We start from the raw sequence: 56,742 nt of genomic DNA, 5'->3' as shown, positions 1-56,742 counted from the left end.
ACCACGGAAATGGTGGGCGGAGTCAGGTCAAATACTTCATCCTCGCCAGCTGCACCCAACGGTGGCTCGCCATCGGTGTTGTAGGTGGTATCGAAGGTGGCTTCAGCAATGGTTGCAGAACCGGTACGGTCGATGGTGACAAAACCGCCGTTGCCACTGGCACCGGCGACGCCCCCGATATCGCCACCACCGGCGGCAGGTGCACCGCCTGCGGCAGAGGCTTCAAAGGCCTGGGTCGGGTCCGCGCCGCCCAAAATGGCCTGTTGTAGGGCACTGATATCATCAGGAGTACCTGCAGCGCCGTTTTGCGCCAGCTGGGGAGCATCTCCCTCTTCGGCAGGCTCACTCTGTTCGCTGGCTGGTTGCACATTGAATGACTGTCCGCCGCCCATGAAACTGGCGCCATCCGGCGACATGATCACCGCCCCTTTCGGCAGCACATCACCTTCAGCCAACAGCTTCCGGCTGCCATCTGCGGCAACCAGATAAATTTGTCCTTTAAGTTGGGTTACGGTTACGCCCTGTTCCAAGGTAACGGCATTGGTGATCATGTTCTCTCCTGAATCCTGATTTGAATGCAATAAGCCACAGCCTACTTTGCAGACTGAGGGGAAAAATAACCAGCTCGAAAATTCGAAAGGATAGACCGATTTGAGGCTGAACTGTTCAGCCAGACAGAAGTGTATAAAACGAGGTTGCGAGAATGGTAAAAACCAAAATTATCAATAGATTACAGAATGATGACGGGAGCATGACAAGGCATGCTCCCGTCAGGATTAACCCTAGGCTCCCGCCCAGAGGATGATAGCCAGCAGCTGTGGCGAGATGATCCGCAGGAACATCACCAGCGGGTAGACAGTGGCGTATGAGAGCGCACTGGCGCCACTGGTCGGGTGCATGGCGTTGGCAAAGGCCAGCGCGGGAGGATCTGTCATGGAGCCGGCCAGCAAGCCGCACAGGGTCAGATAGTTCATCTTGCCGTAGAGGCGCGCCAGCACACCGACCACCAGCAGCGGGATCAGGGTAATCGCCATACCGTAGAGCATCCAGGCTGGGCCATCACCGTTGATCAGGGTATCGACGAAACCGGCACCGGACTTGAAGCCGACCACCGCCAGAAACAGCACGATCCCGATCTCCCGCAGCGCCAGGTTGGCACTGGGGGGCATGAACCAGTAGAGCTTGCCGATGCTGCCAATCCGCGACAGGATCAGCGCCACCACCAACGGCCCGCCCGCCAGACCCAGCTTGAGGGCGGCCGGGAAACCGGGCAGGTAGAAGGGGATGGAGCCAAGCAGCACGCCAAGACCGATCCCGATAAAGACCGGCAGCATCTGCACCTGCTGCAGTTTCTGCTGCACGTTGCCGACCACATTGGTTACCGCTTCGATGGCATCGAGGCGCCCCACTAGGTTGAGAATGTCACCGAACTGCAGGCTGGTCTGGCTGGTCGGCACCAGCTCGATACCGGCCCGATTGAGGCGGGAGATCACCACGTCATAGCGTTGTTTGATATCCAGATCGCGGATCTTCTTGCCAAGAACCTGCTCGTTGGTCACCACAACCCGCTCGACGCGCAGATCGGTGCCCCGGGTCGAGAGCGAGGTCTCCACCTCCTCCCCCAGCACCAGCAACACCTTGTGCAGCGCGTGACGCTCACCGACCAGGTGCAGCAAGTCACCCAGTTCGATACGGGATTCCGGCCGTGGCACCATCAGCTCGTCGCCACGCTTGAGCCGTGAACAGATGACATCCGACTCGTCGAGACTCGGGATCTCGCTCAGCATCAGGCCGTGCATATTGGGGTTGCGCACCGCGATGTTGATGGTCTGCAAGCTCTCCTTGATTTTACCGGTTTGTAGCTCGAACTGGGCGGCTTCATCGTCGATCTTGATGCGAAAGAAGACCCTGACCAGCCACATGGTGAGCAAAATGCCACAGATACCAAACGGATAGGCAACCGCATAGCCCATCCCCATCAAACCGGTAGAACCGGGCGCAGCGCCCAGCTCGGCCAGGATCTGCTGGCCCGCACCGAGAGATGGCGTATTGGTGACGGCACCGGAGAAGACCCCCAGAATGACCGGCAACGGCACATCGAAAAATTGATGCAAGCCAGCGGCCACCACGCAGCCAAGGATGACCAGTAAAGCGGCAAAGGCGTTGAGTTTGAGACCCGAGCTGCGCAATGACGAGAAGAAACCCGGCCCGACCTGGATGCCGATGGTATAGACAAACAGGATCAGGCCAAATTCTTGAATAAAGTGAAGCGTTTGTGCATCCAGCGCGAGATCGGAGGCGCCTGCAAAGTGACCTACTATGATGCCGCCGAACAGCACCCCCCCTATTCCCAAGCCAACGCCATAGACTCGCCAGTTTCCCAGCCAGAGTCCTAGCACTGCCACCAGCGACAACATGCTGATGGAAAGCGCGATTTCACTCATTTCGTGCATCCTTTGCGAATTGAACTGGCCCTAGCTTGTCAGCAAACGCTGATGCCAACTGTGTGATACCGCACGAATTTATCCTTTTACGCGCTAAAAATACCAATTAAGGGCTAGTTGCAAGACGTTAGGCGACGTAGCCGTAAATGGCCATAAAGTGACAAACGCTGCCACCCAGCACAAAGAGATGCCAGATGGCATGGTTATAGGGGATCTGCTTGGCCACATAGAAGATGACCCCGAGACTGTAGATAAGGCCGCCGAGCCCGAGCAGCAGCAGCCCCTCACCGGCCAGATGGATATAGAGCTGATAGATAACCACCAGCGACAGCCAGCCCAGCATCAGATAGGTAAACAGCGACAACTTCTTGAAGCGGTTGATAAACACCAGCTTGAACACCACGCCAGCCAGCGCCAGGGCCCAGATCACCACCATCAAGCCCTTCGCCAGCGGCGTGTCGAGCGCCACCAGCAGGAAGGGGGTATAGGTGCCGGCAATCAGCAGATAGATGGCGCAGTGATCAAACACCTTGCACCAGCGTCTGGCCCGCCCTTCCGCCATGCTGTGATAGAGGGTAGAGGCGAGATAGAGCAGCACCAGACTGCCGCCATAAAGGCTGTAGCTCACCAGCGCCTGCGTACCCTGCCCCCATCCCTTGATGAGCAACAGCACCAGCCCGACAATCCCCAGCAACAATCCCGCACCGTGACTCAGCCGGTTTGCCAGCTCCTCCCGGGGGGAGTAATCCATCACACCACTCATAACATTCACTCCGTCATCATTGGCGACACTCTACCCAGCACCATTTCGGAGTACAAGTGTTCGCTTAAAAAATGGGGTGGCTGTCACCCGCCCCCCTTTGGTGTATGCTCTGCCGCCGATGCCCGAGACAAGCGGCATAGACACCTAACCCGGTGACCTGGTCTGGAGAACCTGATGAAGTTGACTGAGCTGTTTGCACAAGCGGATCCCGCCTTTGGCGAGGCGATGAACACCTTGCTGGAGAGCTTCCACCACTCCGACGACAGTCAGGCCCCCTATCAGCGCGACCTGTTCACCCACCAGCTCGATCAATCCCGCATGCCTGCAGTCGGCCAACCTATCGAGGAGTATCTCGCCCGGCTGGCTACTCTGGTACCCGGCGCCTCGCACCTCACCTCGCCACGCTACATGGGCCATATGACGGCGCCACTGCCGGCCTATACCGCCGAGCTGTCGCGCCTGCTGGTGATGCTCAACCAGAATCCGATGAAGATGGAGTCCTCCCGCCTGCTCAGCTTTCTGGAGCGAGAGGTGCTGGCCAAGCTGCACCGCCTCATCTATGGCCGGGACGATGCCTTCTACGGCGAGCAGATGCATGCCAAGGATGCCGCCCTCGGCGTCATGACCAGCGGCGGCACCATCGCCAATGTCACGGCACTTTGGCTGGCCCGCAACCGCGCCTGTGGCGACAACCTGTTCGCCCTCTATGAGCAGGGCTATCGGGGCGCCGTCATTCTGGGCTCCCGCCTGATGCACTACTCCTTCGACAAGGGGATGGATCTGCTGGGGCTGGGCGCCCGCAGCGTTTGGCGCCTCGAGACCGACGAGCAGAACCGGCTCAGTCTGGCTGCGCTGGAGCAGGCGCTGATCCAGTGCAAAGATCAGAAATTGAAGGTGCTGGCATTGGTCGGCGTAGCAGGCAGTACCGACTTTGGCTCCATCGACCCCCTGCCTGAGCTGGCGGTCATCGCCGAGCGCGAGCAGATCCACTTCCACGTGGATGCCGCCTGGGGTGGCCCGACCCTCTTCTCCCCCCGCTATCAAAACCTGCTGGCCGGGATCGAGCGCGCAGATACCGTCACTCTGGATGGCCACAAACAGCTGCTGGTGCCGCTTGGTACCGGCATGCTGCTCTGCCGCCAGCCCGACCTGATGATGGCGGTCAAGCGGGAGGCGCCCTATGCCATTCGCGCCACCTCGTTCGATCAGGGCCGCTTTACCCTGGAGGGCACCCGCCCGGCCAATGCCCTCTATCTGGATGCAGCCTTCCAGCTCTTCGGCCAGCAAGGCTATGCCGAGCTTATCGAGGCCAACTACGACCGTGCCCGGCTGATGGCAGAGCTCATCGAAAGCGACCCCGCCTTCGAGCTGATGTCGGCTCCGGTGATGAATCTGCTCTCCTACCGCTGCATCCCGCCCCATCTGCAGGGCAAGGCGCTGAACGAAGCAGCCAACGAGCAGATCAACGACTTCAACGTGGCGCTGCAAAAAGCCCAGCGGGCCGAGGGGCACAGCTTTGTCTCCCGCACCCAGCGGGCGGTGGTGCGCTACGGTGCCCAGCCGCTTACCCTGCTGCGTGCCGTGCTGCTCAACCCGCTTATTGAAGAGCGCCATATCCGCGACCTGCTGGCCGACCAGCAGCGACTGGGGATCTCCATTGCACGCCAACTGTTTGGCGACAGCGCGGAACCGGCGTAAAAATGAGCGGTCTTATTCATTTGCCGTTGTCCGCCATGCAGGTAGACTGGGCGAAATTTGCAGGCCATTTTTGAGGACTAGGCGCCAACAATGAAGCAATTTATTGAATTTATTCCACTTATCGTTTTCTTCGCGGTCTACAAGTTCTACGACATCTACATGGCTACCGGCGCACTGGTAGTGGTCACCGGTCTGCAGCTCGCCTATAGCTGGATCCGCTATCGCAAGGTCGAGAAGATGCAGCTCTTCACCTTCATCTTGGTCGGCTTCTTCGGCGGCCTCACCGTCTTCTTCCACGATGACACCTTCATCAAGTGGAAAGTGACCGTCATCAACGTACTGTTCGCTCTGGGTCTGCTCATCAGCCGTTACGGCTTTGGCAAGAATCTGATCAAACAGATGCTGGCCAAAGAGCTGCAAGCACCCGATAAGGTCTGGGACTCAGTCAATCTCGGCTGGGTCGGCTTCTTTACCGTCTGTGGCCTGCTCAACCTCTACGTGGCGTTTAACCTGCCGCAGGAGATGTGGGTCAACTTCAAGGTGTTCGGCCTGCTGGGAATGACGCTGGTCTTTACCCTGCTGAGTGGCGTCTATCTCTACCGCCACATCCCTGCCGAGCAGTTGTCCCAGCAAAAAGACGAACCCAAAAAGTAACCCTCATCAGAAAAGGATCCTCTCATGTGGTATCTCATCTACTCAGAAGATGTTCCCGATAGCCTGCCGCTGCGCAAGCAGGTTCGCCCTGCCCATCTGGCTCGCCTGCAAGCCCTGCAGGATGAGGGTCGGCTGCTGACCGCCGGCCCCAACCCGGCTATCGATGCCGAGGATCCGGCCGATGCCGGCTTTACCGGCAGCACTGTCATAGCCGAGTTTGCCTCGCAAGCGGACGCCCAGGCCTGGGCCGATGCCGATCCCTATGTGGCAGCTGGCGTCTATGCCAAAGTGACCATCAAGCCGTTCAAGAAGGTCTTCTGACCCAAAGTGAATAGCGAAATAAAAAAGGCCGGACTGGAAGTTTACTCCAGTCCGGCCTTTGTGCATCCCGGTATCAGCCTCACGCCCTGGCGACAAACCAGGGGTTGAGGATGTCGGACTTGTTATAGCGTAGCGGCGAGCCATCGAGTTGGGTGACGCTGCCCCCCGCCCCCTCCAACACCGCTTGCGCCGCACCGGTATCCCACTCGCAGGTGGGGGCGAGGCGCGGATAGAGCTCGGCGCCCCCCTCGGCGATGATGCAGAACTTCAGCGAACTGCCCATAGAGACCAGCTCGATTTCCCCAAAGGGAGCCAAGAAATCGAGGGTCTCCTGCGACAGGTGGTTGCGACTGCCCACCACCCGCCACGCTTCTCCTTCACGATGAGGCCGGGTCTGGATGGACTCGCGCTTGCCATCGGCGATGCGCCAGGCGCCTACTCCTTTGCCGCCATACCAGAGCTTGTCCAGCACCGGCGCATAAACCAGCCCCCAGCGCGGCGCCCCCTCTTCAATCAGTGCGATATTGACGGTGAACTCGCCGTTGCGGGAGACAAACTCCTTGGTGCCATCGAGGGGATCCACCAGCCAGTAGCGTGACCAGCCGTGGCGCGCCGCCATCACCTCGGGCCCCGACTCCTCGGACAATACAGGGATGTCGGGTGTCAGCCGTGCCAACGCCTGAACGATCACCTCATGAGCCCCCTTGTCAGCCGCGGTCAGCGGACTCTCGTCGCTCTTGTACTCCACCGCGAAGGGCTGGCTGTAGATGGCCATAATGGCCGCCCCCGCCGCGCGGGCGACAGGTTCAAGTTCGGTGATATCGGGGTGGTACATAACAGGCTCGATCAGTGGGTGAGAAACCCAGTCTATCGCGTTTGTCATCAACCGCTTATAGCTGATTGCACTGAATTATATTGCCCCTGCTTCTCTTGTCCCGTGCTGCCATCGGCCGGTACCAGCAGCACTTCGATACCGGCATTGCGCAGGCCGGAAAGGATATCGGCAGGCACGGCATCGTCGGTGATCAGGGTGTGAATACGCAGGGTATCGATGATCTTGTGCAAGCTGCGCCGGCCAAACTTGCTGGAGTCGGTGACCACCACAATCCGCTCGGCCACCTGACACATGCAGCGGTTGAGGCGTGCTTCGTCCTCATGATGGGTGCTAACGCCGCGCTCCAGATCGATGCCATCCACCCCGAGAAACAGCATGTCAAAGTGGTAGTTTTGCAGGGACTGCTCCGCTTGTGCACCGTAGAAGGAGAGCGACTTGCGGCGCAGATGTCCACCCGTCATCAGCAGCTCCACCCCTTCTGCTTCGAGCAGTTCATTCGCCACATTCATACCGTTGGTCATCACCAGGATCTCCTGATGTCCCTTCAGATGACGCGCTACCTCCAGTGTTGTCGTCCCCGAATCGAGGATAAGGCGACAACCGGAGGGCACCAGGGTCGCCGCCAGCGCACCGATCCGCTGTTTCACCGGGGTATTGAGCACACTCTTGTCGGCAATAGTGCGCTCCGGCACCGTCTGGCCCGGTTCACACAGCAGGGCGCCGCCGTAAGCCCGCACGGCCACCCCCTGCTTCTCCAGAAAGGCCAGATCGTTGCGGATGGTCACGGTAGAGACCTGATAGTGACTCGCCAGCTCGTTGACCTGAACGCTGCCATTGCTGCGCAGCTGCTGAATAATCCGCTCCCGCCGCTCGCTGGTTCCGAGCGCACCTTTTTCGCTTGTTTGCATAGTTCTTCTGCCGAAATGCTGTAGTGAAAGATCGCTTTCACTTCGTTACGTTTGCATATTAACGCTCAGCGAAGGTGCCAAATCAAGCCTTCATTACGCTTTACTACCACTCTCTCCATCTTTACCCATCATTCACAACCTTTCGATACCTTTCTTTTTGTGATCCATCTCAAGATCTAACGACTCTTTTGTTTCGTTTTCTTTCCCTCCCTACTACCGTAAAGAAAAGAAATCGAAAGAACCTTTCCATCCGCAGCAACCAAGGAACATCAAAATGAAATCCATGCTGGCACTGGTCGAAAGACATAAACAGGGAGAACAGACCGGGATCTACGCCGTCTGCTCCGCTCACCCTCTGGTGCTGGAGGCCGCGCTGCGGCTGGCCGCCGAAGGGGATGAGCTGCTGCTGGTCGAGGCCACCTCCAACCAAGTGGATCAGTTTGGCGGCTATACCGGCATGACCCCCGCCGACTTTCGCGATCGCCTCTACGAGCTGGCGGCACAGTGTCACTTTCCGGCACAGCGCCTCATTCTGGGGGGCGATCATCTGGGTCCCAACCGCTGGCAGGGGGAACCGGTCGAGCAGGCCATGGCACATGCCGAAGATCTCATCGCCAGCTATGTCGCTGCCGGGTTCAAGAAGATCCACCTCGACTGCAGCATGTCCTGTCAGGGCGATCCCGTTCCCCTGACCGATGAGCTGGTCGCAGAGCGAGCCGCACGGCTGGCGCAGATCGCCGAGCAAACCTGTCTGGCCACTTTTGGCGAGAGCGATCTGGTCTATGTGATTGGCACCGAGGTGCCGGTACCGGGCGGTGCCCATGAAGATCTTGCCGAGCTGGCGGTCACCACGCCGGAGGCGGCGCGCCATACCCTCGAGGCCCATCAAGAGGCCTTCAACAAGGCGGGGCTGGCCCATATCTGGCCGAGAGTGATCGGTCTGGTGGTGCAACCCGGCGTCGAGTTTGACCATACCCGCGTCATCGATTACCGGCCCGAAAAAGCGGCGCCCCTTCGCCGGATGATCGAAGCCTATCCCCACATGGTGTTCGAGGCCCACTCCACCGATTACCAGACTCCCGAGGCCTACCGCCAGCTGGTACGCGACCACTTTGCCATTCTCAAAGTGGGCCCCGCCCTCACCTTCGCCCTGCGCGAAGCGCTGTTTGCCCTTGCCGCCATCGAGGAGGAACTGGTGGTTGCCAAGGCGTGCTCCGGTCTGCGCAAAGTGATGGAAGAGACCATGCTGGAGCGCCCCGACTTCTGGCGTAGCCACTATCAGGGCAGTGCCAACGAGAGCCGACTGGCCCGTGGCTACAGCTATTCGGATCGCATTCGCTACTACTGGCCCGATAGCCGGGTCGATGAGTGCTACGCCAGATTGCTGGCCAATCTGGCAGCGGAGCCCATCCCGCTCCCCCTGCTGAGCCAGCATCTGCCCCTGCAGTATCGCAAGGTGCGTCAGGGCTCGCTCTCGGCCAATCCCCACGACCTCATTCTCGATCAGGTGCAGGAGGTGCTGCGGCACTACGCCAGCGCCTGCACTGCGGCCTCTCGCCGCCATTCCCAGCTCGACCCTGTTGTATAAGGAGTTGCAGACATGATCCTTGGTTATCCAGAAGAGATGTTGCGCAGTGCCAATGGCCTGGCGACTGCCCGTGAAATTCGCCAGCAACCCGCCACCTGGCGCGAGACCCTCGCCATGGTCGAGGCGTGCCGTCCTGCGCTGACCCGTTTTCTGACCCCCCTGCTCACCCGACAAGAGCTGCGCATCATCCTGACCGGGGCTGGCACCTCCGCCTTTGCCGGTCGGGCGCTCGCCCCCTATCTCTCGGCCCACCTGCATGCCCGGGTCGAGGCGATCGCCACCACGGATATCGTCACCGATCCGGCCGAGTATCTGGCCGAAGATTGCCCTACCCTGCTTATCTCCTTTGCCCGCTCCGGCAACAGCCCCGAGAGCGTGGCGGCGGTCGAACTGGCCAGCCAGCTGCTCAGCCACTGCCACCATCTGGTGCTGACCTGCAACGGTGAAGGGGCGCTCTATCGCCGCTGCCAGCAAGATGCCCACTCTCTGGCCCTGCTGATGCCACCCCAGACCAATGATCGCAGCTTCGCCATGACCAGCAGCCTGACCAGCATGATGCTGAGCTGCCTGTCTCTCTTCCTGCCAGAGCGGTTCAACCGCCAGCGCTGCGAGCAACTGGTCACCACCAGCGACGCCATTCTGGAGCAGGTTGTGCAGCGCGTACCGACATGGAATGAGCAGTTGCCCGAACGGGTCATCTATCTTGGCAGCGGCAGTCTGCAAGGGGTGGCGCAGGAGGCGGCACTCAAGCTGCTGGAGCTGACCGCCGGCCGTCTGGTCGCCATGTTCGACTCCCCCACCGGTTTTCGCCACGGCCCGAAATCGGTCGTCAACGAGCAGACGCTCATCGTGCTGCTCATCTCCAACGACCCTTACACCCGGCAATACGATCTGGATCTGCTGCGCGAGCTGCGAAGCGATGGCAAGGCCGCCCGGGTAGTCGCCATCGCCGACCAGCACCATCCCGCCATCGAGGAGGGGGAGCACATCTACCTGCCCCACACCCTGCATGGAGACGATGCCCAGCTCGCCTTCTGCTACTTGCTCTATGCCCAGTACTACGCCTTCCATACCTCGCTGGAACTGGGGATCAGCCCGGACAATCCCTGCCCCACCGGTCAGGTCAACCGGGTCGTACAGGGGGTCAATATCTATCCGTTCCACCAAGAAGGAGTGCTGTGATGCCCAATATCGTATTGAGCCGGATCGATGAGCGCCTGATCCACGGTCAGGTCGGCGTCCAGTGGGTCGGCTTTGCCGGTGCCAATCTGGTGCTGGTCGCCAACGACGAAGTGGCAGAGGACCCCATCCAGCAGAACCTGATGGAGATGGTACTGGCCGAAGGTATTGCGGTGCGGTTCTGGCCGCTCCAGAAGGTGATCGACAACATCCACAAGGCGGCAGATCGCCAGAAGATCCTGCTGGTCTGCAAAAACCCGACCGATTTCAACACTCTGGTTCAGGGAGGTGTCCCCATCTCCCGGATCAACGTCGGCAACATGCACTACGCCGACGGCAAGCGTCAAATCCACAAGACCGTATCCGTGGACGAACAGGACATCACCGCATTTCGCGCCCTGCGGGACGCCCGTGTCGAGTGCTATGTCCAGGGCGTGCCGACCGAACCGGCACAGGACATTTTCAATTTGCTCTGATTAAGGACAATTGTGATGGAAATCAGTTTGTTACAAGGTCTTCTGCTTGGCATCCTGGCGTTTTTCGCCGGACTCGACCTGTTCAACGGTCTGACCCACTTCCACCGTCCCGTGGTGCTGGGGCCGCTGGTTGGCCTCATCCTCGGCGACCTGCCCACCGGTATTCTGGTGGGCGGTACCCTGGAGCTGGTCTGGATGGGGCTGGCCCCGCTGGCGGGGGCGCAACCGCCCAACGTCATTATCGGCACCATAGTCGGCGCCACCTTCGCCATCACCACCGGGGTCAAGCCGGATGTGGCGGTCGGGGTGGCCGTTCCCTTCGCCGTGGCCGTGCAGATGGGGATCACCTTCCTCTTCTCGGTGATGTCGGGGGTCATGTCCCGCTGCGATCGCATGGCCGAAGCGGCTGACGTGCGCGGTATCGAGCGGGTCAACTACCTGGCGCTGCTGGCGCTGGGTACCTTCTACTTCCTCTGTGCCTTCCTGCCCACCTACTTCGGGGCCGAACATGCCAAGGCAGCCATCGACGTGCTGCCCGCCCGCCTCATCGATGGCCTCGGCGTTGCTGGCGGCATCATGCCCGCCATCGGTTTTGCCGTGCTGCTCAAGATCATGATGAAGAACGTCTATATCCCCTACTTCATCCTCGGTTTCGTCGCTGCCGCCTGGCTCCAGTTGCCGGTGCTGGCCATCGCCGCCGCCGCGCTGGCCATGGCCCTGATCGACTTCATGCGCACCACCACCCCGCAAGCTCGTCCTGTTCAGGAGGAAACCGAAGATGGCATCTAACAACACAGCTGCGCGGATCATCTCCAGCGCCGAACCGCACAATACCCGGCCACAATCCGACGACACCTATGAAGATCAGCAGCTTGGCGCCGAGCTGACCAAGCAGGATATCAACCGCTTTGCCTGGCGCTCCCTGCTGCTGCAGGCCTCCTTCAACTATGAACGGATGCAGGCCTCCGGCTGGCTCTATGGATTGCTGCCAGCACTGCAGAAGATCCACACCAATCCGCGGGATCTCTCCCGGGCCATGAAAGGGCACATGGGCTTCTTCAACACCCACCCCTTCCTGGTCACCTTCGTGATGGGGATCGTGCTGGCGATGGAGCGCTCCAAGCAGAACGTCAACAGCATCCAGAGCACCAAGATTGCCGTAGGCGCACCGCTCGGCGGGATTGGCGATGCCATGTTCTGGCTCACCCTGCTCCCCATCTGTGGCGGCATCGGGGCAGATCTGGCGCTGCAAGGCTCCATCATGGGTGCCGTGGTCTTCTTCCTGCTGTTCAACGTGGTCCACTTCGGCCTGCGCTTTGGTCTGGCGCACTACGCCTACCGCATGGGGGTGGCTGCGATTCCGGTCATTAAGGCCAATACCCGCAAGGTGGGCCATGCCGCCTCCATCGTCGGCATGACGGTGATCGGCGCGCTGGTCGCCACCTATGTGCGTCTTGGCACCACCCTGGAGATCACTGCCGGTGATGCAGTCGTCAAACTGCAGGCGGATGTGCTCGACAAGCTGATGCCCGCCTTCCTGCCGCTGCTCTACACCCTGGCGATGTACGCCCTGATCCGCAAAGGCTGGAGCCCGCTGCGCCTCATCGTCATCACAGTGGTACTCGGTATCGTCGGCAAGTTCGCCGGTTTCCTCTAATCCGGAGCCGGCAGCAAGCCGGCCCCCTTTGCAGTAAAGGAACAGACTATGTTGGGCATCATCATTTGTGGTCATGGCGGTTTCGCCAGCGGTCTGGAGCGCGCCATGCTGCAGATCCTCGGCGAACAGGACGCGGTTATCGCCATCGACTTTCCCGAGAGCTCCACCACTGCCCTGCTGCAGGCACAGTGCGAAGCGGCGCTGGCAGAGGTCGACAAGGGGGATGGCGCAGTCTTCCTGACCGACCTGCTCGGCGGCACCCCTTTTCGGGTCGCATCAACCCTCTCACTGCACCAGCCAGAGCGGGAGGTTATTACCGGTACCAACCTGCAACTGCTGCTGGAGATGGTGCTGGAGCGCGATGGCCTCAGCGCCTGTGAATTCCGCCGGCAGGCCCTTGATTGCGGCCACCGGGGTCTCACCTCGCTGGCAGATGAGATGAGCAAAGAGCGTCAGGCAGATGCCGCTCTCGTCGAGGAGGGCATCTGATGGCCTCAAGGATCCGTGCCCGTCGCCTGCTGACCGAACAGGGTTGGCTGGAACATCAGGAGCTGACCCATGAAGGGGGCGTCATCACCGCCATCGCTCCCATCACGGATGGCGATCCGGCACGAGATGTCGAGCTGCTGGTGCCTGCGCTGATCGATGGTCATGTCCACGGCGGTGCGGGCGTCGATGTCATGGATAACGATGAGGGTGCGCTGGCTACCTTGTCGATGGCCAAGGCGGCAGAAGGGGTCGGCGCTTTTCTTGCCACCACGGTCACCGCCCCACTCCCCGAGATAGAGCAAGCCCTTGCCCGCATTGCCGATGGCGTTGCCCGCGGCATGCCGGGCGCCGAGCTGCTCGGCTGCTATCTGGAAGGGCCCTACTTCACGCCGGACAACAGGGGCGCCCACGATCAGGCGCTGTTTCGGGAGCTGGATATTGCCGAACTGAACCATCTGCAACAGCTGGCGTGTGGCAGCCTGAAGGTGGTCGCACTGGCACCGGAAAAGCCCAATGCCATCGCGGCCATTCACCATCTTGACGCAAACGGCATACGGGTGATGCTGGGCCACTCGGCGGCGGATCACGACACCACCCTAGCGGCGCTGGCAGCGGGCGCCTCCGGGCTGGTGCACTGCTTCAACGGCATGCGCGGCCTGCACCACCGTGAACCCGGCATGGTCGGTGCAGGTCTTGTCCATCCCGCTGCCTGGCTGGAGTTGATCGCAGATGGCCATCATCTCCACCCGAGCGTGCTCAAGCTCTGTCACTGCTGCGCCGGCCAGCGCCTGCTGCTGGTTACCGATGCGATGCGCGCCGCCGGTATGCCCGACGGTCACTATCTGCTTGGCAACTATCTGGTCGAGATGAAAAACGGCGTGGTACGCACCGAAACCGGCGGTCTGGCGGGCAGCACCCTCACCCTGCTTGGCGCCGTACGCAACATGGTGCAGCTGGCGAACGTACCGCTCGATGAAGCCATCGCAATGGCCTCGCTGGCACCAGCAAAGATGCTCGGCATTGCCAATCGCCTCGGTTCACTGGCAGTTGGCAAACAGGCCAACCTGCTCGCCCTCACAACTGAACTCAATCAACAACACATCTGGGTGGCTGGCCGGGAGATAAACCCGACCCAGCTCTCCTCCCTTTTCTCAGGATCTCGCGTCAATCAGGACGCTCAGGAGTCACTATGTATCTGATCTCTTCCCATGAAATGCTCAAAGATGCCCAGCGCCGCGGTTATGCGGTACCGGCTTTCAACATCCACAACCTGGAAACCGTGCAGGTGGTGGCTCGCACCGCCGCTCGCATGCGCTCTCCGGTGATTTTGGCTGGCACCCCGGGCACCTATCGCCATGCCGGGGTCGAGTATCTGGTCTCCATCTGTCAGGCCGCCGCCCATGAGTACCGTATCCCGCTGGTGCTGCATCTGGATCACCACGAAGACGAGCAGGACATCCACTACAAGGTCGAAGCGGGTATTCGCTCCGCCATGATCGATGCCTCGCACTTTCCGTTTGAAGAGAACATCGAGAAGGTGCGCAGCGTGGTGACCTTCTGCCACCGCATGGGGGCCAGCGTCGAAGCGGAGCTGGGTCAGCTGGGCGGTCAGGAGGATGACCTCATCGTCGATGCCGCTCATGCCAAATTTACCGACCCGCTCAAGGCGGCCGAGTTTGTCCGCCGTACCGGTATCGACTCGCTGGCGGTGGCCATCGGTACCGCACACGGCCTCTACAAGGAGGAGCCCCGTCTGGACTTTGCACGCCTCGCCGCCATTCGCGAGCAGGTGGATATTCCGCTGGTGCTGCACGGCGCCTCCGGCGTACCAGAAGCCGATGTGCGCCGCTGCATCGAACTCGGGATCTGCAAGGTCAACGTTGCGACCGAACTGAAGATCGCCTTCGCCGATGCGATGAAAGCCTTCCTTGGCTCTCATCCGGATGCCAGCGACCCGCGCCAGTATCTGGTGCCCGCCATGGCCGCCATGGAGGAGGTTGTCGAGGCGAAAATCCGTATGTGTATGAGCGATGGAAAGCTGTGATCACGAGAGCTGACTCGCCATGCCGTGATTGACTTGGTTCAGCTAAAAACAACAAAGGACGCCATGGCGTCCCTTGTTATTTTTGGCGGCCGGTCTCAGGCCGCGGGCCTATTTTGCAACTCAGATCCCCTGACGGGCTTCCTGCATCAGCAGGCGCATATCGCTCACGGCCTTGGCCAGACCGTCGAAGGCGGCGCGGCCGATGATGGCGTGGCCGATGTTGAGCTCATAGAGCTCGGGGATGGCGGCGATGGCCTTGACGTTGTGGTAGTGCAGACCGTGGCCGGCATTGACCTTGAGCCCCTTGCCAGCGGCATAGGAGGCGCCGGCGGCGATGCGCTTGAACTCGGCGTTGCGCTCAGCATCTGTGGTGGCATCGGCGTAACGGCCGGTATGGATCTCGATAAAGGGGGCGCCACTCTCGGCAGCCGCATCGATCTGGATGGGATCGGCATCGATAAAGAGCGAAACCTGGGCCCCGACAGCGGAAAGACGGGCAACGGCATCAGTAACCTTGTCCAGCTGACCGGCCACGTCCAGACCGCCTTCGGTGGTCACCTCGGTGCGCTTCTCCGGCACCAGACAGACGAAGTGGGGTTTGATGCGGCAGGCGATGCCGATCATCTCTTCGGTCACCGCCATCTCCAGGTTCATTCTGGTCTGGATAGTCTGGCGCAGGATCTCCACATCACGGTCGGTGATGTGGCGGCGATCTTCACGCAGATGCACGGTAATGCCATCGGCCCCGGCCTGTTCGGCCACGAACGCGGCCTGTACCGGATCCGGATACTGGGTGCCACGGGCGTTGCGCAGAGTCGCGATATGGTCGATGTTCACACCCAGATAGATTTCACTCATTGAGAACTCCTTGAAAGGCTTCATCTGTTGACTGCGCGGTCAGTGAATCACCCCGCGCCAATATCCGTATGTCTGTAATCTATGTCAGCCTTGGATGCTGGCTTTGCGTTTTAAAAACAGCTCCCGGCTCTTTAGCTGGCGCTTGCCCAGATAGGGTTGCAGTGCCAGTCGGCTGAAACGTTTGGCCGCCTGCAGCAAGGGAGGGGTATCGAAACGTCCCTCGGCAAAGGCGAGCAGGTGGGCACCGAGAAACAGGGTACGGGGATCCGGCGCCCGCTCGCAAGCAACAAAGCCCAATTCACGCTCGAAGCCATAGAGCAGGGTCGGCTCGATGGGCGACTCGTCGTCCGCCGTGTATTCGAAATCCACCGCATAGCCGAGCGCCTGCAGCAGCAGGAACTCGAAGCGGCGCAGCGGCAGCTCCGGCGTCTCGCCATCGGCCAGCGCCATGATGGCACGGGCATAGGCATCGAACACTTCGGGGAACGGGGTGTGCGCTTCCAGCAGGTAGTAGACCAGCTCGTTGAGATAGAGACCGTAGAAGAGGCGATCACCGCCGAGACGCAGGGAGTGGTCGGGGCACTCGACCTGGGTGAGGTTCTTGAGATCCCCCTTGCCGCGCCAGGCGATGGTGAGCAGGGTAAAGGGTTGCAGCAGCCCCTTGAGAGGGGAGCGTGGCCCGCGAGAACCGCGAGCCACCAGGGTAAATCGGCCACTATCCTGGGTGAAGACCTCGACCAGCTGGCTGGTCTCCCGATAGGGCCGACTGTGGATGACGAAAGCCGGGGTCAGCAATCAGTCGTCGCCATACCCGAGGCTGCGCAGGGCGCGCTCATCATCAGCCCAGCCCGACTTGACCTTGACCCACAGCTCCAGGTGCACCTTGTTCTGGAACAGACGTTCCATGTCGAGGCGCGCCTCGGTGCCGATGGTCTTGATCTTCTCACCCTTGTTGCCGATGACCATCTTCTTCTGGCCATCGCGCTCGACCAGGATCAGGCCGTGGATGTGATAAAGGCCGCTCTCTTCCACCTTGAAGCGCTCGATCTCCACCGTCACCGAGTAGGGCAGCTCCTCACCGGTGAAGCGCATCAGCTTCTCGCGGATGATTTCGGAGGCCATAAAGCGGGAGGAGCGGTCGGTCACGTAATCTTCCGGGAAGAAGTGGACGTTTTCCGGCAGCAGATCCTTGGCCCACTCGCGGATCTTCTCCACGTTGGTGCCCTTTTCGGCACTGATGGGCAGAATATGGGCGAAGTTCATCTGTTGGCCCAGCCACTCGAGGTGGGGCAGCAGATCTTCTTTCTCTTTGACGTTGTCAATCTTGTTGACCGCCAGCACCACCGGGCACTTGAGATTGCGCAGCTTGCCCAGCACCATCTCGTCGTCTTTGGTCCAGTGGGTACCGTCGACCATGAACACCACCATGGCCACATCCCCCAGCGAACTGGTGGCGGCACGGTTCATCAGGCGGTTGATGGCCCGTTTCTCTTCAATGTGCAGACCCGGGGTATCTACATAGATGGTCTGGTAGTTATCCTCTGTGTCGATCCCCAAAATCCGGTGACGGGTGGTCTGGGGTTTCTTCGAGGTAATGCTGACCTTCTGGCCAAGCAGCTTGTTGAGCAGGGTGGACTTGCCCACGTTCGGGCGGCCCACGATGGCGACAAAGCCGCAGTAGGTAGTATCTGTCATGACAGTTTTTCCAATGCTTGCTGCGCCGCGGCCTGTTCGGCCTTGCGACGGCTGGTGCCGACCCCGACGAGAGGACCATCCAGACCTTCCACGTCACACTGGACAGTGAACTCCTGATTGTGGGCCTCGCCCTTGACGTTGGTCACGGTGTAGGTCGGCAGGGATTTGCGGCTTCCCTGCAAAATTTCTTGCAGACGGGTCTTGGGATCTTTCTGCTCGATGCCCGGCTTGATCTCTTCCAGGCGGCTGGCATACCAGCTCAGCAGCAGTGTCCGCACCGTCTCAAGATTGGTATCCAGATAGACGGCACCGATCACCGCCTCGACCGTATCGGCCAGAATGGATTCGCGGCGAAAACCGCCGCTCTTGAGTTCGCCGGGGCCGAGGATCAGGTGATCACCAAGGTCAAACTCCCGGCCCAGTTCGGCCAGGGTCTTCTCACGCACCAGGGTGGCGCGCATCCGGCTGAGATCCCCTTCCGCCGCTTGCGGGAAGCGGTGGAAGAGATCGTCGGCAATCACCAGACTCAAAATCGAGTCACCCAGAAATTCCAGTCGTTCATTGTGACGGGAACCGGCGCTGCGGTGAGTCAGCGCCCGGGTCAGCAGTTCCAGATCCGCAAAGACATGCCCGAGACGGGACTGCAGTCTGTTCATCTTGATATTCATTTACTTGATTCCGCCAATGCGGTTGAAGCGCACACCTGTCGGTACCCAACTTGGCAGCAGGGAGCCTTCTTCGCGCTCGAATTCAAAACTTATCCAGATAGCGACCGCCTTGCCGACCAGATTCTGCTCGGGCACAAAGCCCCAGAAGCGGCTGTCGGTGCTGTTGTCGCGGTTGTCGCCCATCACGAAATACTGGCCTTCCGGTACCACCCACTCGTCGGGGTAGGTGCCGGGCTGGCGATAGTAACGGCCAACCATGTCGGGCATCAGCGGATTGCGCAGGGTCTCGTGGGAGACATCACCCAACTGCTCGGTATAGCGGTCAAGGGGGATCCCCATCTGGGTAAATTCGCCTCTTTGTTCAAACTTGACGTCGAGCTTCTTGAAGCCCGGGCACGTTTTCCCTTCCTGCTCCTCGCACTTGGGCCGAATCATCAGCTCCTTGTTGCGATAGATAACCCGATCACCCGGCATGCCGACCACCCGCTTGATGTAGTCAACGCGCGGTTCAAGGGGATACTTGAACACCACCACGTCGCCACGCTTGGGCTCGCCAGTCTCGAGGAACTTGGTGTTGGTCACCGGGTCCCGCAGACCATAGGCAAATTTTTCCACCAGGATGAAGTCGCCCACCAGCAGGGTGGGCATCATGGAACCTGACGGGATCTGGAACGGTTCAAAAATGAACGAACGCAGGATCAGCACAAAGGTGATGACCGGGAAGACCCCGGCGGTCTGCTCAATCCAGACCGGCACGGGGGCGACCTTGGCCAGGGTCTTCTCATCCAGGTGGGCACCGCCATGGGCACGAGCCACGGCAATCTTGGCGGCGCGCTGCTTGGACCAAATCATCTTGTCCAGACACCAGATAACACCGGTGATCGCGCAGACCACCACCAGGATCAGGGAAAACGTGCTTGCCATCTATTAATCCTTTCCGACGTGGAGAATCGCGAGGAAGGCTTCCTGCGGCACGTCGACACGGCCGAGGGACTTCATCCGCTTCTTACCTTCTTTCTGCTTGTTCAGCAGTTTCTTCTTACGACTCACGTCACCACCGTAGCACTTGGCGGTTACGTCTTTACGCAGAGCCTTGACGGTGCTGCGTGCGATGATCTGGTTGCCGATGGCCGCCTGAATGGCGATATCGAACATCTGGCGCGGGATCAGCTCGCGCATCTTCTCCACCACCTGACGACCGCGATACTGGGCGTTGTCCTTGTGGGTGATGATGGCCAGGGCATCGACGCGCTCACCGTTGATCATGATGTCCAGACGGACCATGTCGGAGGTTTCGAAACGCTTGAAGCCATAGTCCAGCGAGGCGTAACCACGACTGGTGGATTTCAGACGGTCGAAGAAGTCGAGCACCACTTCCGCCATCGGGATTTCATAGGTCAGTGCCACCTGCTTGCCGTGATAGACCATGTTGGTCTGCACGCCACGCTTCTCGATACAGAGGGTGATCACGTTGCCCATGTACTCCTGCGGCAGCAGGATGTGGCACTCGGCGATCGGCTCGCGCATCTCCTTGATGCTGGTGATGGCGGGCATCTGGGCCGGGCTGTCGATGTGGATGGTGGAACCGTCGGTCAGCTCGATCTCGTACACTACGGTCGGCGCCGTGGTGATCAGATCCAGATCGTATTCACGCTCCAGACGCTCCTGAATGATCTCCATGTGCAGCATGCCGAGGAAGCCACAACGGAAGCCGAAGCCCAGCGCAGTGGAGCTCTCCGGTTCGAAGAACAGGGAGGCATCGTTCAGGGAGAGCTTGTCGAGGGCGTCACGGAACGACTCGTAGTCATCGCTGGAGATGGGGAACAGACCCGCATAAACCTGCGGCTTCACCTTCTTGAAGCCAGCCAGCGCCTTGTCGGCACCGTTCTTGGCCTGAGTCAGGGTATCGCCCACCGGTGCACCGTGGATGTCCTTGATACCGCAGACAACCCAACCTACCTCGCCACATCCCAGCCCCTGGGTATCCACCTGCTTGGGTGTGAAGATACCGATACGATCGACACCCCACACCTGACCGGTGCTCATCACCTTGATCTTGTCGTTCTTCTTCAGGGAACCGTTCTTGATCCGCACCAGAGAGACAACACCCAGATAGGAGTCGAACCAGGAGTCGATGATCAGCGCCTGCAGCGGGGCATCCGGGTCACCTTCCGGTGCCGGGATCTTGGCGACGATCTCTTCCAGCACCAGATCAACACCCAGACCGGTCTTGGCGGAGCAGCGCACTGCATCAACCGCGTCGATACCGACGATGTCTTCGATCTCCTCGGCAACCCGCTCGGGCTCTGCGGCTGGCAGGTCAATCTTGTTCAGCACCGGCACCACTTCCAAATCCATTTCCATGGCGGTATAGCAGTTTGCCAGAGTCTGTGCCTCAACCCCCTGGCCGGCATCCACCACCAGCAGCGCCCCTTCACAGGCCGCCAAAGAGCGGGAGACCTCGTAGGAGAAATCCACGTGGCCCGGGGTGTCGATAAAGTTCAGCTGGTAGGTGTTACCGTCTTGTGCCTGGTAGTTCAGGGTCACACTCTGTGCTTTGATGGTAATGCCGCGCTCGCGCTCCAGATCCATGGAGTCAAGCACCTGAGCCTGCATCTCGCGGTCGGACAAGCCACCGCAAGTCTGGATCAGACGGTCCGACAGGGTCGATTTACCGTGGTCGATGTGCGCAATAATCGAAAAGTTACGAATGTGTTTCATCGAGCAAGAGTCACTCAAAATTAGTTAAGGTCAGTTATGGAGGCGCGATTTTACTGGATAACCCGGCTGACGGCCATTCTTTAGTCGCCAGCGCCAGTGAAATAGCGCCTGTTCAGTCAGGGGAGGATGCGGACAGGGACTACCACGCCGAGCATCTGCGGGCCGTAGCGCCCCTGATCCAGGCGGTTGGAAAAGTAACGAACCAGTAAAAAGCCCAGCACGCCCCCCAGCAGGCAGCAGAGAATGGTGATCCCCTCCCCGCCCGAGAGCAGCGGTGCCAGCCAGAGCTGCCCCAGCAAGGCGCCGGCCAACAGACAGAACAGCGGCAACACGTAGACCAGCGCAGCTCCGCGCAGCAGACTCTCCTGCGGGATACCGAGCCTCACTTGCTGGCCAACCCGCACCTCGGCGGTCAGCCTGACCCGCAAGCGGGGAGCTTTCAGGGGAAATGCCTTGGCCACGGTGCCGGTACCGCAGTTGGATTGCTGCTGACAACCACTGCAGGCGGAGCGACGCTCGCACTCCACCCAGGCATGGTCACCCTCAATGGCCACCACGGTCGCCAGCTCTTCACTCATCTCATTCACGGCAACACCTCGGGTTCACACAATCAGGGGATCTGACCACGACTCGCCACGCTCGGCAAGCGGGGAAGAACCCCGCATCCCCCGTTACTGCACCGCTTCGTTGCGGGCCAGCGGCTGGACCGACTCGGCGATACGCTTGGCGGTCTCGGCCGGCACCTCACCGACCACGGTGATCTCGACCCCCACCTCGTTGACATAGCTCACCAGCGAAGTCGCCCCCTGGCGGATCAGCTGCTGGCGCACCGCCTGCTTGGGATCAACCCGGGAGACGTAGACCGAGAGATCCACCAGCCCGTCGGAGAGCATCATGTAATCCACCGGCATACTGGTGGTCACCAGCTGGTGCCGGTCTTGCGACAGCACCTTGAAGCCATCGGGCAGCCAGGTGATCTGCCAGTTCAACTGCTGTTGCGGCGCCGGATAGGCATCCTCCAACGCCAGCGCCGGAGGCTGCTTGCTGTTGGCCAGCTTTACCAGCCAGGGGGCCGGTTTGCTCTGCAGATCCAGCTCGACACCAAGTACCTGCTCCACCAGATTGCCTTCCCGCTCGACCATGTCGATCCGCAGCAGCAAGTGGCTCTGCTCGTCAATCCAGAGCACGAAACCATATTTATCGGCCTCTTTAGGCACCAGCCTCACCACCTGTGCCACCACACCGGCGACCCGGCTGCGGCCGGCCAGCACAGGATCATAGCTCTCCAGCACCTGCGCCAGTGGCATCTTCACCAGGGTCGACCAGATGCCGGGGAAACGGGCATCCTTCAGGGTGTAGGGATCGTGGCTGTTTTCAAAGAAGGTGTATTCGTTCTGGCGCTGGAGATACTCGATCGCCTTGCCGTCGAGGTAACTGAGGTGGGCCACTTCCTTGCCGTTGATCACGGCATGGCTGATCCGGATCGGTTCAAGACGCCCCTGACGGGCCTTGACCATGGACAACTCGAAATTCTGTTGCTGCACGGCACTCTGCATCTGCTGCAACAAGGCCTCGGCCGACTTATCGTCGGCCGAGGCCTTGGCACTGATCAGCAGGAGAGAGGCCAGCAAAATACGGCTGGACTGGCGCACGTTTGTATCCCTGACAATTCGTTATTGTTGGATCTGTCTGTCTTGCAACAGGCGCTGCTGCAACTGGTGGTCACGCAGGAAGGCGTTGATCCGCTCCCGCTGCTCCTGCATCTGCTGTTCGGTCAGCCCCTGCTGACGGGCACGGGCGCCATCCTGTTGCGGATAGTGAACACTCACCGGCGCCGCACTGCCACCGATTGGAATGGTATTGAGCACCGGATTGGCCGGAACGCCATCCTGTCCCTGATACTGCTGCACCCCGAAGATAACGGCAGCGGCCACGGATGCCGCAATGGCATATTGACCCAGCTGCTGACCGACACGGCGGAACAACGGAACCACATTAGAATCTGTCTTGACCGGTGCAACGGCAGGTTGCAGCACGGGAGCCGTCTCGACAGGCTTGGGTGCCAGTATGGTGGGCTCATCCTCCAGCGCAGCCATGATGCTGTCACTGAGATCCAGTTGCAGATTGACCGGCAGGTCACCCCGCATGGCATCGCCGATCAGGTGGTAACGACCCCAGGTATCTTGCAAGTCGGAGTCCATCTCCAGCTCGTTCAGTACCTCTGCGTCACTCAGGTCACCATCCATCAGGGCAGAGATTTGCTCTTTATTTGCCATAAGTTAACCCGTCTTTCCCCAGTTAATTCTCGATCAGAGGTTGCAGCTTTTTATCGATTGCTTCCCTCGCCCGGAAGATACGGGATCTGACCGTACCCACTGGGCAATCCATGATTTCGGCAATCTCTTCGTAGCTCAGCCCTTCCAGTTCGCGAAGGGTGATAGCTGTCCTCAGGTCTTCCGGCAATGCCTCTATGGCTGAAAACACGGTGCGTTTGATCTCGTCAGTCAGCGCCAGGTTTTCGGGGGTTGAGACCTCTTGCAAGGCTTCACCACCACCATAAGACTCCGCTTCGTCAGCCTCCACATCACTGCTGGGCGGCCTGCGCCCCTGGGAGGTGAGATAATTCTTCGCCGTGTTCACGGCAATTCGGTACAACCAGGTGTAAAAAGCACTTTCGCCACGGAATGTCGGCAATGCACGGTAGGCTTTTATAAAGGCCTCTTGCGCCACATCGGGCACATCACCGGGATTGTTGACATACCTGGCAACCAGGTTGACCACCTTATGCTGGTATTTTTTTACCAACAGGTTGAAAGCTGCTTTATCGCCGCGCTGGACCCGTTCAACCAGCTGTTCGTCCAGTAGATTCTGGTCGCTCATCAGAGCCGTAAAACCCCCATCAGGTTATCGTTTTTCTTTTCCGGCCCTTCCTAAGCGCACAAGTTCAGACAGGGAGAATCAGAGAAAGTTCGCTTCAATTGAAAAAAATGTGATGCAGGCTGCATCCTCGCCCTCGCTTGGGCTACCATGGTGCCAGTTCTTAATCCAGGCCAATGATACTTATGAAAGCAAGTGTTGAATACCTTTGCGATGTACTGATCATTGGCAGCGGTGCCGCTGGTTTGTCCCTCGCGTTGCGATTGGCAGACCACGCCAAAGTCCTGGTTCTGAGCAAGGGGCCCATCAGTGAAGGGGCCACTTTCTATGCGCAAGGAGGCATCGCTGCCGTTTTCGACGAAACCGACAGCATCGAATCCCACGTGAGCGACACGCTCAACGCGGGCGCCGGGTTGTGTGACCCGGCAGTGGTCGAGTTCACCGCTCGCCACGCCCGCGAGTCCATCCAGTGGCTCATTCAGCAAGGGGTCCCCTTCGATCAGGAGGAGAACGCCGATGGTGAATCCCAGTACCACCTCACCCGGGAAGGCGGCCACAGCCATCGCCGCATCTTCCACGCGGCGGATGCCACCGGCAAGGCGGTGCAACTCACCCTGATCGATCAGGTGCGCGCTCACCCCAATATCCAGCTGATGGAGCGCTTCAACGCGGTCGACCTCATCACCACCCGCAAGCTCAACCTGCCGGGCAACAAGGTGCTGGGCGCCTACGTCTGGAACCGCAACGCCGAGCAGGTCGAGGTGATCCGTGCCCGTTTCGTGGCGCTGGCCACCGGTGGCGCCTCCAAGGTCTACCAGTACACCTCCAACCCGGATGTGAGCTCTGGCGATGGCATCGCGATGGCATGGCGGGCCGGCTGCCGGGTGGCGAACCTGGAGTTCAACCAGTTCCACCCCACCAGCCTGTTCCACCCGGACGACCCCAACTTCCTGCTGACCGAAGCGCTGCGTGGCGAGGGGGCCTATCTGCGCCGCCCGGACGGCAGCCGCTTTATGCCGGAGTTTGACGAGCGGGCCGAGCTGGCGCCACGGGATATCGTCGCCCGCGCCATCGACCACGAAATGAAGCGACTCGGCGCCGACTGCATGTATCTGGACATCAGCCACAAACCGGCCGATTTCATCATCAAGCACTTCCCGACCATTTATGAGCGCTGCCTCGCGGTCGGCATCGATATCACCAAGGAGCCGATGCCCATCGTGCCGGCCGCCCACTACACCTGTGGCGGCGTGATGATCGACAACAACGGCCAGACCGATATCCCCGGCCTCTACGCCATAGGTGAAGTGACCTACACCGGTCTGCACGGCGCCAACCGCATGGCATCCAACTCCCTGCTGGAGTGCGTGGTCTATGCCCATCAGGCGGGGGCCGACATTCTGGCCAAGCTGCCGATGAGCGTGGAGCCGCCGCGCCTGCCGATGTGGGACGAGAGCAAGGTGGAAGACTCCGACGAACTGGTGGTGATCCAGCACAACTGGCACGAGTTGCGGTTGATGATGTGGGACTACGTGGGGATAGTGCGTACCAACAAACGCCTGGCCCGCGCCAAGCGCCGCATCGACCTGCTCAAGCAGGAGGTGCAGGAGTACTACGCCAACTTCCGCGTCTCCAACAACCTGCTGGAGCTGCGCAACCTGCTGCAGGTGGCCGAACTTATCGTCAACTGCGCCCTGCAGCGCAAGGAGTCTCGTGGCCTGCACTACAACCTGGATTATCCGGATATGCTGCCGGACTCCAAACCGACTGTGCTAACTCCGGAGCGGGATTAATCCCCCTTCCCGCCAAGCGTTGCAGCTATCAGTGACCCCGCCCCGGCGGGGTCACTTGTTTTCAACCGCTTTTCAGCCACATGGCAACAGCTTATCGCGCTAAATCAGCGCATGGTCATCACGGAAAGCAGGCGTCAGCGCCGAGACGGCAGAAAGTGGATGGCTCGCGCCAGCAGGCGGTAATGTTCGGGGGGAAGGGCGTCGGAGAAGAGCCACAGTTGCCGTGGCGACGCCGATTCAGAGCCTTCCGGCTCGGGACAAAGCGCCAGCCTGAGCACGCCGGGCAAAATGCGGCTTTTCTTGCCGAGCTGATAGCGGCAACCTTGCCACTGTAGCCACTGACCATCCCAGACAAGCTCGAACGGGGGCGCGGCGAGCGCCCGCCAGCTCAGCCAGAGCGACACCAACCAGACGGGCAGCAACAGTGCCCACTGCCAACCGGCAATCAGGCCAGCCACCGGCCAGAGCAGCAACAAAAAGAGGGCCACCAGCAAACATTGCTGATGGCGGGAGGGGTGAACCGTCATGATCACCCGCTCCACAGTATTACCCCTGGCGGTCGTGGCGCGCCTGATTGCGATCCAGGATCATCGGGATCATGGCGGCAAATGCGGGATCGGCAGGGACACCATGACCCATGCACCATTTGAACAGATCCGGATCGTCGCTCGCCAGCAGGCGGATAAAGGTCTGCTGATCGGCTTCGCTCAGGGAGTCGAACTCGTGTTCGAAAAAGGGCATAAAGATCACATCCAGCTCGAGCATACCGCGACGGCAGGCCCACTTCAGGCGGGATTTTTCAACTGGGCTCAACATGGCACTCTCCTTACAAAGACCGGGGGATGGTACCAGCTGGATTTTCCGGCTGACAAACATTAGTTACGTCTTTACCATGCAGCTCACATACTTTCTCTCTGGAATACCATCGTGAGCCTGCAACCACCTGTTTTTCCTGCCGAGCCGACCCGCTTCCCCCTGACCAAGCTGGCCATCACCCGTATCAGCGGCCAGGATCGAGCCAAATATCTGCAAGGTCAGGTCACCTGTGATGTCAACGCCCTGCAACCGGGGCAACAGACCCAGGGTGGCCACTGTGATCCCAAAGGCAAGCTGTGGAGCAATTTCCGCCTGCTCTGCCTCGACGACAGCCTGCTGCTGCTGACCAGCCCCTCGGTGCTGGAACGTCAGTTGCCGGAGCTGAAGAAATTTGCCGTCTTCTCCAAGGTCGAGATCACCGCCGATGAGCGTCACGCTACCGGGATCGCCGGTACGGGCAGCGATGGCTGGATCGCCGCGCAGTTTGGCCTTGAGCAGAGCGGTCTGATCGATGGCGGCATGGCGGTGAAGATTGAGCAGGATCGCTGGCTGCTGGTGAGCAATCAGCAAGCCGACACCCTGCCGCAAGGTGACGAGTCACTCTGGTGGGGGCTCGAGATCAAGGCGGGCCTGCCACATATGGAAGCGGTGCATCAGGGGGAGTTCATCCCGCAGATGCTCAACCTGCAGGCGCTGGACGGTATCAGCTTCAATAAGGGCTGCTACATGGGGCAGGAGACGGTGGCCCGCGCCAAGTATCGCGGCGCCAACAACCGCGCCCTGTTCCTGCTGGCGGGCACTGCCGGCGAGCCGGTCGCCAGCGGCGATACCCTTGAACTGCAACTGGGTGACAACTGGCGCCGCAGCGGCATGGTGCTCAACGCCTGGCAACAGGCCGGGCAGGTGTGGCTCACCGCCGTACTGCCGAAAGATACCGAGGCTGACGCCCAATTCCGCCTCAAGCAGGACGAAGGCTCCCGCCTCACCCTGCAACCCCTGCCTTACGCCCTGACCGAGTAAGGTCGGCTAGCGAGGCACCCGCGCCAGCAGTGCCTCCTTCAGCCAGCGCCCCGCCAGCCCCAGCGGGCGGGCGCGATGCCACTGCAACTCCAGCGCCAGCGCGTGGCTGGCGATAAAGTCTGGCTTCAGCACCACCACTTCGCCCCGCTTCAGCGGTTGATGCAGCAGAAATTCCGGAATGGCGGACCAGCCAAGGCCCCGCTTGACCAGCTCCAGCACCCCGAGATCCCCCTCGACCCACCACACCTGAGCCGAGATGCGAAAACGCTGGCGCTCGCTCCCTTCTCGTCGGCCGGTCACCATCAGCTGACGTGCCCCCTGCAGATCGACCTCCCGCAGCGGCTGCTTGCGGGCCAGCGGATGATTCGGTGACACCACCAGCGGCATGGTCACCTCCCCCAGCGATCGGGCGACAATCTCCCGCTGGGGATGCACCTTCTGATAGCTGATGCCGAGCTGGGCCCGACCGGTCACCAGCATCTCGGTCACATCCTCCATCAGCGGGAAGAGCAGCTCCAGCTCCACGGTCGGGTAGCGAGTGGCGAACTCCTCCAGCAGGGTGCCGAGCCAGGGGAGGTGGGAGTCATCATCGATGGCCAGAGTGAGGCGCGTCTCCACCCCGGCCGCCAGCTCCCCGGCAATGGATTGCAATCGTTCACTCTGCGCCAGCAGGATCCCCGCCTCCTGCACCATGCGGGCCCCCGCCTCCGTCAGCTGCGGATAGCGGCCGCTGCGGTCAAACAGGGTGAGCGCCAGATCGATCTCCAGATTGGCGATAGCGCTGCTCACTACCGACTGCGCCTTGCCCAGCTTGCGGGCGGCAGCGGAAAACGAGCCGGTTTCGGCGGCCGCCAGCAAGATCCTCAGTTGTTCCAGTGATGGCGTCATCTTATGGCCCTCCGGCAAGCTCTCTCATCCATCTATTTTAGCGATGGATACCAACATGAATCTATCGCTAAAGATCTATAGATTAACCAGCAATCCGTGAATAAATCTGATTGAGAGAGTGACTTATGCGTACCCGTAACGATCGCCTGCGCCATGCCATTGGCTTTGAATTTATTGGCCTGCTGATTGCCGCCCCGCTGGCCAGCTGGGTTACCGGGGTCGGGCTCAACCATATGGGCCCGCTGGCACTGTTCTTCTCGGTGCTGGCCACCGTCTGGAACTACATCTACAACATCGGGGTCGACAAGCTGCTGCTCAAATATCAGGGCCATACCCACAAAACCCTGTGGCAACGGGTGCTGCATACCTTCGGCTTTGAGGGCGGTCTGCTGATCGTCGCGCTGCCGGTCATGTCCTGGTGGCTGAGCGTCAGCCTGCTGGAGGCGCTGGTGCTGGATCTGGGCTTCGTTGTCTTCTACCTGATCTATGCCTTCGTCTACAACTGGGGCTATGACAAGGTGTTTCCCATCCCCCGCGAAGTGCCGCACGGCATGCCCCAAGAGGCGCGCTAAGGCACGAATCAGTTGGATTAAAACCGAGAAGTGAAGGTCAACAAGGGAAGGCAACAGAAGAAACGGCACGGCCCCATCATGGCAGACATGATGGGGCCGCAACAGGGATCAGCGCTGGCAGGCCGGCTGATTCAGAGGTAAGGATTCAGGCCTGCCCGTCGCTCAAGCCTGGGCTTTGAGCTCTTCGCCGCTCTCGTCGGCAGCGGCAGCCTCTTCAGGCTGTGCCTGGGCAGCCTGCAGCGCTTCCAGCTCGCTCTGATAATCGCTCAGGATCTGCTGGGCAACCGCCATATCTCCCTTGTGTTTGCGCTCGAACAGATGGTGCTGCACCACGCCGTTGAGATACTCCACCGTGATGGGCTGCTCCAGGGTGGCCATCAGCTCCTCTTTCTCCAGCTCGGCATTGATTTCATCGGCGGTCGTGCGCAGCAGCCCGGCCAATTGAACCAACATGCGGCGCTCACCTTCGCGCAGCAGGCTCAACATGCGGTTTCTCTGCTGCTCATTCTGTTGGGTCATACATTTCCTTACGTCAATTGGGAACAAGCCCGCTCATTCTGCCCTGTCCCCATGACAGCGTCTATCTCATGCCCCCCACAAATTTTTGGCGCTGGCTCACAAATGGCTACAGATGCTATTTGAAGCGGCTCTGGGGTATAGTAGCCGCTGATTTTCGGGCGCTTTTTTCACCTTCATCCGCAGACAAGGATGAGACGGCAAGGGCGCCTGCCCGGTTTACCCCAACGAGGTGAAGATCCGCTTTATGACCGACGCCATTGTGGTGCTCTGCACCTGCCCAGATCAAACCAGTGCCGACCTTCTCTGCGAACAGCTGCTGAACCAGCGACTGGCCGCCTGCATCAATCAACTGCCGGGCGTCACCTCCGTCTATCGTTGGCAAGGCAAGGTGGAGCGCGCCACCGAGATCCAGCTCATCATCAAATCCCGCCAGCCACTCTTTGCCGAGTTGCAGGCATGTATTCAAGCCCATCACCCCTATGAGGTGCCCGAGCTGCTGGCCCTGCCGGTAAGTGCCGGACTACCCGCCTATCTCGACTGGCTCAATGGGGAGACCGCATGACGTTCAACCGCTTGCTCTCTCCCCTGTTGCTGCTCTGTGCCCTGTTGACGACAGCGGCGGGCAGCGCCCCTGCCCACGCCAGCGGCGCCGATCTGCTCAGCTCGCTGGGCATTGAGGCCAATGCCAAACCCAAATTTTTGCAGGTCGATGAGGCCTTTCAGATCGAGAGCGAACAGCGTGGCGATCAGCTGCTGCTGACCCTCCATATCGCCGACGATTACTACCTCTATCGCCACAGCCTGCGCTTCAAGGGGAACAACCTCACCTTCAGCGAGCCGACCCTGCCGGAAGGCACAGAGCACGAGGATGACTTCTTCGGCAAGACCCGGGTCTACTACCAGCAGGTGAGCATCGCGGTGCCGCTAAAGGAGGTGGGGGAAAATGCCACCCTGCGGGTGCGCTATCAGGGCTGTACCGACGGCCTCTGCTATCCACCGACCGACAAACTGATCGATGTGGCTCCGCTGGTCACGGCAACCACCGCATCCGCTGCTGAAACGGCACAAAGCGTCGCACCGGTTAGCCAGCAGGATCAGCTGGCCTCCGCCCTCGGCCATCAGGGATTCTGGCTCAGCATCGTCGCCTTCTTCGCGCTGGGGCTGGGGCTCGCCTTCACCCCCTGCGTCTTCCCCATGTATCCCATTCTGACCGGCATCATCGCCGGTGCCGGCCATCGCCTTTCCACCAGTCGCGCCTTCCTGCTCTCCTTTGTCTATGTGCAGGGGATGGCGGTCACCTACACCTTGCTGGGGCTGGTAGTGGCCTCGGCAGGGCTGAAATTCCAGGCGGCGCTGCAACATCCCTATGTGCTGATCGGCCTCTCGGTGATGTTCGTGCTGCTGGCCCTCTCCATGTTCGGCCTCTACACCCTGCAACTGCCGAGCAGTTTGCAAACCCGGCTCTCCGGTCTCTCCAACCGCCAGCAGGGCGGCTCGGTAGTCGGGGTCGCCATCATGGGGATGATCTCCGGGCTGGTCTGCTCCCCCTGCACCACGGCGCCGCTCTCGGGGGCACTGATTTATGTTGCACAGAGCGGTGACCTCTGGCTCGGCGGGGCGGCGCTCTATGCGCTGTCACTGGGGATGGGTCTGCCGCTGCTGCTGCTCGGCACCTCGGGTGGCAAGCTGCTGCCAAAAGCGGGCGCCTGGATGGATGTGATCAAGCAGCTGTTTGGCTTTGCCCTGCTGGCAGTGCCGATCCTGCTGCTGTCACGCCTCTGGAGCGATCAGATTGCTACTCTCGCTTGGCTCGGCTGGGGGCTGCTGCTGTGCGGCTATCTCTATCACCACAACCAGCACCAGCCCCACTCGGTGGCCAGAAGTGTGCGCGGCTTCGTGCTGTTGCTGGCGATGATCAGCGCCGTGGTGGTGGGCAAGGATCTGCTGCAACCGGCCGGTCCTGCTGCCGCCACGGCGGATGCCAGTCAAACGGCGCCGCAGTTTATCCGCGTCAAGACGCTGGATGATCTCAAGGTGCAGCTGGCCGCCGCCCGCGGCAAGCCGGTGCTGCTCGACCTCTACGCCGACTGGTGCGTCGCCTGCAAGGAGTTCGAGCACAAGACCTTCAGCGACCCGGCGGTGAGGGTGCGCTTCGGCCAGATGGTGCTGCTGCAGGCGGATGTCACCGCCAACGACGATGCCGATGTGGAGCTGCTCAACAGTCTCAATGTGCTGGGGCTGCCGACCCTGATCTTCTTCGACCGCGAGGGCAAGGAGCTGACAGGGCAGCGGGTCACCGGTTTTATGGGGCCTATCCCCTTTGCCAAACATCTCGAGATGGTAAGTGATGCACACTGAGTTGCGTCGGCTGCAGACAAGCGATGCACCTGCCTTGCAGCGGCTGTTCGAGCAGGCCCCCTCCTATCAGGCGGCGGTGAGCAATGACCCTCTCTCTGCACAGGCAGGAGAAGAGGAACTTGTCGCCTGCCCACCCGGCCTGCCTCTCTCCGACAAACATCTCATCGGCCGCTGGGAGCAGGGAGAGCTCACCGCTGTCATTGATCTGCTGCGCGGCTACCCCAATCCAGACACCGCCTATCTGGGTCTGTTACTGGTGGGGGAACCCTGGCAAGGGAGTGGCCGTGGTCAGTCGCTCTATCTTCACGCCTGCACGCTGGCAAGCTCATGGGGGGCTACCCGGCTTCGCCTGTCAGTGATTGCCAGCAATGAGAGTGCTCTATCCTTCTGGCTGCGCAGAGGCTTCACCGAGTGCTATCGCCGCGAGCTTGCTGATTATCGGGCCGAGGCCATCGTGCTGGAACGTTCACTGGAACCGTGAGCCGAGGTTTGCCGCCGCGCATTCGCGTGGCACAATCGCCCCTCTCGTTTTGCACTTGTCCGGAGTTTTGATGAAAAAGTGGTTCATCCCCCTGCTAGCCCTCTGGCTTTATGGCTGCAGTGCAGGGCCCGGTGAAGAGGATATCCGCCAGCAGGTCACCGCCAAGCTACTGGCCGAGACAGACGCCAACCTGTTCGATATCAGCGACTTCACCATCCTCGGCAAGGAGGAGCGGATGGAGGGGGTCTATCTGGTCAAGGTGAGTTACCAGCTCCACTTCAAGCAGGGGCTCGATCAGTTGCAGGTATTGCACGACGAGGATCTGGTCTACGACCGGGTTGGCCCCTTCCAGCAGGAGATGGGTCTGATGGAGCTCGAGCGTAAATATGGCGAGTTCGAGGCGGGCCAGGTGCTGCCGCAAGAGGCAGAGGTGTGGATGATGAAGAGCGAACAGGGCTGGCGGCTGGCTGAACCGGCCCAATAACGGGTTTTCCGCCCCTTATGCTCTGCAACGACTCTCCTGCCGTTGCCAACCAGCTCAAACCTGGGTATCGACCCGATACCCTTTTCGCTCGGCAGGTTCGTTCGGCAGCTTGCTGGCCAATCCTGACAGCACCTCCTTGAGGGTGACCCCGCTCTCTGCCGCACCACTGCTCTCCAGCAGCTTGGTCAGCTGGCTCTGCAAGGGGTTGACCGCTTCACGCTCGGCTCCTTGCTCGCTCTCTTTTTCCTGTCCGCCCTGCTGATCCAGCGTCTCCAGCAGGCGCTCCAGATCCCGCTTGAGCGGGTTTTCGCTGCTGTCGGCGATGGCGAGTTTGCGCTGTTCCTGCTCTTGCCGCTGTTGTTGCTGCAATGCCAACTGTTGCTCCTGCTGCTGTTGCAGGGAGCCCATCATGGTGTTGATGAACGCTTCCAGCGAATCCCTGATTGAAACAGTGCCACCGCCGCTGCTCTCCCCTTGCGGTGACAGCCCCAGCTCATCCAGCACAGCGCCAAGGTCGCGCACCAGGCTGTCACTGCCCGTTGATGGTGAAGTCGCAGCCCGCTCCTGTGCCTGCACGGCGGGAGAACCCTGCCATTGCGCCAGCGGGGTTAGCCCGCCTGACGCGACCACATTTATCTCCATCTTGGCCCTCCTCTCCCCGTCCTCGGCCCTTTCTCGGCAAATATTCCGGCAATCTGACAACCCCTTGCCCCTTGGCAGATAACCGCTCTCACACCTAAAAGATAGCGCCAATCGGACGAGATTGGCGCGAATGCATCTTTTGGTCTATCAGGCGGAACGATAGTGCTAACCCGCTATAAACAAGGGCTGGCAAGGGGGCTTAGTTCAGCCAGCACTGCGCAGGCTGACAATGGGGGTCAGAAGATATCCTTCATCCGGTGCCACAGCATACCCAGTGCCAGCAGCGGGGAGCGCAACGCCGGGCCGCCGGGGAAGGTGATATGGGGCACGCTGGCAAAGAGATCGAAACCCCGGCTCTCGCCGCGGATCGCCTCGGCCACCAGCTTGCCCGCCATATGGGTGGCGTTGAGACCGTGACCCGAATAGGCCTGGGCGTAGAGCACGTTTGGGTATTCCTTCAAGCGGCCAATCTGCGGCAGCCGGTTGGCGCCAATCCCGATCATCCCGCCCCACTGGAACTCGATGGCAGTGCCAGCCAGCTCGGGGAAGACTCGCAGCATCTTGGGCAACATAAAGGCCTTGATATCGCGGGGATCCCGCCCGGAGTAGTTGCAAGCGCCGCCAAACAGCAGGCGGCCATCGGCGGAGAGGCGGTAGTAGTCGAGCGCTACGTTCTGATCGCACACCGCCATGTTTTGCGGCAGCAAGCGCTGGCGCAAGCGGCGATCCAGCACTTCGGTGGCGAGGATGTAGGAGCCCGCGGGCAGCACCCGCCCCCCCAGCTCCGGATTGAGGTCGTTGAGATAGGCGTTGCAGCCGATCACCAGATAATCGGCGGTGACCCGGCCATGAGCCGTGGTCACCTCGACCTGCTTGCCGTAATAGATATGGGTCACTCTGGAGTGTTCAAACAGGGAAACCCCGAGGCTGGCAGCGGCTCGCGCCTCGCCGAGCGCAAGATTGAGAGGATGCAGGTGGCCGGAGCCCATGTCGATAAGGCCGCCGATATAGCGATCCGATCCCACCACGCTATGGATATCTTCCCGCGGGACCAGCTTGAGTTCGTGCTCATAGCCGAGGCTCGCCAGATGGTCGAGATCCTCTTCGAAACCGGCCAGATGACGCTGACGGGTGGCCAGATCGCAGTAGCCCCAGGTGAGATCGCACTCGATATTGAAACGCTCGACCCGCTCGCGCACCAGCTGCACCGCCTCCAGCCCCATCAGATCCAGCTCGCGGACCCCATCCTCACCAATCCAGCGGGCGAACTGGCTGGTATCGTGGCCGATACCGCGAATAAGCTGACCGCCGTTGCGCCCCGACGCCCCCCAGCCGATGCGGTTGGCCTCCAGCAAGGCTACCTTGTACCCGGCATCCGCCAGATTGATGGCGGTATTGAGGCCGGTAAAGCCGCCGCCGATGATGCAGACGTCAGCCTTGTGCTCCCCCTCCAGCTCGGGCCACTGTTGCGGGTCGTTGCGGGTGGCCGCGTAGTAGGAGGCGACGTGCTCCTGATATCCGTTGTGCTTTCCTGCCTGCATACTCAGCATCCTGCCTTGGTTGCAAATTGTTTAATAAAATAAGCAAAGTTGTTTCGATAATACCCAGTTCCTCCTCCACTCACCAACCGGTGCGGATCACAGAAATGCAAAAGGCGCCCCGAAGGGCGCCTTTTCATGCAATCAAGGTGCTGTAACGAATTACAGTACGTCGATGGCGTTCAGGTCGGAGAATGCTTTCTCCAGACGAGCGATCATGGAAGTCTGACCTTCACGCAGCCATACGCGCGGATCGTAGTACTTCTTGTTCGGCTTGTCGGCGCCTTCCGGGTTGCCCAGCTGGCCTTGCAGGTAAGCTTCGTTCTTCTTGTAGAAGTTCAGCAGACCTTCCCAGGTTGCCCACTGGGTGTCGGTGTCGATGTTCATCTTCACTACGCCGTAGGAGATGGACTCGCGGATCTCTTCCAGAGTGGAACCTGAACCACCATGGAATACGAAGTCCAGAGACTTGGCCGGAACGCCAAACTTCTCGGAAACGTACTTCTGGGAAGCGTCCAGGATGGACGGGGTCAGCTTGACGTTACCCGGCTTGTATACACCGTGTACGTTACCGAAGGAGGCAGCGATGGTGAAACGCGGGCTGATCTTGGACAGACGCTCGTAAGCGTAAGCAACATCTTCCGGCTGGGTGTACAGAGCGGACTGATCCATGTGGCTGTTGTCGACGCCGTCTTCTTCGCCACCGGTGCAACCCAGTTCCAGTTCCAGAGTCATGTTCATCTTGGCCATGCGGGTCAGGTACTCGCAGCAGATGTCGATGTTCTCTTCCAGAGACTCTTCAGACAGATCCAGCATGTGGGAGGAGAACAGCGGCTTGCCGGTTTCAGCAAAGTGCTTCTCGCCCGCTTCCAGCAGACCGTCGATCCACGGCAGCAGCTTCTTGGCAGCGTGGTCGGTGTGCAGGATTACCGGCACGCCGTAGGCTTCGGCAACAGCGTGAACGTGCTTGGCACCAGAGATGGCACCCAGGATGGCAGCTTTCTGACCTTCCAGCTTCAGACCCTTACCGGCGGTGAACACGGCACCACCGTTGGAGAACTGAACGATAACCGGCGCTTTAACCTTGGCGGCAGCTTCCAGTACAGCGTTCACGGAGTCGGTACCAACGCAGTTTACGGCCGGCAGAGCAAAGCCGTTCTCTTTAGCGATGGCGAACACTTTCTGAACGTCATCACCAGTGATCACGCCGGGTTTTACGAAGTCGAAAATTTTCTTAGACATGTTTAATCGTCCTGTCTCGTATGCCGTTAATAAAAAATGGGGGGTTCATCATGAACCGGCACAGCGGGCACATGATAAACGAAACGGGAGGCTTTTGCCCCCCGTTCCGGGTCAATTAGGCTTTGGCGCGCTGTTCCAGAATCGCAACAGCCGGCAGTACCTTGCCTTCTACGAACTCCAGGAAGGCGCCGCCGCCAGTGGAGATGTAGGAGACTTTGTCAGCGATGCCGAACTTGTCGATAGCAGCCAGGGTGTCACCACCGCCAGCGATGGAGAAGGCCGGAGAAGCAGCGATGGCTTCAGCGATAACCTTGGTGCCTTCAGCGAACTGGTCGAACTCGAATACACCAACCGGGCCGTTCCACAGGATGGTCTTGGCGTTCATGATGATGTCAGCCAGGGCCTTGGCAGAATCCGGGCCGATGTCGAAGATCATGTCGCCGTCAGTCACATCGTTAACAGACTTGATGGTGGCCGGAGTGGACTCGGAGAACTCGGCACCTACAACCACGTCGGTGGTCACAGGAATATTGGTCTCGGCAGCCAGTTTCTTGGCGGTGTCGATCAGGTCGTGCTCGCACAGGGACTTGCCGACGTTGTGACCGGCAGCAGCGATGAAGGTGTTGGCGATGCCACCACCGACAACCAGCTGGTCAGCGATTTTGGAGAGGGATTCCAGAACGGTCAGCTTGGTGGAGACCTTGGAGCCGCCAACGATGGCAACCATCGGGCGCTCGGGCTTCAGCATGGCTTTGCCCAGCGCTTCCAGTTCACCAGCCAGCAGCGGGCCGGCACAAGCGACCGGAGCGAACTGGGCAACACCGTAGGTGGAACCTTCGGCGCGGTGAGCAGTACCGAACGCATCCATTACAAAGACGTCACACAGGGCGGCGTATTTTTTGGCCAGCTCTTCAGTGTTCTTCTTCTCGCCTTTGTTGAAGCGGCAGTTTTCCAGCACAACCAGCTCACCGGCAGCGACTTCTACGCCATCCAGGTAATCCTTGGCCAGGCGAACCGGGCAGGACAGAGCGTCTTTCAGATAGTTGACAACCGGAGCCAAGGAGAATTCTTCGTTGTATTCACCCTCGGTCGGACGACCCAGGTGGGAGGTGATCATCAGCTTGGCGCCCTTTTCCAGAGCCAGCTTGATGGTCGGCAGAGTCGCAACGATACGTGCATCGGAGGTGACCTTGCCGTCTTTTACCGGTACGTTCAGGTCAGCACGGATCAGAACGCGTTTACCCGCCAGATCCAGGTCAGTCATCTTGATAACAGACATATTCAGTCCTCTATATTTTCCAGGTAATGTTAAAAACAGTAACCTTTCGCCCGGGGCAGGCTCAGCCTGCGGCCATCATGGCCCGGGTGGTATCCAGCATCCGGTTTGCGAAGCCCCATTCGTTATCGCACCACATCAACATCTTGACGAGGTTGGCATCGCTCACCCGGGTCTGGGTACCATCAATGATGCAGGAGTGTGCATCATGATTGAAGTCTACGGAGACCAGAGGTTCTTCCGTGTAATCCAGAATACCGTGTAATGTACCTCTGGATGCCCGTTGCAGGGCTTGATTTACGTCAGTAACTGTCACTTTTTTACGAACAGTAATACTGAGATCCATCGCTGTTACATTGATGGTCGGCACCCGCACCGCGATCGCCTCAAACTTGCCGGCGAAGTGGGGCAGGATACGCTCCAGCCCCTTTGCCAGCTTGGTGTCCACCGGAATGATGGACTGACTGGCAGCGCGGGTTCGGCGCAAGTCACTGTGGTAGGCATCGATGACTTGCTGATCATGCATGGCTGAATGAATTGTCGTAATAGTACCACAATTTATCTCGAATTCTCGATGCAATGTTTCAATCACCGGCACCACGCAGTTGGTGGTACAGGAGGCGTTGGAGACGATCCGCTCCGCTCCGGTGAGGGTATGATGGTTGACCCCGTAGACCACGGTGGCATCCACATCGGCATCCGCCGGGTGGGAGAAGAGCACCTTGCCCGCCCCCGCAGCCAGATGCAGCTCGGCATCGGCCCGCGAGCCAAACACCCCGGTGCAATCGAGCACCACATCCACCCCCAGCGCCCGCCACGGCAGCTTTGACGGATCCCGCTCGGCAAACAGGGAGATGAGATCCTCCCCCACCAGCATGCTGTTGCCCGCCAGTTGCACCGGATGGTGGAAGCGACCGTGACTGGTATCGTAACGGGTCAGGTGCACCATGGCCTCGGGGGCCGCCAGCTCGTTGATGGCAACGATCTTGATGGTCTTGTCGCGCCCGCTTTCATAGAGGGCTCGCAACACGTTGCGACCGATCCGCCCGTAACCATTGATGGCAATCTTGATCATCGAGAATCCGTTTCCTTGAACCAGCAACAGGGCGGCGCACCGGCCACCCGGGAGCCCCGGCTACGACAGCAGGGCCTCCTTGAATTCACCGCGGGCCAGCAGTGCGGCCCCGAATACCCCGGCACTGTCACCCAGGGCAGGAGCAATAATGGGGGTTGCGAAGCGGGGATTAAAGAGGAAAGGCAAAATTGTCTGCCGCCCGGCGCTGTAAAGGCTCTGCACATTGCCCACCCCACCGCCGATGACGATCACATCCGGGTCGAGAATGTTGACCACATTGGCCAGCGCCTGACCAAACAGCAGGTGCAGCCGGTCGATGGTGAGCCTGGCCACATGATCGTGAGCCGTGGCGGTCGCGATTTGGGCGAGCGAGAGGTGGCGCTTGGCCTTCGCCTCGTACCAAGCCTCCAGCGCCGGGCCGCTGATCAGGGTCTCGACGCAGCCACGCTTGCCGCAGTAGCACTCGGGGCCATCAGGGGAAAGCACGTTGTGGCCCCACTCACCGGCGATGCCGTGGTGGCCGTTGAGGATCTGGCCGTTGATGACGATACCGGAGCCGACCCCGGTGCCCATGATGATGCCGAATACAACCTTGGCATCGGGATGGTGCTGACGCACCGCCCCCAGATGAGTTTCTGCCAGCGCGAAGCAGTTGGCATCGTTGGCGATCAGCACCGGCACGCCCAGCTTGCGTTCCAGATCCTCCTTGAACGGCTTGCCGTTGAGCTCGGTGGTGTTGCAGTTCTTCATCAGGCCGGTCTGCGGATCCCGCGCCCCCGGCGTGCCCATACCGATGACAGCCGGGCACTGGCCAATCTTCTCGGCACACTCATCCACCAGCTTGGCGATCTGGCCGATCATATGGTCATAACCGCCCGCCCGCTCGGTGGGGATGCGATGGCGCAGCAGCACCTCGTCGCCATCCAGCACCACACATTCACACTTGGTACCGCCAAGATCGATACCCCAATCCAGTGACTTGCTGCTCATCTTGCCTCCTGCACGGCCGCCACGCTCTCGTCGTCGCAGCGCCATTTTTTAATGTAAAACGGGGCCTGACGGCCCCGGATATCAAACAAACTCTTCTTCTCTCGCCCCGGCCTTAGCGACCGTGGTACTGGGCTGAGAGCTCGTGTACCGCGTTGACGAACACACCGGCATGTTCCGGGTTCACATCCTGATGGATGCCGTGGCCGAGGTTGAAGACGTGGCCATTGCCGTGACCGAAACCGGCCAGAATGGAGGCGACCTCTTCACGGATGCGAGCTGGAGTGGCGTAGAGCATGGAGGGATCCATGTTGCCCTGCAGCGCCACCTTGTCGCCGACCCGACGCTTGGCGTCGGCGATGTCGGTGGTCCAGTCCAGACCCAGCGCATCGCAACCGGTGGCGGCAATCTGCTCCAGCCACTGACCGCCGTTCTTGGTGAACAGGGTGACCGGCACACGGCGACCGTCGTGCTCGCGGATCAGGCCATCGACAATCTTGTGCATGTACTGCAGGGAGAAATCGCGGTAATCGCGCGGGGTGAGCACGCCTCCCCAAGTGTCGAACACCATGACCGCCTGGGCACCCGCCTTGATCTGGGCGTTGAGATAGGCAATCACGCTGTCGGCCAGCTTGTCGAGCAGCAGGTGCAGGGTTTGCGGCTCTGCGTACATCATCTGCTTGATCTTGGTGAACGCCTTGGAGCTGCCCCCCTCCACCATGTAGGTGGCCAGAGTCCATGGGCTGCCGGAGAAGCCGATGAGCGGCACTTCACCCTTCAGCTCGCGGCGGATGGTGCGCACCGCATTCATCACGTAGCCCAGCTCATCTTCCGGATCCGGAATGGGCAGCGCCTGCACGTCGGCCATGGAGGTGATCGGACGCTCGAAACGCGGGCCTTCACCCTGCTCGAAGTAGAGACCGAGCCCCATGGCATCGGGCACGGTCAGGATGTCGGAGAAGAGGATGGCGGCATCGAGCGGGTAGCGGCGCAGCGGCTGCAGGGTGACTTCACAGGCCAGCTCGGCATTGCGGCACAGAGACATGAAATCCCCCGCCTGGGCGCGAGTCGCCTTGTATTCCGGCAGATAACGGCCAGCCTGGCGCATCATCCATACCGGGGTCATGTCCACGTCCTGACGCAGCAAAGCGCGCAGGTATCGATCGTTCTTCAGCTCTTTCATCCCAGTTCCTGAGTTCGTATCACGCATAAAATGGCGGCCATAATACCACTTTGCCCACCGGATCGGACTGCCCAAAACGTGGCAAATGGACGCGCGGTTGCAAAGATGTGAAGGGGCGCAAACCTGACCGCCCCGCTTGTAACAAGAAGTGCAAAAAGATTGGCGAAAAGATAAGCGCCTCGTTACCCCTCGCCAGCCAGTGACAACTCGATCAGCCGCCGGGCGATGGTGCCGTGAGGTGGCAAACGCGGCAAGCGGTCGGCGGTAAAGAAATCGGCGGCCACCAGTTCGTCATCCTGCACCCGGATCTCGCCGCTCTCGTAGTCGGCGGTAAAGCCCATCATCAGGCTGTGGGGGAAGGGCCAGGGCTGGCTCGCCACATAGCGCACATTGCGCACCCGGATGCCGCTCTCCTCGAACACCTCCCGCGCCACGCACTGCTCAAGATTCTCTCCCGCCTCCACAAAGCCGGCCAGCACGGTATACATGGGATCGTCCGCCTGATAGTGACGGCGATGGGCCGCCAGCAGGATCTCCGGCCCCTTGCGCACCGCCACGATAATGCAAGGTGAAATGCGCGGATAGGCCGTGTGTCCGTGGTGGCACACCTGCGCCCACTCCCCCGCCTTCGGGGTCATGGGGGCGCCGCACTCGCCGCAGAAACGATGGGTGCGGCGGAAGGTGGCGAGCTGCCAGGCGCGGCCAGCGAGACGAAAGCCCTCTTCATCCCCCGCTACCATCAACTGGCGCAGGGGGGCCATCATAGTCGTGTCGGCCTCAGCCCCCAGATCGAGCAGATAGCAGGGCAGCCCCTGCCACTCGTCGAAACGCTCGAAAGGGGCGTCAGCCAGCGCTGCGGGCAGGCACGCTTTACTACCCTGTGGCACCTGACCCTGCTGATAGAGCAGTACCAGATGATCGCCCCCCAGCACGAACCAGCGGGCTTGTTCGGTTAATGACATCAGATAAACACTCTCGTTAAAACAAAACCCTGACCACGGCTGGCCGACCAAGGAGCAAACGCCATGCGAATGGCTCCCATCTTACGACCAGCACGGGTCGCTGACGACCCCGCAGTGGCCGATTGTCCCATTCGTAAAAAACGGATGGCGCAAATAAAGAGGCCGCCCAAAGGCGGCCCGTTGTTATCCGGTATCCCGTATCCGGCCTCTATCGACGCGGATCAGGCATCGCCCATCGCCAACAGGGAGGCGTTGCCGCCCACAGCAGTGGTGTTGATGGTGCGGGTCTTCTCGGTAACAAACCGCCCGAGATAGTGGGGGCCACCCGCCTTGGGGCCGGTGCCGGAGAGCCCCTGGCCGCCGAACGGCTGCACCCCGACCATGGCGCCGATCTGGTTGCGGTTGATGTAGACGTTGCCCACATTGATGCGGCTCGCCAGCTCCTCGGCGTGGGATTCGTTGCGGCTGTGGATCCCCAGCGTCAGTCCATAGCCGGTGCCGTTGATGTCGCTGATCACCTTGTCCAGATCCCGAGTGGCGTAGCGCACCACGTGCAGGATGGGGCCGAACTGCTCCTTGGCCAGCTCGCGGATGGAGCCGATCTCCAGCGCGGTCGGCTGAACGAAGTGTCCCTCCATGGTCGCGGCGGGCATCGGCGCCTGGGCTATCAGGCGAGCTCGCGGGATCATCCGGGCCAAATGGGCATCCAGCCCCGCCTTGGCATCGGCATCGATCACCGGGCCGACGTCGGTGTTGTGCTCGGCCGGGTTGCCCACTTTCAGCTCCTGCATGGCGCCGGTGAGGATCTCCAGCACCCGCTCTGCGATCTCCTCCTGCAGGTAGAGCACCCGCAGGGCCGAGCAGCGCTGACCGGCGCTCTGGAAGGCGGCGCTTACCACGTCGCGCACCACCTGCTCCGGCAGCGCGGTGGAGTCGACGATCATGGCGTTCTGACCGCCGGTTTCGGCGATGAGCGGCAAGATGGCGCCATCGCGCTGGGCCAGGGTGATGTTGATCAACTTGGCGGTCTCGGTGGAGCCGGTGAAGCAGACGCCGCCGATGCGCGGATCCGCCGTCAACTTGGCGCCGACTGTAGCACCATCACCGGGCAGCAGTTGCAGCACGTCGCCCGGAATACCAGCTTGATGGGCCAGAGTCACCGCCAGATGGGCGATAAGGCCGGTCTGCTCCGCCGGTTTGGCGATGACGGTGTTGCCGGTGGCCAGCGCAGCTGCGATTTGGCCGAGGAAGATCGCCAGCGGGAAGTTCCACGGGCTGATGCAGACAAACACCCCGCGCCCCTGCAGGAATAGCTCGTTCTGCTCGCCGGTGTAGCCGGGCAGCAGGGTCGCCTGCCCCATCAGGCTGCGGGCCTGCACCGCGTAGTAGCGGCAGAAATCGACCGCTTCACGCACCTCGTCGATGCCATCTTGCAGCAGCTTGCCCGCCTCGCGGGTACAGAGGGAGACAAACTGCTCGCGGTTCGCCTCCAGCAGATCCGCCAGCTTCTCCAGCGCGGCAGCACGCTCGCTCACCGGGGTTTCACGCCAGCGCGGGAAGGCGGCGTGGGCAGATGCCAAGGCCTGCTCCACCGCCTGCTCGTCGGCCCAGTGGATCTTGCCGACGGTGAGGCTCACATCCTGCGGGCTCAGCACGGTTCGTGCCTCGCTGCGCTTGAGGGTCTCGCCATCGACGATGGGGCCGGCCAGCCACTGCTTGCTCTCCAGCTCTTTCAAGCGGGCGAAGAAAGGGCGCTGGATGGAGAGGATGTTCATGTTGACGCCGCTGGAGTTCTTGCGGTCGGTGAACAGGTTCACCGGCTGCGGAATGCGGTCGTTGGCAAAGCCGGAGTAGCGCTTGAGGGTGCGCAGCGGGTGCTCGGCCAGCGAATCCACCGGGGTGTTGGGATCCACCAGCTTGTGGACGAAGGAGGTGTTGGCCCCGTTCTCCAGCAGGCGGCGCACCAGATAGGGTAGCAAGTCCTTGTGGGCGCCGACCGGCGCGTAGATGCGGCAGTGCAGACCAGGATTGTCGTTCAGCACGGCGTTGTGCAGCTCCTCGCCCATGCCGTGCAGGCGCTGGAATTCAAACTGGCGATCGCCAGCCATCTCCAGAATGCTGACCACGGTATTGGCATTGTGGGTGGCAAACTGGGGGACGATAAAGCCGCGAGTCGGCTCGCTTAGCAGGTAGCGGGCGCAGGCGAGGTAGGAGATATCGGTGCCCGCCTTGCGGGTAAACAGCGGATAGCCGGGCAGGCCCGCCTGCTGGGCATATTTCAGTTCGCTGTCCCAGTAGGCGCCTTTTACCAAGCGCACCGGAATGAGGTCACCCTGCTCGCGGGCCAGGGCGGTGAGCCAGCAGAGTACCGGCAGAGCGCGCTTGGAGTAAGCCTGCACCACCATGCCGAGCTTGCCCCAGCCGCGGTTGGCATCGGAGCGGTAGAGCTGCTCGAACAAGTCCAGCGACAGCTCGAGTCTGTCCATCTCCTCGGCGTCGATGCTGATGGCCACATCCTTGTCGCGGGCCAGCCGCACCAACCCCACTAGCCGCTCGCACATCTCGCCAAGTACCCGCTCACGGTTGGCCACGTCATAGCGCGGATGGAGCGCCGAAAGCTTGATAGAGATGGAGGGGGCCGGGCCGCCGTCGCTGATCCGCTCGTTGCCCACCGCCTCGATGGCGTTGCGGTAATCGGTCAGATATTTATCGGCATCCTGCATGGTCAGCGCCGACTCACCCAGCATGTCGTAGGTGTGGGTGTAACCCAGCTCGCGGGATTTGCGGCTCGCCTTGAGCGCCTCTTTCATGTCGCGCCCCAGCACGAACTGCTTGCCCATGATCTTCATGGCGGCATACATGGCGGAGCGCACCACCGGCTCCCCCAGCTTGTTGACCATGCGCCCCAGCAGGTTGGCCGGGTTGCCGTCGAGCTTCTTGTCCAGCTTGATGATCTTGCCGGTCAGCATCAGCCCCCAGGTGGAGGCGTTGACCAGAGTAGAGTCGCTCTTGCGGAAATGGGATGACCAGTTGGCGCCGGAGAGCTTGTCCTTGATCAAGGCGTCGGCGGTCTCGGCATCGGGAATGCGCAGCAGCGCCTCGGCCAGACACATCAGGATGATCCCCTCCTGGGTATCGAGACTGTACTCCTGCAGGAAGGCGTCGATACCGTCACCGGAGCCGCTCTCCTTGCGCACCTTGGTCACCAGGGTACGGGCACGCTGGGTCACCTGCTCCAGCGAGGCGCCATCCCCCGGCAACATGGCCGACAGTTCGGCCAGATAGGCATTTTCATCCACCACGTAGTTCTGGGTGATGGCTTCGCGCAGGGCGGCCAGATCGGAGGGGATATAGTCAGCGGCAAGCACTTGAGTAGCTTTGAACATATGGGGTCTTCCTGTACGCCCTAGGGCTGATATCGACAAAGGCGGACGCGCCGCCGAAACGCCGATAATGTATACAATGTTGCACCCTATATGAAATGAATTTGTTGCCACTCTTTAACAAAGATCGCTCATTCACCACATGAATTCCCTTTTGAAGCCAATACGCCAGCAAGCGTGAGGGTCATCTGACTTCATTTTGTATACGATCTGCCGCCGCCTCTCTATCGCAAAGCAGCCACGCATTCCGCCCAATACGCCCCAAAAAAAGAAGGGCCGCCACGGCGACCCTTCTCAGCAATTCATTCAGCCAGATGCTGTCAGTTCATCCAGCGATCGCCGCGGCTGCGACGACGGGGCAGCATCGGCAGCAGGATGCCAAGCAGAATACCGGCCCCCACCATGGCACCACCACGGATAAACCAGTCCATTTGCATGTCGTGCTCCTGGTTGTCGTAGCTTTGGGTCAGGGCATCATTCTGCTCTTTGAGATTGCTCATCTCCTCACCCTGACTGACCAGCTGGGCCTTGAGAGCGGCGATCTCCTTGCTCTGGGCAGCGATCTGGCCATCCTTCTCAGTGAAGCGTTTCTCGTTGTCACCGTTGAGGTTCTGCAGGCGATCTTTAAGCTCATCGCGCTCTTTTTCCACCTGGGGCAGACGCTCGCGCAGGCTGATCTGGCTCTGCAGTTCGCTGTTCTTGATCCACCCCTCGCGGCCACGACCGTCCACCACCTGGGTGAAACCGGCCTCGCTGTTCACCGCCTTTACCTCCAGCGGTTCACCAGCCTTGACGCTGCCAAGGATCCGGTACTGGGTACCCGGGCCATTGTGGATATAGGTAAAGATGTTGTCTGAAACATAACGGGTATCGGCCAGTGCCTGTTGGGCACACAAGCAGATCAAAATCCCGAGAAGGGCGCGCATGGTCGATCGGTTCTCTTTTTCAGGTTTGGACAAGAGGTTGAATGTTAAGCCGCCAGCAGGTTAAAGGACAAGCAAAGAAAAAGCACCTCCCCCCAGATAAAGAGCGCAGAGTTGCGAGTCACCTCGCAACTTGTCCGTCTGCGGCCTCACTTGTTTTTCAGCTCCTGCACCTCGCTGCGCAGGGCGCGGATCTCCCGCAGCAGCTCCTCTTGCTGGTTGTTGTAGTGATGACGCCACTTGTCGGTCTCGCCATCCCCCTTGTTGGGCTGCAAAAACAGGCTGGCCATAAAACCGCTGATGGCACCGAACAGACCGACCCCGAACAGGATCAGCAGGCTGGCGACAAACCGCCCCTCCTCGGTCTTGGGCACCAGATCGCCGTAACCCACTGTCGAGAGGGTCACCAGCGTCCACCAGAATGCGTCATAGGGTGTCTCAATCTGGCTGCCGGGCTGGCCTGACTCAATCCAGTACATGACGCCGGAGCCCACCCCCAGCAGCAGGAAGAACAGAAACAGGATGCCGGAGAGAGTGGTCTCGTTGCGCTCGCGACGGAACATGGCCCAGAGATCCGGGTGCTCCTTGAACAGCTGATAGACCCGCCAAAGCTGGATCAACCGCGCCCAGCGCAACTGCTCCGCCATCGGCAGGCTACCCGGCAGATAGATCCAGTTGGCCTTGAAATAGGCCTTGCGATCGGAGGCCCGGATCCAGCCATAAGCAAAGTGCGCGAGGAAGAAGTAGCAGATCAGACTGTCGAGGTCATAGAAGAGCTGCAGAGTCTGTGGTGTCAGGCTCTCATGGCCCCACCAGCGGGCCGTCACCAGCACAACCGAGATAATCGACAGAAATGCCATCAGCAGATCCATCGCCCGCAGATGAGTTAAGTGATGTCGCATACATTTTCCAACTTTAAGCACAGTGCAAATTAATAAAAGAGAAGATAATGCCGATAGTCCTGAGGGCAAAGGAAAAAACGGCTTTTAAAAGGAGAATGACAATGCAGCTGAACCTGCTGGAGAAAAGAATGAGCAACATCCGGTTGGTACCCAAAGTGGTGCTGCTGATGGTGTTCAGTACCCTCCTGCTACTGACAAAACTCTGGTTCGATGCCAACAATCTGGAAGCGACCCTGCTCAGCGAAGGGCTCGATCCCGCCAAGGCGGATGCGATCTCCAATCGCCTGCTCTGGACCGGTCTGATGGAGACCGCCATCATGGGGCTGCTGTTCGTGATCCTGCTGCTCACCGGCTCCCGCCTGATGGTCAAGCAGGTGCACTATCTGGTGGGCCTGCTGGAGCGCTTCGCCAAGCGGGACCTCAGCCACAAGGTACTGCTCAAGTCTCGTGACGAATTCGGTGACATCGCCAAGGCGGTCTCCCACTCGCAGGAGAATCTCAAAGAGGTATTTGGCAACCAGCGCGCCGCCTGCAAGGAGCTCAACGACATCGCCTCCCAGGTGACCCTTTGCATGGAAGAGGCCAACGAAGCGATCAACGAAGAGTTCACCCAGATCGAACAGCTGGCCAGCGCCATGAGCCAGATGGTCGGCGCCATTCGCGAAGTGGCCGCCCATGCGGATCAAGCCTCTCACGCCACCGCCGAAACCAGCCAACTGGCGGAAGAGGGGAGCCGCTGCGTCGCCGATACCGTCAGCACCATAGACACCCTCTCCGGCAACATCCAGCGCTCCGCCACCGTGGTCAACGAGGTGGAGCAGGGGGTCGAGCGCATTGGCTCTGTGGTCGACACCATTCGCGGCATCTCGGAACAGACCAACCTGCTGGCACTGAACGCGGCCATCGAAGCGGCTCGCGCCGGTGAAGCGGGTCGTGGCTTTGCCGTGGTGGCCTCCGAAGTGCGCGAGCTGGCCAACCGGGCTCAAGCCGCCACCGTCGAGATCCAGAAGATGATCGAACAGCTGCAGGGCAATGCCCATCAGGCTGGCGAGCTGATGGCCCAAAGCGTACAGCAGGCCGACAAGGGGGTGGAACAGGTGACCCAGGCCGGTACCCAGCTCGCCACCATAGTGCAGCGGGTACAGGGTGTCGCCGACATGAACCGCCACATCGCCGCCGCCTCCGAGCAACAGAGCTCGGTCGCCGAAGAGATGCGCGGCAATCTGGAGCAGGTCAAGCAGATCGCCGAAGGCTCCGTCGTAGTGCTGCGTGAACTGCAAGAGGCCTCCGAGCTGGTCGAGCAGCACAGCAAGGAGCTCGACAGCCAGATCCAGTCCTTCAAGCTCGCGTGACCACTGCGAATAGACATAAAGGCCCTGCGGGGCCTTTCTTCATATCCCCACCAGCAACCCATTTTCCTTGCCGGATCATGCTTCTCGCCCCTGCGCTGTGACGCGGGGGCCTGACAGTGCTAGATTGGCAGCCACCATTTTGAACCGGCAGCGTTGTTAACCTCGTGTCGTTAACCCGCTGTCGTGAACCACAAGGACGGCAATCGTGGCCCAGCATTCCCCCTCTTTCTCTGCCCTCTCCCCCTTGCTGCAAGAACAGGCCCAGCGCCAGTGGCAACGGCTGACTGAACTGGCCCCCGACTATGGCAATCAGCCCGAGCCGGTGCGCCAAACCCTGCTGACCCTGCTCGGTCTCTCCGATTTTGTCGCCGACTCTCTCTTCAAACAGCCGGAGTTGCTGACCGAGCTGCTCACCTCCGGGGATCTGGAGCGGGTCGAACGCTGGCCCGCCTACCAGAGTGACCTCACCTCCCTGCTCGCCGAGGTGAGTGATGAAGAGGCGCTCAAGCGCATCCTGCGCCAGTTCCGCCGCAGCCGCATGCTGGTGATCGCCTGGCGCGAGCTGCTGGGCCACGCGACAGTAGAAGAGAGCTTTATCCACCTCACCAAGCTGGCGGATGCGCTCATCTGCGCGGCCCGCGACTGGCTCTACGCTAAACAGTGCGGCGAGCTGGGCACCCCGATGGACGGCAACGGTAACCCGCAGCCGCTGCTCATTCTCGGCATGGGCAAGCTCGGGGGCGGCGAGCTCAACTTCTCCTCGGACATCGACCTTATCTTCACCTTCCCCGAGAACGGCTACACGGTCGGCGGGCGGCGCGAGCTCGCCAACCAGCAGTTCTTTATCAAGCTCGGTCAGCGCATCATCAACGCCCTCCACCAGCCCACCCAGGATGGTCAGGTGTTCCGGGTCGATATGCGACTGCGCCCCTTTGGCGATGCGGGGCCGCTCGCCATCTCCTTCGCCGCCATGGAGGATTACTACCAGCACCACGGTCGCAACTGGGAGCGCTACGCCATGGTCAAGGCGCGGGTACTGGGCCCCCAATGCGAGCACGCGGTCGAGCTGGCCGAGATGCTGCGCCCCTTCGTGTTCCGCCGCTATATCGACTTCGGCGTCATCGACGGCCTGCGCCAGATGAAGGCGATGATCGCCGCCGAGGTGCGCCGCAAGGGGTTGGAGGGCAACATCAAGCTGGGGGCTGGCGGCATTCGCGAGGTGGAGTTTATCGCCCAGGCGCTGCAACTTATTCGCGGCGGTCGTGAACCAGCACTGCGGGTGCGTCACCTGCCGGAAGCGCTGGCCGCCATCGCCCAATGTGGCGCCCTCGAATCCGCCCATTGCGACCGCTTGCTGACGGCCTATCGCTTCCTGCGCCGGGTCGAAAACATTCTGCAGGAGATCGGCGATCAACAGACCCAGACCCTGCCCACCGAGGAGCGGGATCGCCAGCGGCTGATCGCCGCCCTCGGCTTTGCCGACTGGGGTACCTTTATGGCTTATCTGGATGAGGAGATGGCCGCCGTCCATCAGGAGTTCGCCGCCGTGGTGGGGGAAGAGAAGGAGGCCCCCGCCCATCTGGAGCAGCTCTGGCTCGATCTCTGGCGCACCGAGCTCGACGCCGCCGAGCTGGAAAAACTGCTGACCGCACAGGGAGTGGCCGAGCCCGTCCCGCTCTGCGCCGCCCTGCTGCGTTTCAAGGAGGAGTACAAGCGCCGTCAGGTGGGCCCGCAGGGGCGCATCGCGCTGGACTGGCTGATGCCGGAGCTGCTGCGGCTGGTGGTCGCCAGCGAGCAGCCCGCCCGGCTGTTCGAGCGGGTATGCGAGCTGCTGACCCGCATCTTCACCCGCAGCGCCTATCTGCAGCTGCTGGCGGAGAACCCGGGCGCCCTGCGTCAGCTGGTGCGGCTGTGCGACGCCAGCCATCTGGTGAGCGAGCAGCTGGCCCGCTACCCGATTTTGCTGGACGAGCTGCTCGATCCCCAGCACCTCTATCACCCCACCCCGCTCGATCAGTACAAGCCCCAGCTGCGCCAGTTCCTGCTGCGCATCCCCGAAGAGGACGTGGAGCAGCAGATGGAGGCGCTGCGTCAGTTCAAACAGGTGCAGCTGCTGCGCATCGTGGCGGCCGACATCGCCGGCGCCCTGCCGCTGATGAAGGTGAGCGACCACCTCACCTGGCTCGCGGAGGCGATCACCGAAGAGGTGGTCAATCAGGCGTGGGCCCAGATGAGCGAACGCTACGGGGTGCCGCCCGAGGTGGCGTTAAGCGGCCAGCGCGGCTTTGCGGTGGTGGCCTATGGCAAGCTGGGCGGTATCGAGCTCGGTTACGGCTCGGATCTCGATCTGGTGTTCCTGCACGGCGGCGACCCCAACAGCTACACCGATGGCCGCAAGCCCATCGACAGCCGCCAGTTCTACCTGCGCCTCGCCCAGCGGATCCTGCACCTGTTCAGCACCCGCACCCCCTCCGGTATTCTCTACGAGATCGATATGCGGCTGCGCCCCTCCGGCGACTCCGGCCTGCTGGTCTCGTCGCTGTCGGCCTACGAGCAGTACCAGCAAAACGAGGCGTGGACCTGGGAGCATCAGGCGCTGGTGCGGGCCCGCCCCATCTATGGCGATGATGCCATCGTTGCCGAGTTTGCCCGCATCCGCCGCGATGTGCTGGCCAGGGAGCGGGAGCTGCCGACTCTGGCCCGCGAGGTGCGCGAGATGCGCCACAAGATGCGGGATCACCTGCTGAAAGCGGGGGCTGGCGAGTTCGACCTCAAGCAGTCCCCCGGCGGCATGGTGGATATCGAGTTTATCGCCCAGTATCTGGTGTTGGCCCACGCCTGCGGCGAGCCCGATGCCCTCACCCGCTGGTCCGATAACGTGCGCATCTTCGACGAGTGCGTGATGGCGGGGGTGCTGACCCTGGAGCAGGCGGAGGGACTGAAGCAGGCCTATCTGGAGATCCGCAACCTCGGCCATCGCCTCAACCTCTCGGAGATCTCCCGCAAGGTGAGCGACGATCAGCTGCAAAACGAACGCAGCCATGTGCTCGCCGTCTGGCACAAGCTGCTGGGGGAGTAATTACCGCCAGCAGCAATGAAAAAGGGCCCGCCTGAATTGCTTCAGGCGGGCCCAGCTCTTATCGGCAAATCAGCATCCTTACGGTTGCTCAGCCGTGATCCATCACCGTCTCCACCAGCATCTGGTTGAAACGCTGATAGGCCTCTTCCTCAAGGAGCTTCGGATAGCTCAACACCCGTAGTGCATGACCCTCGTAGTCGGGATGATAGGGTGGGTGGAGATGGGCATAGTCGTTGAGACAAAAGCCCAGTCCCTGATAGAAGCGCAAACGGCGAATGGCAATCTCATCCTCTGGCGGATCGATCTCGAGAATGACGGTTTTGCCAGCCCGCTCGCAAAATTCGGCCAGCAGGCGGCTACCGTAATTGCGGCCGCGCAGCGCCGGATTGATGGCCAGATGCTCGATATAGATCTGCTCACCGCACGCCCACCAGAAGATGAAACCGAGCAGCAGGCCGTCCTGATAAAAGATTTGGCAGTGATAGCGAGGAGCCCGCATCTTCTGTGGCTGATGCTGTGACTGGCGCTGCTCGTAGCGGGGAAAACTCTCGCCATAGATCTGCCAGACCAGCGGCCACGCCGGATGGTTTACCTCTCTAATCACTTTACTCTCAATCATCAGAGCTGCCTCTCGTTTATTTTGTAGAACTTTCATCTATACATAAAAAGTTCTGCCACATCATCCTCTGATGAAATAAAAGCCAGAACGCCAGATTAGCGGGCGCCATCCGGTTGCGAGACAAACTGCTGCTGGCTGCCATCGGGCAACAGCGCCAACACGCTTTGAGCGGCCAGTTTTATCCCTGCCAGCTCGGTGGCCGGGCCGAAGTTGGCAATCAGTCGAGTGCCATCGGCAAACTCGCTCTGCTGCACCACACCTCTTTTATCGAGCCAGCGAAAACCGATGAGCGGCTGGTTGTAGAGCCGCTCATGCAACGGGCGGAAGAAGGCATCGAGTCCCTTGAGGTAGGGAATGCGCGCGCTGGCACTATCCAGACTGAGGTTGAGCAGCGGCGGCACGTTGTAGAGCTGCTGCAACAGCTCGGTTACCTGACGGCTCTCCCTGAATTTGAGGCTGTCCATCGTCCAGTGATGGGTAGTCACTATGCTGTCGTGAAAGACGCTCTGGAACAGAGGCAACCGCAGCGCCGGATCGAAGTAGAGCCCCTGATACTCAGGTTTTAGATGGCTCTGGCGAAAGAAGAACGCGGGCTGATAGTCGGGATACCAGGCACCCAGATAGTAGGGAGAGCGCTTGTTGCGGCGCATATCGGGATCCTGCCAGCCAAAGCCGCTGGTTTGGGGGCCGTGGGCAAAGGCCGCGGTGCGGTTGGCAACCGCGCCGCCCTCCTCGGAGCCCACCAGCACACCCTGACTCTTGGCAATCCACGCCATCCCTGCCATCCGGTTGTCCGCATCCTGCGCCTGACTGGTTGGCTTGGCCGGGTCGAAGTCGTCAAACACCATGCCGGTCGCCGCCACATCGAGGAACCAGCTGTTGTAGTGGCTCGCCTGCTGCAATTTGGGCACTCGCCGCTCCATCACCGGGCGCACACAGGCCTGATTGGTGTAGACGCCGCTGTTTTGAAAGCCGCTCTTGCGCCGCCCGTTCTCCTGCATGATGCCGCAGCGCAGGTAAATATCCTGCCCCATCTGGGCGGTGAGCCAGCTCTGCTGCCGATTCCCCTCCGGCAGCGCAGTATCGTAGGAGTCGTAAGGGGCGATGAGATAGCCCGCCGCTTTGGCAAATTCAATCCCCTGCGGCGCGGCAAAGCCCGCCGTCCACTGGGGCAGACCCAGCCAGAGTTTTGTTAGTCCAGCCTGCTTGAGCGCGGCGATCATCTTGGCCGAGCTGCCATCGCCCCAGCTCTCTGGCTCGTTGAGCGCATCGCCCAGTTGTCTGGCCGCCAGTGCGTGCCGGGCAGCGAAATCGGCCGGTTGCTGACCCGGATGGCGCAGCGCCAGCGCCTAGCCCCCCTGCCGGAACCCGCGGCCACACCAGCTCGCCAGCACTCGCACTGCTCAGGGTGAGGATCAGACGGTTGCCTTCGAGGCGAGCCAAGGCTCGCACCTCGTCAATAGGCAGCGCCTGTTCGGGAGCCTGCCTGGCCAGCTCGCCAGCCAAGCGATCCGCCAGCGGCCCGGCCAGCACGGGATACGCCATGCCGTAGCAGATCAGGGAGCAGAGCAGCAGGATCAGGCGCATGGATTCAACTCGAGATGACTCCGGATGAAGACACAGCAGATCACTGCGCCATAAAAAATGTCAGCGCCATTTTTCAATGGCACTGACATCCGGTCAACCGCTAACGGCATTGGCGCGGCTCCCGCCAACCCATATGAACCGTCACCTATTTGAACAGTCCCTTGAGCAGCTGGTCGGCTACCCCTTTGACGGCATCGTTGTCGGCCTTGCCACCCAGCAGCTTCTTGAGGCCGCGTTCGGCCTCCTTGCGGGCCTTCTCCTCCAGCAATTTGTTGTTGCTGAGCAGTGCCTTCACGTCGAGCTGATAGCTGGGGGCTTGCCAGTGACCGCCGATCCGCACCGGAATGGTGATCTCTTTGAGCTCATCCACATCCTTGCCCCCCTGCCCCTTGCTGCTCTCGACAATGGAGGTGAGGAACAGGAAGTCGAGGCTCTCCGGCACCAGCGCCGTCTGCCCTTCACCCTTGACCCGCAAGGCTGGGGCAAAGAGCTGGATGTCGCTACTGCGGGCGATACCGTCGGCAATCTGGAAGCTGGCGGTCAGGGCGCTGAAGTCGGTCTTGCGCGCCTCCTTCACCTGCTCGGCCCCCTTGCCGTTGAGGGTGGCCCGCGCCTCGCGGATCATCTCCGGCAGGTTGATGCCATGCAGGGCGCCATCGCTCAGCTTCAAGGTGACCTTTCCCCGCATCCCGTTGCGCAGTGCCAACGCAGAGAGACCGCGCCCCTGCACCTGCACATCGAGATCGCCCCTGCCCTCCAGCAGATCGCTCTGGGCCAGAGTCTGCAGCAAGGGACGAATGTTCACCCCGGCCACCTGATTGTGCACCTTGTAGGTGGCGGGTTGCTGGCGTGCATCGAGAACTCCTTTCGCGTTTACCTGACCGCCAGCCACGGTCGCGCTGAACTGTTTGAGCGTCAGCAGTCCCTTGGCCAGAGCCACCTGCAGATCGACTGCGCCGAGATCCAGCCCTTTCAGACGCAGGCTGCCAAGTTGCAAGCGGCCATCCAGATCCAGTCCCTTGAGCGCGCCCAGATCCGGTTCAACCGCGGAGAGGGCTTCGCTCTTGCCGGTTACCGCTTTATTGTCACTTGCAGCGGTATTGGAAGCACTGGCCGCCGGTTTGTCCTCTTTCGCCAGTGCGGTCGTGGTCGGTGCCGATTTGGCGAGCCATTTGTCGAGATCCAGCTTCTCCCCCTTGAGATCGAAGCTGATCGAGGGAACAGCGCCAAGCTGCACGGTTCCATCACCACTCAACAGCGCCTCATCGGCACTCATCACCAGCTTGCTCAGGGTAATCAACTGCTTGTCGAGCTCGGCACGGGCAAACCCGGCCAGTTTCAGCTTCATCTGCGGGCGCGGCAGCGCATCACCTTCCAGCGCTGCCGTCAGCAGCACATCGGAGAGCTCGGCCAGCTTCATCTCTTTATCGAGCCGTCCCTTGAGCGTTCCTTCCAGCGAGCCAGCCAGTGAAGCTTGCTGCCCCTCACCCTTGGTCCCCTTCAGCGCCAACGTGAGGTTGCTCCACTCACCAAGGGCCAGTCGGTCTCCCTTGATGGAGAAACTGTCGAGTCGCAGGGACGGATCACTCAGGCTGCCACTGAGGCTCAAGTCTTTCAGTTCACTGGCCATCACCTCCTGCGCCAGCTTGATCTGGGTCTGCCCTTTAACGTCGAAAGCGAGCTTGTCGGCACTCCCCTTGGCGGCCAGCGTCACGGGTACCCACTGATCGGTGGCCAGCTGCCCCATATCGAGATCGAGGCGATCCAGTCGCAGCGAGGTGCCGCTGCGATCATCCTGTACCAGCGCACTGGCCTGGGAGAGCGCGACACCCTGCAAGCTGATCTGCCAGGGCTTGCTATCAGCGGTTGGCGCAGGAGTTGCGGGGATGACCGGTCCGCTTGCATCAGCAGCGGCATCTTTGATCAGTCCGCTCAGATTGGAGCTGCCATCCGCCTTGGTCTGGATAAAGAGATGGGCGCCACTCAGGGTCACCTTGCCGATCTCCAGTCGATGGGAGAGCAGCGGCAACAGGGCTACCGAGGCCTCCCCCTGTCCGAAACGAACGAGATCCGGCTCGGCAAAACCGGCCGGATTGCGCAGAGCCACCTTCTCCAGCGAGAGGCCGAGACTCGGCCAGAAACGCCAGTCAATCTCCCCCGCCATCACCAGCTCCCGGCCCGTGCTCTTGCGCACCTGTTCAGCTAGTTGGGGCTTGAATTGATTGGGGTCGATAAGGCTTATCAACGTCACTATGGCCAGCAAGGCCGCCACGGCGATGCCGAGCAAGATGAGAACTATCTTCTTCACGATATGCTCCTTGAATCCGGATCCACTGCAGACTATACCACTCACCGTCTGACGAATGGCGTCTGCGGGACAAAAGCGGACAAGGATGAGACAGGGATGGTCGCTGCCAATCCCCATCGTCATCAGCAGGGATCAGGCTTGCAAAGAGGATTGCTGCAACCGCGCCATAGCTGTGCGCGTCGACTCGAAAGCAAAGCGGGGCAAGGGGATATCGCGGATCTTCAGCCAGTGACAGGCGGCGACATCGTCAGCTGGCTGGATGACCGCTTTTTCGCTCAGCTTGATGGCAAAGAAGGTGTCACAGGTGTGATAGGTGATGCCGTCATAGGGATAGGTATTGGCGAACGAGCCAAGATAACGGCATGGCTGACCGACCATATCGAACCCCAACTCCTCCTGCAACTCGCGCACAAGTGCCCCCTCCAGCGACTCGCCGGGGTCGACAAATCCGCCAGGCAGATCCAGCAACCCCTTGCCCGGATTGCGGGCACGCACCGCTACCAGCACCTCATCCTGCCAGCAAAGCGCCACCATCACCGCCGTCGCCACATTCTGGAAAAAATGAAAACCGCAGCCACAGCGAAACTCTTTGGGACTGACACTCTGCAGGGTTTGACCGCCACATTTTGGACAAAACATGGGCTATCTCCGACCAGATAAAGCGCTATTTTACGCTTTCTGGGCCATTTTTTATGAGTGAAACAGACGGGGAAGACGAGGAATTCAAAGGAAGAGGAATAAAACGGGGCAATTATCAGGCGACATGCTGAATTGCAGGCAATAAAAAACCCCGCTCGATGAGCGGGGTTTCTTGTATTGGGTGCCTGGCAGTGTCCTACTCTCGCATGGCGAATGCCACACTACCATCGGCGCTACCG

55 protein-coding genes (1 of these 55 only partly in view) are annotated in these 56,742 nt (G+C 60.7%); 20 read left to right on the top strand and 35 right to left on the bottom strand.

Features of this window, described 5'->3' with window-relative positions; all coding sequences use genetic code 11:
• The 3 genes from LRL22_RS19065 to trhA form a co-directional block, all read right to left on the bottom strand.
• Positions 1–551, bottom strand: part of the annotated coding region (locus tag LRL22_RS19065; protein ID WP_270906123.1) for a retention module-containing protein (this coding region is incomplete at its 3' end). Its footprint begins 1,258 nt before the window's first position; 551 of its 1,809 annotated nt are in view.
• A 231-nt stretch (positions 552–782) separates the two neighbouring features.
• The gene (locus LRL22_RS19060) at positions 783–2,444 is read right to left on the bottom strand and encodes a putative transporter (RefSeq protein ID WP_216950236.1); all 1,662 of its coding nucleotides are present in this window, start codon (positions 2,442–2,444) and stop codon (positions 783–785) included.
• Positions 2,445–2,571: 127 nt separating this feature from the next.
• Positions 2,572–3,207 (bottom strand): PAQR family membrane homeostasis protein TrhA, encoded by a 636-nt coding sequence (gene trhA, locus LRL22_RS19055; RefSeq protein WP_005335337.1) that lies wholly within the window; start codon positions 3,205–3,207, stop codon positions 2,572–2,574.
• Positions 3,208–3,381: 174 nt separating this feature from the next.
• Between trhA and LRL22_RS19050 the strand changes: the two genes are divergently transcribed.
• From LRL22_RS19050 to LRL22_RS19040, 3 genes are all read left to right on the top strand, one after another.
• Complete coding sequence (locus LRL22_RS19050; RefSeq protein WP_270906122.1) at positions 3,382–4,905, top strand: pyridoxal-dependent decarboxylase; 1,524 nt, start codon at positions 3,382–3,384, stop codon at positions 4,903–4,905.
• A gap of 90 nt (positions 4,906–4,995) precedes the next feature.
• Entirely contained in the window at positions 4,996–5,559 is a 564-nt protein-coding gene (locus LRL22_RS19045) for a septation protein A (RefSeq protein ID WP_216961085.1), read from the top strand.
• 24 nt (positions 5,560–5,583) lie between these two features.
• A complete protein-coding gene (locus tag LRL22_RS19040; protein ID WP_005354350.1) occupies positions 5,584–5,880 on the top strand; it encodes a YciI family protein in 297 nt (98 codons plus the stop codon).
• A gap of 79 nt (positions 5,881–5,959) precedes the next feature.
• Here LRL22_RS19040 and cysQ read toward each other — a convergent pair whose 3' ends face one another.
• Together cysQ and LRL22_RS19030 are read right to left on the bottom strand one after the other, a co-directional pair.
• Complete coding sequence (gene cysQ / locus LRL22_RS19035) at positions 5,960–6,715, bottom strand: 3'(2'),5'-bisphosphate nucleotidase CysQ (RefSeq protein ID WP_270906121.1); 756 nt, start codon at positions 6,713–6,715, stop codon at positions 5,960–5,962.
• A 47-nt stretch (positions 6,716–6,762) separates the two neighbouring features.
• Positions 6,763–7,623 carry a DeoR family transcriptional regulator gene (locus tag LRL22_RS19030; protein ID WP_270906120.1) on the bottom strand — a complete coding sequence of 287 codons (861 nt, stop codon included), beginning with the start codon at positions 7,621–7,623 and terminating at the stop codon, positions 6,763–6,765.
• 274 nt (positions 7,624–7,897) lie between these two features.
• Here LRL22_RS19030 and kbaZ point away from each other — a divergent pair, with 274 nt between their 5' ends.
• The 8 genes from kbaZ to LRL22_RS18990 are packed head-to-tail and all read left to right on the top strand — an operon-like array spanning position 7,898 to position 15,056.
• A complete protein-coding gene (gene kbaZ, locus LRL22_RS19025; RefSeq protein ID WP_270906119.1) occupies positions 7,898–9,211 on the top strand; it encodes a tagatose-bisphosphate aldolase subunit KbaZ in 1,314 nt (437 codons plus the stop codon).
• Between the two features lie 12 nt (positions 9,212–9,223).
• The gene (locus tag LRL22_RS19020; RefSeq protein ID WP_270906118.1) at positions 9,224–10,393 is read left to right on the top strand and encodes an SIS domain-containing protein; all 1,170 of its coding nucleotides are present in this window, start codon (positions 9,224–9,226) and stop codon (positions 10,391–10,393) included.
• Positions 10,393–10,866, top strand: a complete 474-nt coding sequence (gene agaV / locus LRL22_RS19015) for a PTS N-acetylgalactosamine transporter subunit IIB (protein ID WP_005335358.1) — start codon at positions 10,393–10,395, stop codon at positions 10,864–10,866. The genes LRL22_RS19020 and agaV overlap by 1 nt, the downstream gene beginning before the upstream one ends.
• A gap of 15 nt (positions 10,867–10,881) precedes the next feature.
• Positions 10,882–11,655: a PTS N-acetylgalactosamine transporter subunit IIC gene (gene agaW / locus LRL22_RS19010; protein ID WP_005354369.1), complete on the top strand. Its 774-nt coding sequence runs from the start codon at positions 10,882–10,884 to the stop codon at positions 11,653–11,655.
• Positions 11,645–12,523, top strand: a complete 879-nt coding sequence (gene agaE, locus LRL22_RS19005; protein WP_005354370.1) for a PTS N-acetylgalactosamine transporter subunit IID — start codon at positions 11,645–11,647, stop codon at positions 12,521–12,523. The genes agaW and agaE overlap by 11 nt, the downstream gene beginning before the upstream one ends.
• 48 nt (positions 12,524–12,571) lie before the next feature.
• Positions 12,572–13,012, top strand: a complete 441-nt coding sequence (gene agaF / locus LRL22_RS19000) for a PTS galactosamine/N-acetylgalactosamine transporter subunit IIA (RefSeq protein WP_270906117.1) — start codon at positions 12,572–12,574, stop codon at positions 13,010–13,012.
• On the top strand, positions 13,012–14,211 hold the full coding sequence (gene nagA, locus LRL22_RS18995; protein WP_270906116.1) for an N-acetylglucosamine-6-phosphate deacetylase: 1,200 nt from the start codon (positions 13,012–13,014) through the stop codon (positions 14,209–14,211). The genes agaF and nagA overlap by 1 nt, the downstream gene beginning before the upstream one ends.
• The gene (locus LRL22_RS18990; protein WP_042029712.1) at positions 14,202–15,056 is read left to right on the top strand and encodes a tagatose bisphosphate family class II aldolase; all 855 of its coding nucleotides are present in this window, start codon (positions 14,202–14,204) and stop codon (positions 15,054–15,056) included. The genes nagA and LRL22_RS18990 overlap by 10 nt, the downstream gene beginning before the upstream one ends.
• 120 nt (positions 15,057–15,176) lie before the next feature.
• Here the strand turns inward: LRL22_RS18990 and pdxJ are convergent, their stop codons facing one another.
• The 10 genes from pdxJ to rpoE all read right to left on the bottom strand — a co-directional run bounded on the left by pdxJ (position 15,177) and on the right by rpoE (position 23,878).
• Positions 15,177–15,914: a pyridoxine 5'-phosphate synthase gene (gene pdxJ, locus LRL22_RS18985; RefSeq protein WP_005335389.1), complete on the bottom strand. Its 738-nt coding sequence runs from the start codon at positions 15,912–15,914 to the stop codon at positions 15,177–15,179.
• A gap of 84 nt (positions 15,915–15,998) precedes the next feature.
• Positions 15,999–16,709: a DNA repair protein RecO gene (gene recO / locus LRL22_RS18980; protein WP_041210624.1), complete on the bottom strand. Its 711-nt coding sequence runs from the start codon at positions 16,707–16,709 to the stop codon at positions 15,999–16,001.
• Positions 16,710–17,609, bottom strand: coding sequence for a GTPase Era (gene era / locus LRL22_RS18975; RefSeq protein ID WP_199416389.1), 900 nt, complete (start codon positions 17,607–17,609; stop codon positions 16,710–16,712).
• The gene (gene rnc / locus LRL22_RS18970) at positions 17,606–18,277 is read right to left on the bottom strand and encodes a ribonuclease III (RefSeq protein WP_005335394.1); all 672 of its coding nucleotides are present in this window, start codon (positions 18,275–18,277) and stop codon (positions 17,606–17,608) included. Before rnc ends, era begins: the two co-directional genes overlap by 4 nt.
• The gene (lepB, locus tag LRL22_RS18965) at positions 18,278–19,201 is read right to left on the bottom strand and encodes a signal peptidase I (RefSeq protein WP_005335395.1); all 924 of its coding nucleotides are present in this window, start codon (positions 19,199–19,201) and stop codon (positions 18,278–18,280) included. It lies immediately after the preceding gene.
• Positions 19,202–19,204: 3 nt separating this feature from the next.
• A complete protein-coding gene (gene lepA, locus LRL22_RS18960) occupies positions 19,205–20,998 on the bottom strand; it encodes a translation elongation factor 4 (RefSeq protein ID WP_005335396.1) in 1,794 nt (597 codons plus the stop codon).
• Between the two features lie 116 nt (positions 20,999–21,114).
• On the bottom strand, positions 21,115–21,576 hold the full coding sequence (locus tag LRL22_RS18955) for a SoxR reducing system RseC family protein (RefSeq protein WP_040068038.1): 462 nt from the start codon (positions 21,574–21,576) through the stop codon (positions 21,115–21,117).
• A gap of 93 nt (positions 21,577–21,669) precedes the next feature.
• Complete coding sequence (locus tag LRL22_RS18950; protein ID WP_005335407.1) at positions 21,670–22,650, bottom strand: MucB/RseB C-terminal domain-containing protein; 981 nt, start codon at positions 22,648–22,650, stop codon at positions 21,670–21,672.
• A gap of 21 nt (positions 22,651–22,671) precedes the next feature.
• Positions 22,672–23,274 carry an RseA family anti-sigma factor gene (locus tag LRL22_RS18945; protein WP_005335409.1) on the bottom strand — a complete coding sequence of 201 codons (603 nt, stop codon included), beginning with the start codon at positions 23,272–23,274 and terminating at the stop codon, positions 22,672–22,674.
• Positions 23,275–23,296: 22 nt separating this feature from the next.
• Complete coding sequence (gene rpoE, locus LRL22_RS18940; protein WP_005335411.1) at positions 23,297–23,878, bottom strand: RNA polymerase sigma factor RpoE; 582 nt, start codon at positions 23,876–23,878, stop codon at positions 23,297–23,299.
• Between the two features lie 182 nt (positions 23,879–24,060).
• Here rpoE and nadB point away from each other — a divergent pair, with 182 nt between their 5' ends.
• Positions 24,061–25,668, top strand: coding sequence for an L-aspartate oxidase (gene nadB / locus LRL22_RS18935; RefSeq protein ID WP_270906115.1), 1,608 nt, complete (start codon positions 24,061–24,063; stop codon positions 25,666–25,668).
• 134 nt (positions 25,669–25,802) lie between these two features.
• Here the strand turns inward: nadB and LRL22_RS18930 are convergent, their stop codons facing one another.
• Both LRL22_RS18930 and LRL22_RS18925 read right to left on the bottom strand, forming a co-directional pair.
• Positions 25,803–26,195, bottom strand: coding sequence for a protein YgfX (locus LRL22_RS18930; RefSeq protein WP_270906114.1), 393 nt, complete (start codon positions 26,193–26,195; stop codon positions 25,803–25,805).
• 19 nt (positions 26,196–26,214) lie between these two features.
• Positions 26,215–26,484, bottom strand: a complete 270-nt coding sequence (locus LRL22_RS18925; protein WP_270906113.1) for an FAD assembly factor SdhE — start codon at positions 26,482–26,484, stop codon at positions 26,215–26,217.
• Between the two features lie 111 nt (positions 26,485–26,595).
• Between LRL22_RS18925 and ygfZ the strand changes: the two genes are divergently transcribed.
• Positions 26,596–27,504 carry a tRNA-modifying protein YgfZ gene (gene ygfZ, locus LRL22_RS18920; protein WP_270906112.1) on the top strand — a complete coding sequence of 303 codons (909 nt, stop codon included), beginning with the start codon at positions 26,596–26,598 and terminating at the stop codon, positions 27,502–27,504.
• Positions 27,505–27,510: 6 nt separating this feature from the next.
• Here ygfZ and LRL22_RS18915 read toward each other — a convergent pair whose 3' ends face one another.
• Positions 27,511–28,392 carry a LysR family transcriptional regulator gene (locus LRL22_RS18915; protein WP_270906111.1) on the bottom strand — a complete coding sequence of 294 codons (882 nt, stop codon included), beginning with the start codon at positions 28,390–28,392 and terminating at the stop codon, positions 27,511–27,513.
• A 125-nt stretch (positions 28,393–28,517) separates the two neighbouring features.
• Here LRL22_RS18915 and LRL22_RS18910 point away from each other — a divergent pair, with 125 nt between their 5' ends.
• The gene (locus LRL22_RS18910; protein ID WP_047436069.1) at positions 28,518–28,964 is read left to right on the top strand and encodes a PACE efflux transporter; all 447 of its coding nucleotides are present in this window, start codon (positions 28,518–28,520) and stop codon (positions 28,962–28,964) included.
• Between the two features lie 162 nt (positions 28,965–29,126).
• Here the strand turns inward: LRL22_RS18910 and LRL22_RS18905 are convergent, their stop codons facing one another.
• Positions 29,127–29,483 (bottom strand): hypothetical protein, encoded by a 357-nt coding sequence (locus LRL22_RS18905; protein WP_005362699.1) that lies wholly within the window; start codon positions 29,481–29,483, stop codon positions 29,127–29,129.
• Between the two features lie 244 nt (positions 29,484–29,727).
• Between LRL22_RS18905 and cutA the strand changes: the two genes are divergently transcribed.
• From cutA to LRL22_RS18885, 4 genes are all read left to right on the top strand, one after another.
• Positions 29,728–30,045 carry a divalent-cation tolerance protein CutA gene (cutA, locus tag LRL22_RS18900; RefSeq protein WP_193861441.1) on the top strand — a complete coding sequence of 106 codons (318 nt, stop codon included), beginning with the start codon at positions 29,728–29,730 and terminating at the stop codon, positions 30,043–30,045.
• Complete coding sequence (locus tag LRL22_RS18895; RefSeq protein WP_270906110.1) at positions 30,042–31,841, top strand: protein-disulfide reductase DsbD; 1,800 nt, start codon at positions 30,042–30,044, stop codon at positions 31,839–31,841. The genes cutA and LRL22_RS18895 overlap by 4 nt, the downstream gene beginning before the upstream one ends.
• Positions 31,831–32,322 (top strand): GNAT family N-acetyltransferase, encoded by a 492-nt coding sequence (locus LRL22_RS18890; RefSeq protein WP_139477557.1) that lies wholly within the window; start codon positions 31,831–31,833, stop codon positions 32,320–32,322. The genes LRL22_RS18895 and LRL22_RS18890 overlap by 11 nt, the downstream gene beginning before the upstream one ends.
• Positions 32,323–32,392: 70 nt before the next feature.
• Positions 32,393–32,806: a hypothetical protein gene (locus tag LRL22_RS18885; RefSeq protein ID WP_064341340.1), complete on the top strand. Its 414-nt coding sequence runs from the start codon at positions 32,393–32,395 to the stop codon at positions 32,804–32,806.
• 54 nt (positions 32,807–32,860) lie between these two features.
• Here the strand turns inward: LRL22_RS18885 and LRL22_RS18880 are convergent, their stop codons facing one another.
• From LRL22_RS18880 to LRL22_RS18830, 11 genes are all read right to left on the bottom strand, one after another.
• Entirely contained in the window at positions 32,861–33,448 is a 588-nt protein-coding gene (locus LRL22_RS18880; RefSeq protein ID WP_270906108.1) for a hypothetical protein, read from the bottom strand.
• A 236-nt stretch (positions 33,449–33,684) separates the two neighbouring features.
• Positions 33,685–34,989: an NAD(P)/FAD-dependent oxidoreductase gene (locus LRL22_RS18875; RefSeq protein WP_270906107.1), complete on the bottom strand. Its 1,305-nt coding sequence runs from the start codon at positions 34,987–34,989 to the stop codon at positions 33,685–33,687.
• A gap of 159 nt (positions 34,990–35,148) precedes the next feature.
• Positions 35,149–36,228, bottom strand: a complete 1,080-nt coding sequence (gene fbaA, locus LRL22_RS18870) for a class II fructose-bisphosphate aldolase (protein WP_005340963.1) — start codon at positions 36,226–36,228, stop codon at positions 35,149–35,151.
• Between the two features lie 115 nt (positions 36,229–36,343).
• Positions 36,344–37,507, bottom strand: coding sequence for a phosphoglycerate kinase (locus LRL22_RS18865; protein ID WP_005340965.1), 1,164 nt, complete (start codon positions 37,505–37,507; stop codon positions 36,344–36,346).
• A 61-nt stretch (positions 37,508–37,568) separates the two neighbouring features.
• Complete coding sequence (epd, locus tag LRL22_RS18860) at positions 37,569–38,579, bottom strand: erythrose-4-phosphate dehydrogenase (RefSeq protein ID WP_005335438.1); 1,011 nt, start codon at positions 38,577–38,579, stop codon at positions 37,569–37,571.
• Between the two features lie 60 nt (positions 38,580–38,639).
• A complete protein-coding gene (locus LRL22_RS18855; RefSeq protein ID WP_270906106.1) occupies positions 38,640–39,569 on the bottom strand; it encodes an ROK family protein in 930 nt (309 codons plus the stop codon).
• A 112-nt stretch (positions 39,570–39,681) separates the two neighbouring features.
• Positions 39,682–40,749: a uroporphyrinogen decarboxylase gene (hemE, locus tag LRL22_RS18850; RefSeq protein WP_005335440.1), complete on the bottom strand. Its 1,068-nt coding sequence runs from the start codon at positions 40,747–40,749 to the stop codon at positions 39,682–39,684.
• Between the two features lie 182 nt (positions 40,750–40,931).
• On the bottom strand, positions 40,932–41,711 hold the full coding sequence (gene nudC, locus LRL22_RS18845; RefSeq protein WP_270906105.1) for an NAD(+) diphosphatase: 780 nt from the start codon (positions 41,709–41,711) through the stop codon (positions 40,932–40,934).
• 221 nt (positions 41,712–41,932) lie between these two features.
• Entirely contained in the window at positions 41,933–45,097 is a 3,165-nt protein-coding gene (gene putA, locus LRL22_RS18840; protein ID WP_270906104.1) for a bifunctional proline dehydrogenase/L-glutamate gamma-semialdehyde dehydrogenase PutA, read from the bottom strand.
• 317 nt (positions 45,098–45,414) lie between these two features.
• Positions 45,415–46,020 (bottom strand): TIGR04211 family SH3 domain-containing protein, encoded by a 606-nt coding sequence (locus LRL22_RS18835; protein WP_005335443.1) that lies wholly within the window; start codon positions 46,018–46,020, stop codon positions 45,415–45,417.
• 146 nt (positions 46,021–46,166) lie between these two features.
• Entirely contained in the window at positions 46,167–46,919 is a 753-nt protein-coding gene (locus LRL22_RS18830; RefSeq protein ID WP_005354446.1) for a potassium channel family protein, read from the bottom strand.
• A 101-nt stretch (positions 46,920–47,020) separates the two neighbouring features.
• Here LRL22_RS18830 and LRL22_RS18825 point away from each other — a divergent pair, with 101 nt between their 5' ends.
• Complete coding sequence (locus LRL22_RS18825; protein ID WP_005362726.1) at positions 47,021–48,271, top strand: methyl-accepting chemotaxis protein; 1,251 nt, start codon at positions 47,021–47,023, stop codon at positions 48,269–48,271.
• Positions 48,272–48,476: 205 nt separating this feature from the next.
• A complete protein-coding gene (gene glnE / locus LRL22_RS18820) occupies positions 48,477–51,350 on the top strand; it encodes a bifunctional [glutamate--ammonia ligase]-adenylyl-L-tyrosine phosphorylase/[glutamate--ammonia-ligase] adenylyltransferase (protein WP_270906103.1) in 2,874 nt (957 codons plus the stop codon).
• 88 nt (positions 51,351–51,438) lie between these two features.
• Here glnE and LRL22_RS18815 read toward each other — a convergent pair whose 3' ends face one another.
• From LRL22_RS18815 to LRL22_RS18795, 5 genes are all read right to left on the bottom strand, one after another.
• Positions 51,439–51,969 (bottom strand): GNAT family N-acetyltransferase, encoded by a 531-nt coding sequence (locus tag LRL22_RS18815; RefSeq protein WP_270906102.1) that lies wholly within the window; start codon positions 51,967–51,969, stop codon positions 51,439–51,441.
• Between the two features lie 95 nt (positions 51,970–52,064).
• A complete protein-coding gene (locus LRL22_RS18810) occupies positions 52,065–53,192 on the bottom strand; it encodes a glycoside hydrolase (RefSeq protein WP_270906101.1) in 1,128 nt (375 codons plus the stop codon).
• Positions 53,101–53,556, bottom strand: coding sequence for a hypothetical protein (locus LRL22_RS18805; RefSeq protein ID WP_270906100.1), 456 nt, complete (start codon positions 53,554–53,556; stop codon positions 53,101–53,103). The genes LRL22_RS18810 and LRL22_RS18805 overlap by 92 nt, the downstream gene beginning before the upstream one ends.
• Positions 53,557–53,701: 145 nt before the next feature.
• Positions 53,702–55,864, bottom strand: coding sequence for an AsmA family protein (locus LRL22_RS18800; RefSeq protein WP_270906099.1), 2,163 nt, complete (start codon positions 55,862–55,864; stop codon positions 53,702–53,704).
• Between the two features lie 132 nt (positions 55,865–55,996).
• Positions 55,997–56,503, bottom strand: a complete 507-nt coding sequence (locus LRL22_RS18795; protein WP_270906098.1) for an NUDIX domain-containing protein — start codon at positions 56,501–56,503, stop codon at positions 55,997–55,999.
• Positions 56,504–56,742 lie beyond the last annotated feature (239 nt).

Source organism: Aeromonas sp. PI_26 (assembly GCF_027854445.1).
GTDB lineage: Bacteria > Pseudomonadota > Gammaproteobacteria > Enterobacterales > Aeromonadaceae > Aeromonas > Aeromonas veronii.
This window is presented reverse-complemented; position numbering and strand designations above follow the sequence as displayed.

Bases quoted from the DNA above. Each gene is read 5' to 3' on its own strand.
- LRL22_RS19060 (WP_216950236.1), bottom strand. From the start codon at position 2,444: ATGAGTGAAATCGCGCTTTCCATCAGCATGTTGTCGCTGGTGGCAGTG.
- trhA (WP_005335337.1), bottom strand. From the start codon at position 3,207: ATGAGTGGTGTGATGGATTACTCCCCCCGGGAGGAGCTGGCAAACCGG.
- LRL22_RS19050 (WP_270906122.1), top strand. From the start codon at position 3,382: ATGAAGTTGACTGAGCTGTTTGCACAAGCGGATCCCGCCTTTGGCGAG.
- LRL22_RS19045 (WP_216961085.1), top strand. From the start codon at position 4,996: ATGAAGCAATTTATTGAATTTATTCCACTTATCGTTTTCTTCGCGGTC.
- LRL22_RS19040 (WP_005354350.1), top strand. From the start codon at position 5,584: ATGTGGTATCTCATCTACTCAGAAGATGTTCCCGATAGCCTGCCGCTG.
- cysQ (WP_270906121.1), bottom strand. From the start codon at position 6,715: ATGTACCACCCCGATATCACCGAACTTGAACCTGTCGCCCGCGCGGCG.
- LRL22_RS19030 (WP_270906120.1), bottom strand. From the start codon at position 7,623: ATGCAAACAAGCGAAAAAGGTGCGCTCGGAACCAGCGAGCGGCGGGAG.
- kbaZ (WP_270906119.1), top strand. From the start codon at position 7,898: ATGAAATCCATGCTGGCACTGGTCGAAAGACATAAACAGGGAGAACAG.
- LRL22_RS19020 (WP_270906118.1), top strand. From the start codon at position 9,224: ATGATCCTTGGTTATCCAGAAGAGATGTTGCGCAGTGCCAATGGCCTG.
- agaV (WP_005335358.1), top strand. From the start codon at position 10,393: ATGCCCAATATCGTATTGAGCCGGATCGATGAGCGCCTGATCCACGGT.
- agaW (WP_005354369.1), top strand. From the start codon at position 10,882: ATGGAAATCAGTTTGTTACAAGGTCTTCTGCTTGGCATCCTGGCGTTT.
- agaE (WP_005354370.1), top strand. From the start codon at position 11,645: ATGGCATCTAACAACACAGCTGCGCGGATCATCTCCAGCGCCGAACCG.
- agaF (WP_270906117.1), top strand. From the start codon at position 12,572: ATGTTGGGCATCATCATTTGTGGTCATGGCGGTTTCGCCAGCGGTCTG.
- nagA (WP_270906116.1), top strand. From the start codon at position 13,012: ATGGCCTCAAGGATCCGTGCCCGTCGCCTGCTGACCGAACAGGGTTGG.
- LRL22_RS18990 (WP_042029712.1), top strand. From the start codon at position 14,202: ATGTATCTGATCTCTTCCCATGAAATGCTCAAAGATGCCCAGCGCCGC.
- pdxJ (WP_005335389.1), bottom strand. From the start codon at position 15,914: ATGAGTGAAATCTATCTGGGTGTGAACATCGACCATATCGCGACTCTG.
- era (WP_199416389.1), bottom strand. From the start codon at position 17,609: ATGACAGATACTACCTACTGCGGCTTTGTCGCCATCGTGGGCCGCCCG.
- rnc (WP_005335394.1), bottom strand. From the start codon at position 18,277: ATGAATATCAAGATGAACAGACTGCAGTCCCGTCTCGGGCATGTCTTT.
- lepB (WP_005335395.1), bottom strand. From the start codon at position 19,201: ATGGCAAGCACGTTTTCCCTGATCCTGGTGGTGGTCTGCGCGATCACC.
- lepA (WP_005335396.1), bottom strand. From the start codon at position 20,998: ATGAAACACATTCGTAACTTTTCGATTATTGCGCACATCGACCACGGT.
- LRL22_RS18955 (WP_040068038.1), bottom strand. From the start codon at position 21,576: ATGAGTGAAGAGCTGGCGACCGTGGTGGCCATTGAGGGTGACCATGCC.
- LRL22_RS18945 (WP_005335409.1), bottom strand. From the start codon at position 23,274: ATGGCAAATAAAGAGCAAATCTCTGCCCTGATGGATGGTGACCTGAGT.
- rpoE (WP_005335411.1), bottom strand. From the start codon at position 23,878: ATGAGCGACCAGAATCTACTGGACGAACAGCTGGTTGAACGGGTCCAG.
- nadB (WP_270906115.1), top strand. From the start codon at position 24,061: ATGAAAGCAAGTGTTGAATACCTTTGCGATGTACTGATCATTGGCAGC.
- LRL22_RS18930 (WP_270906114.1), bottom strand. From the start codon at position 26,195: ATGACGGTTCACCCCTCCCGCCATCAGCAATGTTTGCTGGTGGCCCTC.
- LRL22_RS18925 (WP_270906113.1), bottom strand. From the start codon at position 26,484: ATGTTGAGCCCAGTTGAAAAATCCCGCCTGAAGTGGGCCTGCCGTCGC.
- LRL22_RS18915 (WP_270906111.1), bottom strand. From the start codon at position 28,392: ATGACGCCATCACTGGAACAACTGAGGATCTTGCTGGCGGCCGCCGAA.
- LRL22_RS18910 (WP_047436069.1), top strand. From the start codon at position 28,518: ATGCGTACCCGTAACGATCGCCTGCGCCATGCCATTGGCTTTGAATTT.
- LRL22_RS18905 (WP_005362699.1), bottom strand. From the start codon at position 29,483: ATGACCCAACAGAATGAGCAGCAGAGAAACCGCATGTTGAGCCTGCTG.
- cutA (WP_193861441.1), top strand. From the start codon at position 29,728: ATGACCGACGCCATTGTGGTGCTCTGCACCTGCCCAGATCAAACCAGT.
- LRL22_RS18895 (WP_270906110.1), top strand. From the start codon at position 30,042: ATGACGTTCAACCGCTTGCTCTCTCCCCTGTTGCTGCTCTGTGCCCTG.
- LRL22_RS18890 (WP_139477557.1), top strand. From the start codon at position 31,831: ATGCACACTGAGTTGCGTCGGCTGCAGACAAGCGATGCACCTGCCTTG.
- LRL22_RS18885 (WP_064341340.1), top strand. From the start codon at position 32,393: ATGAAAAAGTGGTTCATCCCCCTGCTAGCCCTCTGGCTTTATGGCTGC.
- LRL22_RS18880 (WP_270906108.1), bottom strand. From the start codon at position 33,448: ATGGAGATAAATGTGGTCGCGTCAGGCGGGCTAACCCCGCTGGCGCAA.
- LRL22_RS18875 (WP_270906107.1), bottom strand. From the start codon at position 34,989: ATGCAGGCAGGAAAGCACAACGGATATCAGGAGCACGTCGCCTCCTAC.
- fbaA (WP_005340963.1), bottom strand. From the start codon at position 36,228: ATGTCTAAGAAAATTTTCGACTTCGTAAAACCCGGCGTGATCACTGGT.
- LRL22_RS18865 (WP_005340965.1), bottom strand. From the start codon at position 37,507: ATGTCTGTTATCAAGATGACTGACCTGGATCTGGCGGGTAAACGCGTT.
- epd (WP_005335438.1), bottom strand. From the start codon at position 38,579: ATGATCAAGATTGCCATCAATGGTTACGGGCGGATCGGTCGCAACGTG.
- LRL22_RS18855 (WP_270906106.1), bottom strand. From the start codon at position 39,569: ATGAGCAGCAAGTCACTGGATTGGGGTATCGATCTTGGCGGTACCAAG.
- hemE (WP_005335440.1), bottom strand. From the start codon at position 40,749: ATGAAAGAGCTGAAGAACGATCGATACCTGCGCGCTTTGCTGCGTCAG.
- nudC (WP_270906105.1), bottom strand. From the start codon at position 41,711: ATGTCATTAACCGAACAAGCCCGCTGGTTCGTGCTGGGGGGCGATCAT.
- putA (WP_270906104.1), bottom strand. From the start codon at position 45,097: ATGTTCAAAGCTACTCAAGTGCTTGCCGCTGACTATATCCCCTCCGAT.
- LRL22_RS18835 (WP_005335443.1), bottom strand. From the start codon at position 46,020: ATGCGCGCCCTTCTCGGGATTTTGATCTGCTTGTGTGCCCAACAGGCA.
- LRL22_RS18830 (WP_005354446.1), bottom strand. From the start codon at position 46,919: ATGCGACATCACTTAACTCATCTGCGGGCGATGGATCTGCTGATGGCA.
- LRL22_RS18825 (WP_005362726.1), top strand. From the start codon at position 47,021: ATGCAGCTGAACCTGCTGGAGAAAAGAATGAGCAACATCCGGTTGGTA.
- LRL22_RS18815 (WP_270906102.1), bottom strand. From the start codon at position 51,969: ATGATTGAGAGTAAAGTGATTAGAGAGGTAAACCATCCGGCGTGGCCG.
- LRL22_RS18810 (WP_270906101.1), bottom strand. From the start codon at position 53,192: ATGATCGCCGCGCTCAAGCAGGCTGGACTAACAAAACTCTGGCTGGGT.
- LRL22_RS18805 (WP_270906100.1), bottom strand. From the start codon at position 53,556: ATGCGCCTGATCCTGCTGCTCTGCTCCCTGATCTGCTACGGCATGGCG.
- LRL22_RS18795 (WP_270906098.1), bottom strand. From the start codon at position 56,503: ATGTTTTGTCCAAAATGTGGCGGTCAAACCCTGCAGAGTGTCAGTCCC.